The 57671-nt window shown below is 29.6% G+C and carries 60 protein-coding genes and 4 tRNA genes (1 of these 64 running past the window's edge); 26 read left to right on the top strand and 38 right to left on the bottom strand.

Translation table 11 applies throughout. The annotated features are described in order from the left end of the window. Window positions 1–283: 283 nt before the first annotated feature. A tRNA-Met gene (locus L8V79_RS05195) sits at window positions 284–359 on the bottom strand. Between the two features lie 13 nt (window positions 360–372). Further along, window positions 373–447, bottom strand: a tRNA-Gln gene (locus tag L8V79_RS05200). A 109-nt stretch (window positions 448–556) separates the two neighbouring features. On the opposite strand from L8V79_RS05200, the gene L8V79_RS05205 reads away from it, so the two are divergent. After that, on the top strand, window positions 557–1579 hold the full coding sequence (locus L8V79_RS05205; protein ID WP_263702771.1) for a bifunctional 3,4-dihydroxy-2-butanone 4-phosphate synthase/GTP cyclohydrolase II: 1023 nt from the start codon (window positions 557–559) through the stop codon (window positions 1577–1579). Here the strand turns inward: L8V79_RS05205 and L8V79_RS05210 are convergent. The 5 genes from L8V79_RS05210 to L8V79_RS05230 are packed head-to-tail and all read right to left on the bottom strand — an operon-like array spanning window position 1569 to window position 6935. Further along, window positions 1569–2519 (bottom strand): SAM-dependent methyltransferase, encoded by a 951-nt coding sequence (locus L8V79_RS05210; RefSeq protein WP_318529464.1) that lies wholly within the window; start codon window positions 2517–2519, stop codon window positions 1569–1571. The two genes, L8V79_RS05205 and L8V79_RS05210, sit on opposite strands and share 11 nt — an antisense overlap. A 2-nt stretch (window positions 2520–2521) precedes the next feature. Beyond that, complete coding sequence (locus tag L8V79_RS05215; RefSeq protein ID WP_263702773.1) at window positions 2522–3328, bottom strand: M23 family metallopeptidase; 807 nt, start codon at window positions 3326–3328, stop codon at window positions 2522–2524. Beyond that, the gene (glyS, locus tag L8V79_RS05220; protein WP_263702774.1) at window positions 3325–5319 is read right to left on the bottom strand and encodes a glycine--tRNA ligase subunit beta; all 1995 of its coding nucleotides are present in this window, start codon (window positions 5317–5319) and stop codon (window positions 3325–3327) included. Before glyS ends, L8V79_RS05215 begins: the two co-directional genes overlap by 4 nt. Window positions 5320–5352: 33 nt before the next feature. Further along, window positions 5353–5493, bottom strand: a complete 141-nt coding sequence (locus tag L8V79_RS05225) for a hypothetical protein (protein ID WP_263702775.1) — start codon at window positions 5491–5493, stop codon at window positions 5353–5355. After that, window positions 5493–6935, bottom strand: coding sequence for an alanine/glycine:cation symporter family protein (locus L8V79_RS05230; protein ID WP_214100050.1), 1443 nt, complete (start codon window positions 6933–6935; stop codon window positions 5493–5495). Before L8V79_RS05230 ends, L8V79_RS05225 begins: the two co-directional genes overlap by 1 nt. A 222-nt stretch (window positions 6936–7157) precedes the next feature. On the opposite strand from L8V79_RS05230, the gene L8V79_RS05235 reads away from it, so the two are divergent. Next, window positions 7158–7910 (top strand): amino acid ABC transporter permease, encoded by a 753-nt coding sequence (locus tag L8V79_RS05235; protein ID WP_263682985.1) that lies wholly within the window; start codon window positions 7158–7160, stop codon window positions 7908–7910. Beyond that, window positions 7903–8631, top strand: a complete 729-nt coding sequence (locus tag L8V79_RS05240; protein WP_263702776.1) for an amino acid ABC transporter ATP-binding protein — start codon at window positions 7903–7905, stop codon at window positions 8629–8631. Before L8V79_RS05235 ends, L8V79_RS05240 begins: the two co-directional genes overlap by 8 nt. Here the strand turns inward: L8V79_RS05240 and L8V79_RS05245 are convergent. The 4 genes from L8V79_RS05245 to L8V79_RS05260 all read right to left on the bottom strand — a co-directional run bounded on the left by L8V79_RS05245 (window position 8628) and on the right by L8V79_RS05260 (window position 11099). Next, window positions 8628–9095 carry a tRNA (cytidine(34)-2'-O)-methyltransferase gene (locus tag L8V79_RS05245; RefSeq protein ID WP_263678963.1) on the bottom strand — a complete coding sequence of 156 codons (468 nt, stop codon included), beginning with the start codon at window positions 9093–9095 and terminating at the stop codon, window positions 8628–8630. The genes L8V79_RS05240 and L8V79_RS05245 overlap by 4 nt on opposite strands. Before the next feature lie 13 nt (window positions 9096–9108). Then, window positions 9109–9185, bottom strand: a tRNA-Arg gene (locus L8V79_RS05250). 43 nt (window positions 9186–9228) lie between these two features. Further along, window positions 9229–10245, bottom strand: a complete 1017-nt coding sequence (locus tag L8V79_RS05255) for a sensor histidine kinase (protein ID WP_263702777.1) — start codon at window positions 10243–10245, stop codon at window positions 9229–9231. 2 nt (window positions 10246–10247) lie between these two features. Then, entirely contained in the window at window positions 10248–11099 is an 852-nt protein-coding gene (locus L8V79_RS05260) for a DUF234 domain-containing protein (RefSeq protein WP_263663953.1), read from the bottom strand. Between the two features lie 57 nt (window positions 11100–11156). Between L8V79_RS05260 and L8V79_RS05265 the strand changes: the two genes are divergently transcribed. After that, complete coding sequence (locus L8V79_RS05265; RefSeq protein ID WP_263682992.1) at window positions 11157–12422, top strand: aminotransferase class V-fold PLP-dependent enzyme; 1266 nt, start codon at window positions 11157–11159, stop codon at window positions 12420–12422. Here L8V79_RS05265 and L8V79_RS05270 read toward each other — a convergent pair whose 3' ends face one another. The 8 genes from L8V79_RS05270 to L8V79_RS05305 all read right to left on the bottom strand — a co-directional run bounded on the left by L8V79_RS05270 (window position 12423) and on the right by L8V79_RS05305 (window position 19602). Then, window positions 12423–13181: a basic amino acid ABC transporter substrate-binding protein gene (locus tag L8V79_RS05270; RefSeq protein WP_263663955.1), complete on the bottom strand. Its 759-nt coding sequence runs from the start codon at window positions 13179–13181 to the stop codon at window positions 12423–12425. Window positions 13182–13183: 2 nt separating this feature from the next. Beyond that, window positions 13184–13930 (bottom strand): transporter substrate-binding domain-containing protein, encoded by a 747-nt coding sequence (locus L8V79_RS05275; RefSeq protein WP_263663956.1) that lies wholly within the window; start codon window positions 13928–13930, stop codon window positions 13184–13186. A gap of 170 nt (window positions 13931–14100) precedes the next feature. Continuing rightward, window positions 14101–15012, bottom strand: coding sequence for an ornithine carbamoyltransferase (argF, locus tag L8V79_RS05280; protein WP_263663957.1), 912 nt, complete (start codon window positions 15010–15012; stop codon window positions 14101–14103). Window positions 15013–15124: 112 nt separating this feature from the next. Then, the gene (gene ftsW / locus L8V79_RS05285; RefSeq protein ID WP_257397039.1) at window positions 15125–16288 is read right to left on the bottom strand and encodes a putative lipid II flippase FtsW; all 1164 of its coding nucleotides are present in this window, start codon (window positions 16286–16288) and stop codon (window positions 15125–15127) included. 70 nt (window positions 16289–16358) lie between these two features. Beyond that, complete coding sequence (locus tag L8V79_RS05290) at window positions 16359–17165, bottom strand: adenylosuccinate lyase (protein WP_039617961.1); 807 nt, start codon at window positions 17163–17165, stop codon at window positions 16359–16361. Between the two features lie 18 nt (window positions 17166–17183). Continuing rightward, the gene (locus L8V79_RS05295) at window positions 17184–17903 is read right to left on the bottom strand and encodes an arginyltransferase (protein ID WP_263663958.1); all 720 of its coding nucleotides are present in this window, start codon (window positions 17901–17903) and stop codon (window positions 17184–17186) included. Continuing rightward, entirely contained in the window at window positions 17903–18163 is a 261-nt protein-coding gene (locus tag L8V79_RS05300) for a hypothetical protein (RefSeq protein ID WP_263702778.1), read from the bottom strand. The genes L8V79_RS05295 and L8V79_RS05300 overlap by 1 nt, the downstream gene beginning before the upstream one ends. Then, complete coding sequence (locus L8V79_RS05305) at window positions 18160–19602, bottom strand: acetyl-CoA carboxylase subunit A (protein ID WP_039668233.1); 1443 nt, start codon at window positions 19600–19602, stop codon at window positions 18160–18162. The genes L8V79_RS05300 and L8V79_RS05305 overlap by 4 nt, the downstream gene beginning before the upstream one ends. Before the next feature lie 120 nt (window positions 19603–19722). On the opposite strand from L8V79_RS05305, the gene L8V79_RS05310 reads away from it, so the two are divergent. Continuing rightward, a tRNA-Arg gene (locus L8V79_RS05310) sits at window positions 19723–19799 on the top strand. A gap of 6 nt (window positions 19800–19805) precedes the next feature. Here the strand turns inward: L8V79_RS05310 and tgt are convergent. The 4 genes from tgt to folD form a co-directional block, all read right to left on the bottom strand. Further along, complete coding sequence (gene tgt, locus L8V79_RS05315; protein WP_263702779.1) at window positions 19806–20924, bottom strand: tRNA guanosine(34) transglycosylase Tgt; 1119 nt, start codon at window positions 20922–20924, stop codon at window positions 19806–19808. Between the two features lie 88 nt (window positions 20925–21012). Further along, a complete protein-coding gene (locus L8V79_RS05320; RefSeq protein WP_263663964.1) occupies window positions 21013–22179 on the bottom strand; it encodes a pyridoxal phosphate-dependent aminotransferase in 1167 nt (388 codons plus the stop codon). 163 nt (window positions 22180–22342) lie between these two features. After that, window positions 22343–23191, bottom strand: a complete 849-nt coding sequence (gene lepB / locus L8V79_RS05325) for a signal peptidase I (protein ID WP_263663966.1) — start codon at window positions 23189–23191, stop codon at window positions 22343–22345. Next, on the bottom strand, window positions 23188–24036 hold the full coding sequence (gene folD / locus L8V79_RS05330; protein WP_263702780.1) for a bifunctional methylenetetrahydrofolate dehydrogenase/methenyltetrahydrofolate cyclohydrolase FolD: 849 nt from the start codon (window positions 24034–24036) through the stop codon (window positions 23188–23190). Before folD ends, lepB begins: the two co-directional genes overlap by 4 nt. 80 nt (window positions 24037–24116) lie before the next feature. Between folD and L8V79_RS05335 the strand changes: the two genes are divergently transcribed. The 7 genes from L8V79_RS05335 to L8V79_RS05365 are packed head-to-tail and all read left to right on the top strand — an operon-like array spanning window position 24117 to window position 29912. Next, window positions 24117–24467: a c-type cytochrome gene (locus L8V79_RS05335; protein ID WP_263692276.1), complete on the top strand. Its 351-nt coding sequence runs from the start codon at window positions 24117–24119 to the stop codon at window positions 24465–24467. Then, window positions 24457–25734, top strand: a complete 1278-nt coding sequence (hemL, locus tag L8V79_RS05340; RefSeq protein WP_039617944.1) for a glutamate-1-semialdehyde 2,1-aminomutase — start codon at window positions 24457–24459, stop codon at window positions 25732–25734. Before L8V79_RS05335 ends, hemL begins: the two co-directional genes overlap by 11 nt. After that, a complete protein-coding gene (locus tag L8V79_RS05345; RefSeq protein ID WP_039641170.1) occupies window positions 25731–26009 on the top strand; it encodes an AtpZ/AtpI family protein in 279 nt (92 codons plus the stop codon). The genes hemL and L8V79_RS05345 overlap by 4 nt, the downstream gene beginning before the upstream one ends. Next, entirely contained in the window at window positions 25993–26478 is a 486-nt protein-coding gene (locus L8V79_RS05350; RefSeq protein WP_263692274.1) for a hypothetical protein, read from the top strand. Before L8V79_RS05345 ends, L8V79_RS05350 begins: the two co-directional genes overlap by 17 nt. Further along, window positions 26475–27668 (top strand): MFS transporter, encoded by a 1194-nt coding sequence (locus tag L8V79_RS05355; RefSeq protein WP_263702831.1) that lies wholly within the window; start codon window positions 26475–26477, stop codon window positions 27666–27668. Before L8V79_RS05350 ends, L8V79_RS05355 begins: the two co-directional genes overlap by 4 nt. Then, entirely contained in the window at window positions 27658–29619 is a 1962-nt protein-coding gene (locus tag L8V79_RS05360; protein ID WP_263702781.1) for a flagellar hook-length control protein FliK, read from the top strand. The genes L8V79_RS05355 and L8V79_RS05360 overlap by 11 nt, the downstream gene beginning before the upstream one ends. 2 nt (window positions 29620–29621) lie before the next feature. After that, window positions 29622–29912 carry a FlhB-like flagellar biosynthesis protein gene (locus L8V79_RS05365; RefSeq protein ID WP_039617937.1) on the top strand — a complete coding sequence of 97 codons (291 nt, stop codon included), beginning with the start codon at window positions 29622–29624 and terminating at the stop codon, window positions 29910–29912. On the opposite strand, the gene L8V79_RS05370 is transcribed toward L8V79_RS05365, so the two are convergent. Further along, window positions 29887–30696: a phosphatidylserine decarboxylase gene (locus tag L8V79_RS05370; protein WP_263702782.1), complete on the bottom strand. Its 810-nt coding sequence runs from the start codon at window positions 30694–30696 to the stop codon at window positions 29887–29889. The genes L8V79_RS05365 and L8V79_RS05370 overlap by 26 nt on opposite strands. Then, window positions 30697–31827 (bottom strand): metallophosphoesterase, encoded by a 1131-nt coding sequence (locus L8V79_RS05375; protein WP_263702783.1) that lies wholly within the window; start codon window positions 31825–31827, stop codon window positions 30697–30699. Window positions 31828–31897: 70 nt separating this feature from the next. On the opposite strand from L8V79_RS05375, the gene abc-f reads away from it, so the two are divergent. From abc-f to L8V79_RS05410, 7 genes are read left to right on the top strand one after another with little or no spacing between them, the layout of a single operon-like run. After that, window positions 31898–33835: a ribosomal protection-like ABC-F family protein gene (abc-f, locus tag L8V79_RS05380; protein WP_263702784.1), complete on the top strand. Its 1938-nt coding sequence runs from the start codon at window positions 31898–31900 to the stop codon at window positions 33833–33835. A 53-nt stretch (window positions 33836–33888) separates the two neighbouring features. After that, window positions 33889–35076, top strand: coding sequence for a M48 family metallopeptidase (locus L8V79_RS05385; RefSeq protein ID WP_263702785.1), 1188 nt, complete (start codon window positions 33889–33891; stop codon window positions 35074–35076). Continuing rightward, window positions 35076–35876: a HemK/PrmC family methyltransferase gene (locus L8V79_RS05390; protein ID WP_263702832.1), complete on the top strand. Its 801-nt coding sequence runs from the start codon at window positions 35076–35078 to the stop codon at window positions 35874–35876. The genes L8V79_RS05385 and L8V79_RS05390 overlap by 1 nt, the downstream gene beginning before the upstream one ends. 30 nt (window positions 35877–35906) lie before the next feature. Then, window positions 35907–36374: a DUF4149 domain-containing protein gene (locus L8V79_RS05395; protein ID WP_263702786.1), complete on the top strand. Its 468-nt coding sequence runs from the start codon at window positions 35907–35909 to the stop codon at window positions 36372–36374. A 33-nt stretch (window positions 36375–36407) separates the two neighbouring features. Beyond that, complete coding sequence (locus L8V79_RS05400; protein WP_263702787.1) at window positions 36408–37157, top strand: flagellin; 750 nt, start codon at window positions 36408–36410, stop codon at window positions 37155–37157. A gap of 37 nt (window positions 37158–37194) precedes the next feature. Continuing rightward, window positions 37195–38070, top strand: a complete 876-nt coding sequence (gene cmoB / locus L8V79_RS05405; protein WP_263702788.1) for a tRNA 5-methoxyuridine(34)/uridine 5-oxyacetic acid(34) synthase CmoB — start codon at window positions 37195–37197, stop codon at window positions 38068–38070. Window positions 38071–38072: 2 nt separating this feature from the next. Next, on the top strand, window positions 38073–38636 hold the full coding sequence (locus L8V79_RS05410) for a hypothetical protein (RefSeq protein ID WP_263683024.1): 564 nt from the start codon (window positions 38073–38075) through the stop codon (window positions 38634–38636). On the opposite strand, the gene L8V79_RS05415 is transcribed toward L8V79_RS05410, so the two are convergent. Together L8V79_RS05415 and L8V79_RS05420 are read right to left on the bottom strand one after the other, a co-directional pair. After that, window positions 38616–38801, bottom strand: coding sequence for a hypothetical protein (locus L8V79_RS05415; RefSeq protein ID WP_263702789.1), 186 nt, complete (start codon window positions 38799–38801; stop codon window positions 38616–38618). The genes L8V79_RS05410 and L8V79_RS05415 overlap by 21 nt on opposite strands. Before the next feature lie 8 nt (window positions 38802–38809). Next, complete coding sequence (locus tag L8V79_RS05420) at window positions 38810–39334, bottom strand: thermonuclease family protein (protein WP_263702790.1); 525 nt, start codon at window positions 39332–39334, stop codon at window positions 38810–38812. A 53-nt stretch (window positions 39335–39387) separates the two neighbouring features. On the opposite strand from L8V79_RS05420, the gene L8V79_RS05425 reads away from it, so the two are divergent. Both L8V79_RS05425 and L8V79_RS05430 read left to right on the top strand, forming a co-directional pair. After that, complete coding sequence (locus L8V79_RS05425; protein ID WP_263702791.1) at window positions 39388–40656, top strand: M20/M25/M40 family metallo-hydrolase; 1269 nt, start codon at window positions 39388–39390, stop codon at window positions 40654–40656. Window positions 40657–40786: 130 nt separating this feature from the next. Then, window positions 40787–42181: an anaerobic C4-dicarboxylate transporter gene (locus L8V79_RS05430; protein WP_263663985.1), complete on the top strand. Its 1395-nt coding sequence runs from the start codon at window positions 40787–40789 to the stop codon at window positions 42179–42181. Window positions 42182–42210: 29 nt separating this feature from the next. Here L8V79_RS05430 and L8V79_RS05435 read toward each other — a convergent pair whose 3' ends face one another. The 8 genes from L8V79_RS05435 to L8V79_RS05470 all read right to left on the bottom strand — a co-directional run bounded on the left by L8V79_RS05435 (window position 42211) and on the right by L8V79_RS05470 (window position 52483). Beyond that, window positions 42211–44061 (bottom strand): aryl-sulfate sulfotransferase, encoded by a 1851-nt coding sequence (locus L8V79_RS05435; RefSeq protein WP_263702792.1) that lies wholly within the window; start codon window positions 44059–44061, stop codon window positions 42211–42213. Window positions 44062–44104: 43 nt separating this feature from the next. Then, window positions 44105–44749, bottom strand: a complete 645-nt coding sequence (locus L8V79_RS05440) for a thiol:disulfide interchange protein DsbA/DsbL (RefSeq protein WP_263702793.1) — start codon at window positions 44747–44749, stop codon at window positions 44105–44107. Between the two features lie 55 nt (window positions 44750–44804). Then, window positions 44805–47204 carry a DUF3726 domain-containing protein gene (locus tag L8V79_RS05445; RefSeq protein ID WP_263702794.1) on the bottom strand — a complete coding sequence of 800 codons (2400 nt, stop codon included), beginning with the start codon at window positions 47202–47204 and terminating at the stop codon, window positions 44805–44807. An 18-nt stretch (window positions 47205–47222) separates the two neighbouring features. Beyond that, a complete protein-coding gene (locus L8V79_RS05450; RefSeq protein WP_214126123.1) occupies window positions 47223–48749 on the bottom strand; it encodes a BCCT family transporter in 1527 nt (508 codons plus the stop codon). A 9-nt stretch (window positions 48750–48758) separates the two neighbouring features. Continuing rightward, the gene (locus L8V79_RS05455; protein ID WP_263702795.1) at window positions 48759–49751 is read right to left on the bottom strand and encodes a dipeptidase; all 993 of its coding nucleotides are present in this window, start codon (window positions 49749–49751) and stop codon (window positions 48759–48761) included. Window positions 49752–49777: 26 nt separating this feature from the next. Beyond that, window positions 49778–51223 (bottom strand): aldehyde dehydrogenase family protein, encoded by a 1446-nt coding sequence (locus L8V79_RS05460; protein ID WP_263702796.1) that lies wholly within the window; start codon window positions 51221–51223, stop codon window positions 49778–49780. An 18-nt stretch (window positions 51224–51241) separates the two neighbouring features. Beyond that, window positions 51242–51625: a RidA family protein gene (locus L8V79_RS05465; protein WP_263702797.1), complete on the bottom strand. Its 384-nt coding sequence runs from the start codon at window positions 51623–51625 to the stop codon at window positions 51242–51244. Between the two features lie 228 nt (window positions 51626–51853). Beyond that, the gene (locus tag L8V79_RS05470; RefSeq protein WP_263663994.1) at window positions 51854–52483 is read right to left on the bottom strand and encodes a GntR family transcriptional regulator; all 630 of its coding nucleotides are present in this window, start codon (window positions 52481–52483) and stop codon (window positions 51854–51856) included. A gap of 146 nt (window positions 52484–52629) precedes the next feature. Between L8V79_RS05470 and L8V79_RS05475 the strand changes: the two genes are divergently transcribed. Next, the gene (locus tag L8V79_RS05475; protein WP_263678870.1) at window positions 52630–53010 is read left to right on the top strand and encodes a YbgC/FadM family acyl-CoA thioesterase; all 381 of its coding nucleotides are present in this window, start codon (window positions 52630–52632) and stop codon (window positions 53008–53010) included. Here the strand turns inward: L8V79_RS05475 and L8V79_RS05480 are convergent. Genes L8V79_RS05480 through L8V79_RS05490 form a run of 3 tightly spaced genes read right to left on the bottom strand, consistent with a single transcriptional unit; the run spans window position 52988 to window position 55286 of the window. Continuing rightward, window positions 52988–54205 carry a hypothetical protein gene (locus L8V79_RS05480; RefSeq protein ID WP_263702798.1) on the bottom strand — a complete coding sequence of 406 codons (1218 nt, stop codon included), beginning with the start codon at window positions 54203–54205 and terminating at the stop codon, window positions 52988–52990. The genes L8V79_RS05475 and L8V79_RS05480 overlap by 23 nt on opposite strands. After that, the gene (locus L8V79_RS05485) at window positions 54202–54813 is read right to left on the bottom strand and encodes a uracil-DNA glycosylase family protein (RefSeq protein ID WP_263702799.1); all 612 of its coding nucleotides are present in this window, start codon (window positions 54811–54813) and stop codon (window positions 54202–54204) included. Before L8V79_RS05485 ends, L8V79_RS05480 begins: the two co-directional genes overlap by 4 nt. Continuing rightward, window positions 54813–55286 (bottom strand): GNAT family N-acetyltransferase, encoded by a 474-nt coding sequence (locus L8V79_RS05490; protein WP_263702833.1) that lies wholly within the window; start codon window positions 55284–55286, stop codon window positions 54813–54815. The genes L8V79_RS05485 and L8V79_RS05490 overlap by 1 nt, the downstream gene beginning before the upstream one ends. Window positions 55287–55424: 138 nt before the next feature. Here L8V79_RS05490 and rpmH point away from each other — a divergent pair, with 138 nt between their 5' ends. The 4 genes in view from rpmH to yidC are tightly spaced (each overlapping or abutting the next) and all read left to right on the top strand, a layout consistent with a single transcriptional unit that may run on beyond the window. Further along, the gene (gene rpmH, locus L8V79_RS05495) at window positions 55425–55559 is read left to right on the top strand and encodes a 50S ribosomal protein L34 (protein ID WP_012661270.1); all 135 of its coding nucleotides are present in this window, start codon (window positions 55425–55427) and stop codon (window positions 55557–55559) included. Further along, window positions 55556–55882 carry a ribonuclease P protein component gene (gene rnpA, locus L8V79_RS05500; protein WP_263664026.1) on the top strand — a complete coding sequence of 109 codons (327 nt, stop codon included), beginning with the start codon at window positions 55556–55558 and terminating at the stop codon, window positions 55880–55882. Before rpmH ends, rnpA begins: the two co-directional genes overlap by 4 nt. Next, window positions 55870–56253, top strand: a complete 384-nt coding sequence (yidD, locus tag L8V79_RS05505) for a membrane protein insertion efficiency factor YidD (RefSeq protein WP_039668200.1) — start codon at window positions 55870–55872, stop codon at window positions 56251–56253. Before rnpA ends, yidD begins: the two co-directional genes overlap by 13 nt. Beyond that, window positions 56217–57671, top strand: partial view of a membrane protein insertase YidC gene (gene yidC / locus L8V79_RS05510; RefSeq protein WP_263702800.1) — the 5' portion only. It continues 126 nt past the right edge of the window; only the first 1455 of its 1581 coding nucleotides appear in the window; the start codon lies at window positions 56217–56219; its stop codon lies beyond the right edge, outside the window. Before yidD ends, yidC begins: the two co-directional genes overlap by 37 nt.

Here is a 57671-nt window from a genome sequence, read left to right on the forward strand (position 1 = left end):
TGGTGTTTGATTAACAAATCACATACCTGCTAAATCCACCATTTTATTTAATCTCATATTTTTATTTTGGTTAAAACTCTTTTTAAATTACATTCTTATTTTGATTATTTTTTATGTGTTTTGCGTTAAAACCAAAAAGCACATAATTTCAAATTTCTTATATGTTTAATTAAAGTATTAAAAATACCCAAGAGACTAATGAAAATCATTAAAAGCAAGATTAACAAGTTTTTATTTAACTCTATAATTAATTTAAATTCTTTGAAAAATTTTATTAGGAAATTGGTTGCGAAGGGGAGATTTGAACTCCCGACCTTCGGGTTATGAGCCCGACGAGCTAACCACTGCTCTACTTCGCGGCATCATATAAAGTGGATGGGGTAAAGGGATTCGAACCCCTGAATGACAGGACCAAAACCTGTTGCCTTACCGCTTGGCGATACCCCAATAAATGAAGTAATTTTTAAATTAAAAGTGGTATTATATATTATTTTTTACATAATGTCAAGAAAAATATTATATAATTTCTTAAAAAATAGAAAAAAGGAGATTGATAGTGGGATATGTTAGTGTAGAACAAGCTATAAAAGAACTTCAATATGGCAAAATGCTAGTTATGGTAGATGCAGAAGATAGAGAAAATGAGGGAGATTTGATTTTCCCTGCACAATTTAGCTCACAAGAAAAAGTAAATTTTGCCATTACTCATGCAAGAGGTGTGGTGTGTGTAGCATTGAGTGAGAATTTGGCTAAAAAATTTGAACTACCTTTAATGGTGCCTAAAAATACATCAAATCACGAAACAGCTTTTACCATCACTGTCGATGCAAAAAATGCAACAACAGGAGTAAGTGCTTGTGAAAGGGATATGACTATACAAATTTTTGCTGATGATAATGCAAAGGCAAGTGATTTTGTGCGTCCTGGCCATATTAATCCTTTGATAGCAAAAAAAGGTGGGGTTTTAGAAAGAACAGGTCACACAGAAGGCACGGTGGATTTATGTCGCTTGGCAGGATTAAAAGAAGCATGTGTGATATGTGAGATTGTTAAAGATAATGGAGATATGGCCAGAAGAAGTGATTTGCTTGAGTTTTGCAAAAAACACGATATTAATATGATTACTATTTCAGATTTAATCGAGTATCGTTTAAAAAATGAAAGTTTGATTTCTTTAATCAAAGAAGAAGACAGTATTTTAGCGGGTTTTAAAGCTAAAAAAATGACTTTTAAAGATCATAATAAAAACGAACATATAGCTTTTAGTTTTGGTGCTTTAAAAGAATGTGAGAATGTTAAATTTTATCTTAGTGGAAGCGACTTTGAACTTCTAACTTCTAATAAATTCAATGAATTATTAAAGCAAGTTGAGTTTTTAAGCCAAAAAGGTGGTGTAATCATTTTCATGAAAAATGAAAAACAAGAAAACACACAATATAAAAATTACGGCATAGGAGCGCAAATTTTAAGGTATTTAAAAATTTCAAAAATCAAACTTCTAAGTCAAAATACCGATAAAGAATTTATAGGTTTAAAAGGTTTTGGGCTTGATATTACAAGCAGTGATTTTAAATCTTAAATTCTAAAAACTTAAACTTATCGCCAAAGTTAAACATCAAATTTTTACTTTGATTGATAAAGTTTTTATAAATTTGAGGGTTAGTATTTTTAGCGTGTTCGATAATTTCTTCCAAACCAAAGTCAATTAAGGCTTGATTTTGATTTTTATATTCTAACACCTCAAAGCCCTCTTCTTTTAAAACTTGTAAAAAATGATCAAAATTTACATTATATGTAATATCACTTTTAGCAAAAAAATCTTTTAAATTCTCTTCAAAAAGATTATACACTTGGTGATTTTTATACATTCTAATACTAATTTTTTCTTCTTTTTTTGCATAATCAAAACATGCAAAAGTTAGTTTTTCACAAGTTTGTTTTAATTTGGATAAAAAAGGTTTATAAGAGATACAAAGCTCACTATTAGTGATAGCATATTTTTCACATTCTTTTAAAAGATCTTCACTCATAGGCTTAAAAACAATGTTTAAATCATCACCAACATATGCCATTGTTTTGTCTTTTATAAGTTCACATGTAAAACAATCAAATAATTCATTAGCATAAAAAAAGGCATTTTTAAAATGATATTCTTCTAAAGAATTATAAATTTTCACGTCTAAATCATACTCATCAAAAAGTTTTTTTTGAACACATCTTAACTTTTCATGCGGCTCTATAATAAAACATTCAATCTGCTCTAAAACATCAGCTCTAAGAGTGTATAAAGCTTGTATGAAATCAAGCATTAAATGCCCTTCATTTGCTCCTATTTCTACAACTTCAACCGGTAAAGTTAATTTTTTATCATCTATAAGTTTTAAAAAATGCTTAGCTAAGAGCACACCAAAAAGATTTCCCACACTAACTGCGGTATAAAAATCTCCGTTTTTGCCAACACTCACAGCTTGGGAGTAATATTTATCAATCCAATTTTGAAAAAACTCACTAAAAACTATCATTATAAAGCATTAAATTTAGCTATAAAATCAAGTGGGTCAACTTGCACACCATTAACTAAAATTCCAAAATGCAAATGTGGCCCTGTAACCCTACCGCTAGCTCCACTCAAACCTATAAGCTCGCCTTTTTTTACCTTTTGTCCTACTTTTACATTTAGTTTTGATAGATGATAATACTGAGAATAAATCCCATATCCATGGTCAATCACCACTGAATTTCCCGCATAGTAACGATTTGAAGCAATCCTTACAATACCATCATTACTTGCATAAATTTTTGTCCCACTTGCTGCTCTAAAATCAGTTCCGCTATGATAACTTTTAAGAGTATCATTAAACAATCTTGCTTTTCCAAAAGCACTTGTAATTTTACTTTCTAAAGGGTATGTAAAATTGCCTTCAAATAAAGCCATATTAGTATAAGTATTATAAACCTTAATAGCTTCTTGATATTCTTTGCTAATGCGATCAAGTGTTTCTTTAGGTGGATTGACCTTAGAAGCACTAACTTTTAAAAATTCTTTTTTATAATTTCCTTCGCTCAATTTTATATTAATTTCCTCTTTGGAATTATCTTTAAAATCAGCTATTAATTTTCTATCTTTGGGGTTTTTATAAGGCATAGCTACACTAACAATAACTTTATTTTTATACTCAAAAAAAGGAAGTTTTTTAGAATTTGAGCTAATTTGTAAAAAATTACTTTTATCAAATTCTAAAAAAACTACTTGACCTTTTACAAGCTCAATCTCTCTAGCTTCTAAAGTAAAAATCAAAAAACATAGAAAAGAAAGAATTCTTCTCATACACTAAGCTCTTTAATATCAGCTATTTTTAAAAACTCACGATAGATTGCACACACCAAAGCTTGACGATTATTTTTGATATTTTCATCTTTGTCATTAATCATTACTTTATCAAAAAAAGCATCAATTTGCGGTTTGAGTGCAAAAAGGCTTTCTAGAAGCTCTTGGGTGTTGTTTTCTTTTATTTTGCACTGCATAAAAACTTGGTATAAATCTTTTTCCTCTTGAGTGTTAAACAAATTTTCATTAACTTGAGCTTCACTCAATATTGCAATATTTGCTAAACGCTTAAAAGTAGCAAAATTTTGACTAAAATCTGCCTTATTTGCGCTTTGAATCAAAGCTTTCATACAAGAATCAATATAAATAACATCATAAGTTTTAGAGCTAAGCACAGCTTTAACAAAAGAAGCATTTACTTCATAAAAAGTATATAAACGCTCTAAGATAAAATCTAATAAAATTTTCAAATCAAAACTTTTATACTCACCAGCTATTGCTTCTAAAAACATCTTAAGATCAAAATTTTTATTTAAAGCTAGGATAATTTTTAAAACACCATTTGCTGCTCTTCTTAAAGCATAAGGATCTTTTGCGCCACTTGGGATTTTCCCCATTGAAAAAAGCCCCATAAGTGTATCAAACTTATAAGCTAAAGCTACAATAGAGCTAAATTCATTACTTGGCATAGCTGAATTATCGCCATTTGGAAAGTATTGCTCTTTAATCGCCAAAGCAAGCTCATCGCTCATACCCATAGCCTTAGCATAATAAGATCCCATAATACCTTGAAGATCAGTAAATTCATACACCATTTGAGTACTTAGATCAGCTTTTGAGTATTCTATAGCTTTTAAAATTTCATCTTTTTGGGTATTAGCAAAAATCTCACAAAGCTTAACAGCGATTTTTTGTTCTCTAATGATTTTATCTTTTAAGGTTCCAAGTCCTTCAAGATAGACCATTTGGCTTATTTTATCATTATTTAAGCCCTGTGCTAAGTCATTTTTCCAAAAAAACATCGCATCACTTAATCTTGCCCTTAAAACCCTTTCATTTCCATTAATGATTTTAGAATAATCTTTACAAACTGCATTAGAAACTACAATAAAATGATTGCTTAAAGTATTATTTTTAAATACTGCAAAATAGCGTTGGTTTTCTCTCATAGAAGTGATGATTACCTCACTTGGGATTTCTAAATACTCTTTTTCAAAATGCCCTAATAATGCTTTTGGATACTCTGTGATAGCTACAACTTCAGCTAAAAGCTCATCATCTTCTGCAATCGTAATATCATTTTCTTTTTCAAGTGTCTTTAACTGTTCGATAATAAGCTTTTTTCTTTGTTCTTGATCTAAAATAATATAATTTTGCTCTAAAGTTTTAAAATACTCATCAATATTCGCAAAAGCTATCAAATCATAACTAACACTTCTATGTACAAAAGTACTTTTTGCACTTTTAACACCATAGCTTTCAAACTCAATCAACTCATCATTTAAAATACAACAAAGCGAGCGAATAGCTCTAATAAATTCAAAACTACCATCGCCCCATCTCATAGTTTTACCAAAGCTCAAGCTTTTTAAGAAAGCTTCAATCATTTGAGCTAAAACTGCTTTACTTTGTAAGCCTTGCACTTGTTTTTGACAATACAAGACTTCTTTGCCTTTAATTTCTTTAAATTCAAGCTCTTCTTCTTTTAAACCACTTTTTTCTAAAAAACTAAGCCCTGCTTGAGTAAGCTTTCCATCTTTATAAGCTATCGCCCTAGGTGCACCTATAAATTCCACAAAAGAATCATCTTGTTTTTCTTTAAAATTTTCATGAATAAAAACTAATCTTCTAGGAGTATAGAAAAATTTAAATTCAGATTCTAAATGATACTCTTGTAAAATCTTTTCCCATTTTTTAGTAATATTTGGAAGCTCTTTTAATAAAGGAATAGCAGGAAGTTCTTCTGTGCCTATTTCTATTAACAATTTCATTTTACACTCTTTTTTAAAAATTTTTAGTGTATTTTACCTATTTTTTTTAAAATCTTTCTTTGTTTTTAGTTTTTCTTCTCTTTCTTTAGCTTTTTCTTGCATTTGGCGGTTAAAGCCAAACACAAGAAAAACCATAAAAGCTACAAACAAAGCAATAATAATATAATCTATCATTAGTCCCAACACTCTGCGTTTTTAATACCAAGTTTTGAAGCACTAAATACCGGATCTCTGCCTTGTCTTTTTTGCTCGCTAAAGTCTTTTAATACCTTTTTCACTATACCACCAAGTAATAAAATAGAAATGATATTAATCGTAGCCATAAACGCCATGGTAGTATCAGCTAAATCCCACGCAAATTTTAAATCCATATTTGCACCAATAAAAATCATAAGCACAGCGCTTGCTTTAAAAAGATTGATAATAATAGGATTTTGAGTGAGGTATTTAATATTTGCTTGAGCATAATAATAATTTCCTATCAAAGAAGTAATAGCAAATAAAACTATACTAACAGTAGTAAAATGCACACCTAAATTTCCATAATATTCTTTCATGGATTCTTGCACCAAAGGCAGTGCTGTTAAAATAGGCTTACCATCTACGCCGATATTATTTGCATAAGCAAGTGAAAACAACACTAAAAATCCTGAACTTGTACAAATAATCACATCAATTAATACAGAAAATGCCTGAATAACCCCTTGTTTTGCAGGATGAGTTGTAAGAGCTGAAGCTGCTGCATTTGGCGCTGAACCCATACCCGCTTCATTAGAAAACAATCCTCTTTTTATGCCTATAACCAAAGCAGAACCTGCAAATCCACCAAAAATAGCTTCAAAATCAAAAGCACTTTTAAAAATCATAGAAAACACTTCAGGAATTTTATCAAAATTCATAAACATTGCTATGATAGATAAACCCACATAAATCATCGCCATAATAGGAACGATAACCGAACTTACTTTACCTATTTTAGTATGATCACCAAAAAACATATAAGCAGCAAAAACAGCTAAAATTGCTCCTATTACAATAGGCCACCAACTTTGAGCAAAACTCACTTCGCTAGCATCAACCATACCTTTATAGTAAAACTCAAATGCTGAAGTCATAGTTTGGCTTTGAAGACCATTAAATCCATAAGCATAAGTGATGATCAAAATCACCGCAAAAACAGCTCCAAGCCATTTTAAATTTAAGGCTTTGCTAATATAATAAGCAGGACCACCTTTAAAACTTTTACCATCACGGCTTTTGTAAACTTGTGCTAAAGTACTTTCTGCAAAAGCTGAGGCACCACCAAAAAACGCCATAGCCCACATCCAAAATAAAGCACCTGGTCCACCCAAAACAACCGCTACTGCGATACCTGCGATATTTCCTATACCAACTCTTGAAGCTGTTGAAATCATCAAAGCTTGAAAAGGAGTAATATGGTGTTTTTCATGCTTTTCTTGCTTTTCTGTTAAGATATCAAACACATAAGGAAGCATTCGAAATTGCACAAAACCAGTCAAATAACTATAATAAAACCCCGTGACAATAAGTAAAATTACTAAAATAGAATAATACTGATTATTCACAAAGGCAACAAATTGGGATATTAAATCCATATTTATCTCCTTTTTTATAAATTTTCAAATACAAATTTATCATAAAAAAATGAATTTGTTATAAAAAAATATAATTTTAGGTTAATTTTATTTTATTTTTTATAGCTATGTGAAATTTTAACTCAAAATATTAACAACAACATCACATAAAACACCTTTAAGTAAAAAGAAAACTTAATTTTTATACACTTAGATTTTTAAAAATTTATCAAGGTGTGCAAGTTGAAACAAAATACGATGAAACTTTTTGTATTTTTTGCCATTATTATTTTTTGGGCTTATTTCTCATTTCCTATTGAAATTTTACAAGTCAAAGATCAAAATGGTTTAGCCACAGGTGAATATGCTTATACCATAGAAGCTAAAGCTTATGTTCATAGTTATTTCACAACACTTGGTTTAACAGTGGGTGGGATTTTAATAGGAATAGTGTTTGGTTTTTTTCTAGCATTTTTAAGATTTTTAGAAATCCAAAGTTTAAATTTTATTATAGATGAATACATAGACATCATACGCGGAACCCCACTGCTTTTACAACTTTTGATTTTTTCTGTAGTGATTTTTGCTACTTGGAGTGATAATTTTTATGTAGCTATTATCGCACTTGGACTTAATAGCTCTGCTTATGTAGCTGAAATCGTAAGAAGTGGAATTCAAAGCGTAGACAAAGGACAAATGGAAGCAGCAAGAGCAATGGGACTTAATTATTCTGCTTCTATGAGACTAATCATCTTCCCACAGGCAATTAAAAACATTTTACCTTCTTTAATGAATGAATTTATTTCTTTATTTAAAGAAACTTCAATAGTAGGTTATATTAGTGTTATGGATATTACCATGCAAAGTAAAAGCTTACAAGCAATCTATTACAACCCCAAACCTATTATTTTTACAGGACTTGTATATTATATAAGTGTTAAAATTTTAACACTTATCGCAAGAATTATAGAAGTGAGATTAAATAAACATGATTAAAATAGAAAATTTAATTAAAAAATACGGAGATTTAGAAGTCTTAAAAGATATTAGTGTTGAAGTACATAAAGGTGATATTATTGCTATTATAGGGCCTAGTGGAGGTGGAAAAAGTACTTTTTTACGCTGTTTAAATAAACTTGAAACACCAGATAGTGGTAATATTTATATCAATGATGTGAATATACTTGATAAAAAAGCAGATATCAATAAAATTCGTCAAAAAGTAAGCATGGTATTTCAACATTTTAATCTTTTTAACAATAAAAATGTTTTAGAAAATTTATGTCTAGCGCCAGTACAAACAAAAATCATGAGTAAAGACGAAGCAGTAAAAAAAGCACGAGAACTACTCAAAAAAGTTGGCTTAAGTGATAAAGAAAGCTATTTTCCTCACAAGCTCTCAGGCGGACAAAAACAGCGTATTGCCATAGCAAGGTCATTGATGATGAATCCTGATGTGATTTTATTTGATGAACCAACTTCAGCTTTAGATCCTGAAATGATAGGTGAAGTTTTAAACATCATGAAAGAAGTAGCTAAAGAAGGTTTAACCATGCTTGTAGTTACGCATGAAATGGGATTTGCAAGAAATGTAGCTAATCGAATTTTCTTTATGGATAAAGGCATTATAGCAGTAGATGAATATCCTAAAATAGCATTTGAAAACCCAAAAAATGAAAGATTGAAAGAATTTTTAAATCAAGTTTTAAATCATTAAAATTTTTCAAAAGAGGCAAAATTTTGCCTCAAAGCCTCATAACTCACTATACCTACACTTGTAGCTAAATTTAAACTTCTACCACAATCTTTCATCGGTATAGTAATGGCATTTTCCCATTTTTTTTGCATTAAATCCATAGGCAAGCCAAAACTTTCACTTCCAAAAAACAAAAAATCGCCTTTTTGATAATTTACGTCAAAATAAGCTTGAGTAGTTTTAGTTGTCGCAAAGAAAAATCTATCTTGAAATTTTTCATATTCTTTTAAAAAATCTTCTAAATTATTCCATAATAAAGGATTTAATTTTTTCCAATAATCAAGCCCCGCTCTTTTAACTGCCTTTTCATCGATACTAAAAAGTGGATTGATAATATGTAAAGTAAATCCCGCATTAAAACACATTCTGCCTATACTTCCTGTATTTTGTGGTATACGAGGCTCAACCAAGACTATATGAAACATCTTTTTCCTTAAATGGTGTCCCCAGCAAGGTTTGAACTTGCGGCCTCAGAATTAGGAATTCTGCGCTCTATCCAGCTGAGCTATGAGGACAAATATTTTTTATTATTTTAAGAAAAAATTTATTTTATAGAGCTTAAATTTTAAGCTCTATAAAAAAACATTTTGGATTTTCATCAAAACCTAAAATTCCATTATGTGCATCAATAATTTGTTTTGACAAAGAAAGTCCTAGACCATTACCTTTTAACTTAGTTGTTTTAAAAGCTTCAAAAACCATTTTTTTATCTTTGATACTTACCCCGTTATCATAAACTTTGATAAAGATTTTATCTTCTTTTTGCTCACATTTAACTTTTATACAACCATCATCATTTTCACTTTCTTCAATAGCATCTATGGCATTATAAAGCAAATTTTGCAAAACCAAAGCAAGCAAAGATTTATCTGCGTTGATTTTTAAATCTAAAAATTCAAATGTAAAATCAATATTAGCTAGATAATTATAAGCTCCAATAGCTTGTTCGCATTCATCTTGCAATTCTTTTAAATTAAATTCATTTAAATTAACATGCACTCCTTTTGTAAAAAGCAAAGTAGAATTTACAATACGCTCCACCCTAGAAATAGCTTTTTGAATTTCTAATACTATATGCTTATTTTTTAACTCACTTCTTTCAAACAAAGTAGAACTTAACAAAGAAATAGAACCGATAGGATTGCGTATTTCATGTGCTAGGTGTGCTGCTACTGTACCCATACTGGCTAATCTTTCATTCCTTTTTTCATCGCTAATATCAGTGGCGCTAACTATAAGTTTATCCGCATGAGAGGTGACTTTTATTAAATAAAATTTATGATCAAACTCAAGCTCATAATGAGTTTTTTCAAGATCAATTTTTTCTAAAAGTTTTGGTTGTTGATTAGCTAAGTTATTTTGAAGTGTTATCTTTTTATTAGTATCTAAAACCCACAAAGCCATTGGTAAAACTTCTATAATATCACTTACCATTTGTCTTAACGCAGTGTAGTTTTCATTAAGTTGCTTATATTCATTTTCTATAACATAGGTTTGCTCTATTAAGGCTTTTAGCCCTTGTTGTAAATTTTCTTTTTCACTAGAATCTAAACTTTTTAAAATATTCTCATCCACACTTAATCCTTAATTAAAAATTGAAAATCTTCTAAAGTATATAAAAGCAAATTACGCTCCTTATTTAGAATAAGCTCTTTACTAAAGCCACTCTTTGAAAAAAGCACATATAAATTAGGTTGAATTTGCAACTGTTTTGCTTTGTTTTTTAAGGTATTTAAAATATTTTTACATATTTTTCTTTCTTTAAATTTAACCTCACCTAAAACACAAAAATTTTCTTTTTTATAATAAAGATCTATCTCGCAATAATAATTCCAAAAACTATACACCTGCTCTACCTTAAGCTTTTTAGCTAAAAATTCTTTACACAAAAGCTCAAAAGTAAAGCTTTGATATTTTTCTAAATTTTCTTGGATTACCTCCATTAGCTCGTTGTATCTTTTCATCGTAATTAAGTTTAAATTAGGATATATAAAATAAAAGAAAAATCTCAATCCTTGATTTTTAAAAACAACCTTATCTTGAATGCTATATGAGCGTAATTCTTTTTTAATCTTTTGTCTTTTATTTTTCACAATAGGCTTTTCTTGACTTTTTTCCAAAGTCAAAATATTTTTTTCTAAAAGTTTATTAACAAGTCCTAGAGCTTGAAAATGCGGAATAGATTTATTGATAGAATAGCGTTTTCTATCATTTTTACTTAAAACGCTCAAAGCCTTCAAAGCATTATCATCTAAATTTAAATAAGATAAAATATCAAAAGCTTTTAAAATAAAAACATTTAAAATATTATCATATAAACTTAATTTCAAATCAAATTCAAACTCATCAAAAATACTATAAAAATCAAAAATATTTTTAAGCTCCAAAGTTTCACAGCGTTTTGAAAAATCACTAAAATTTATAACCACATCCTTATTTTAAATATTTTGTATGATATAATTTTAACAAATTTTTGGGGGATTTTTTTGAATATTGAAACATTAAAACAAGATATTATTTTAAAAAAAGGCATATATTATTTTGATTTTACAGCTAGCGCTTTAGCATTAAAAAGTATAGAAAAAGAAATAAAAAAAATTCTTACAACTTATGCAAATACACATTCAGATAGCTCTTTAAATTCTTTCATCACACAGCAACATTATGAAAATGCAAGAACAAATTTAAAAAAATACCTTGAATTAGATAATAGCTTTGCTCTTATAGCTTGCGGGAGTGGATCTTCAGCTGCTATTAAAAAATTTCAAGAACTTTTAGGTCTATATATACCCCCGCTTATTAAAGAAAAATACTTTAAAAATACAGATAAAAGCACCTTACCTTTAGTTATAGTAGGACCTTATGAACATCACTCTAACGAACTTTCATTCAGAGAAGCTTTGTGTGAATGCGTTCGCATACCCTTAGATAAAAATGGTGAGCTAGATTATGCTTTTTTGGAAAAATTGTTAAAAAAATCCAAAAACAGACAAATCATAGCAAGCTTTAACGCTGCTTCAAATGTCACAGGAATTTTAAGTGATTATAAAAAAATCTACACTCTAATCAAACAATATGATGGCGTAGTCGCCTTTGATATTTCCACCTTAGCTCCTTATGCTAACTTAAATCCTAAATTTTACGATGCAGTGTTTATCAGTTCTCATAAATTACTTGGTGGTGTAGGATCTTGTGGCTTACTTGCTATTAAAAAAAATCTATGTGGTAATACTCCTAGCTTTGCTGCAGGTGGAACCGTAGGCTATGTTTCAAGAACTTCTCAGCAATACTTATGCGAGGTTGAAAATTTAGAAGAAGGTGGCACACCTGGAATTATTCAACTTATTAGAGCAAGTTTAGCTTTTAAAGTACGCAATGAAATAGGTTTAAAAAATATAGAAAAAAAAGAAAAAGAGCTTTGTGGGTATTTTTTAAAACAATGTACAAATTTTCCAAAAATGATCTTATATGCAAAAAATATCACTCATAGATTGCCTATTTTTGCTTTTAACATAGAAGGAATTTCTCCTTTTGATTTAGCTTACAAACTAAGCAAAACTTATAAGATAGAAACAAGAGCAGGCTGTGCTTGCGCAGGACCTTATGGGCATGATTTACTAAAATTAAAAGATAATCAAGAGCTAAAATTTAAACCAGGTTGGCTAAGAGTGGGTTTTCATTATACACACACAAAAGAAGATATAGAGTATTTTTTTAAAGCCTTGAAAGCAAGTATCAAGGCTTTAAGTTGATTATTGTAAATCGTATTTTTCTACGATTTTTTGGTAAGTACCATCAGCTTTAACTTTTTCTAAACCTGCATTAATTTTTTGAACAAGCTCAGTTTGTTTTCCTTTATCAAAAGCTATACAAAACCCTGAACTTCCATCATTTTCTTCTAAAAATGCTTCTAACTCTTCATTAGTTTTTAAATAACCTTTACCGATATCTTTATCTGTTAAAACTGCATCAACTTTACCAGCTTTTAAAGCCAAAATTGCAGCTAACATTTCTTCGCTAGCCACCACTTGAGCATTTGGAATAGCCTTAGCAGCGCTTTCTTGGATGGTTCCAAGTTGAACACCTATTTTTTTACCTTCCAAACTTTGTTTATCACTAATACTAGAATCTGTTTTTAGTTTTAAATATAAATTTTTAGTATTAAAATAAGTATCACTAAAATCCATACTAGTAAGTCTTTGCGGTGTTGAACTCATAGCAGAAGCTATCATATCAATCTTTCCAGCTTTTAAAGCAGGGATCAAACCATCAAAACTCATGTTTACCCACTCAAGTTTTAAATTTTCTCTTTTTGCAATCTCTTCTAGTAAATCAACATCAAATCCGGTAATTTTTGCATCTTTAACAAAATCAAAAGGAGGATAATTTGCAGCTATACCTACTTTATAAACTTTTTCACTAGAAGCACTAGCTTGATTTTTATCGCTTGAGCAAGCACCTAAAGCCAATATACCAAATAACGCCAAAACAACATATAATATTTTTTTCATTTTTAATCCTTTAAATTATATTTAACTAAAAATTTTTCTAAAGTGCCATCTTTTTTCATTTCTTCTAAGTGTTGATTAACTTTAGAAATTAAATCCTTAAATTCATTTTTTCTAAATGCTATACCAAAACCTTCACTTCCATCATCTTCTTCATAAAAAGCAGTTACGTTAGAATACTGTTTTAAAAAATTCATAGCACTTGCTTTATCAGTTACCACAGCATCAATTTTTTGAGCATCTAAGTTTAAAAAACAATTTAGCATACTTTCATTAGCTACTACAACTGCATTTGAGATTTGCTTTGCAGCATTTTCTTGGATAGAACCGAGTAAAACACAAATATTTTTTGATTTTAAATCCTCTTTTTTTGAAAAATTGCTAATTTTATGTTTTAAATATACATTTTTATCTTTAAAATAAGAAATACTAAAATCAACATTTTGTGCTCTTTGAGGAGTAATTCCCATAGAAGAAATAATAAGATCGATTTTCTTACCCATTAAGGCTGGAATAAGAGCATCATAACTCATATTAATAAATTCTATTTTAAAATTAGCTCTTTTTGCTAATTCCTGGATAATATCTACATCAAAACCACTGAGTTTTCCATCTTGCATAAATTCATACGGTGGATAACTTGCTTCTATGCCTACCTTTAAAATCTTATCTTGATTTTCGACTTGTTTTGAACAAGCACTTAAAATCAAAACACCAAATAATATTAAAACAACACATAATATTTTTTTCATTTTATCTCCTAAAGATTAAATTAATAAAAGTTACAATGTGTTTAAACGCCTGTATTTTTTCATTAGCACTCCTTTGTTTTAGTAAATTGTCTAAAATTATAGCAAAAAAATATTTTTTTAATATTTTAATTTCCATAGTTTAATTTTTATTTCACTTCTTTAAAAATAAATTATAATTGTTTTTTTAAAAAACAAAGGAGTGCTTTAACCACATAAAGACGATTTACAGCTTCTTCAAAAATAACTTTAGAATGCTTCTCAAAAATTTCTTCACTAACTTCAAAACCTTTGTATGCAGGTAAACAATGAAGCAAAATAGCGTCTTTATTTGCATATTTCATCGCTTTATTATCAATCATAAAACCATCAAAGTCTTTTATTTTATTTTCTTTTTCAACTTCTTCGCCCATTGAAACCCATGTATCAGTCACAACAACATCTTTGTCTTTCAAAGCTTCAAATTTATTATGAAATAATGAAATTTTTGCACCTGAAATTTCTGATTTTTTTGTAACAAAATTCCAAACTTGTGTGTTTATACTATAATTTTTTGGTATGGCTATACTAATTTCATAACCTAAAATCGCAGAAGCTATCAACCAAGAATTACATACATTATTACTATCTCCTATAAAAGCAATTTTTAAATTGTTATCTTTTTCCTTACCTTGTTCTTTAATAGTTAATAAATCTCCTAAAATCTGCGTTGGATGATAAAGGTCACTTAAACCATTAATAACATGAGCTTTAGAATATCTTGCAAATTCTACTAAACTATCATGATTTTTTACTCTCATCATTATAAAATCCACCATAGAACCAATAACCCTAGCTGTATCTTTAATAGATTCACCTCTACCAAGTTGCAAATCATTACTATTTAAACATATGGCTTTCCCACCAAGTTCTGTAATTGCAAGTTCAAAAGCCATTCTTGTACGCGTAGAATTTTTTTCAAAAATCATTGCCAAGGTTTTGTCTTGCAATAATTTTTTTGGATTTTTTTTCAAATCAGCAGCATGATTAATAATATTTAAAATATTTTCTTTAGTAAAATCCATCAATGTTAAAAAGTGTTTCATTTACATATCCTTATTTTTAATATATCGACAAAAAATAATATAATATAGTTTTATTTATAAAATATTAATAATATTGTATATTATATAAAAACTTTAACAAATAAATACAAATTTATATTTTTACCTTTTTACTAATCATTAAAACATAGCCTATTCCAAGACAAATAGACCACATTGAACTACCTCCATAGCTTAAAAGCGGCACAGCAACACCTTTTAATGGAGTCAAGGAAATAATTCCAAAAGCATTCATAAAAAATGAAAATAATAAAAGCAAAGCTACACCCGAACAAAACAAAAAATGAACTTTATTTTCACAACGCCCTGCTATTCTAAAAATTCGAAGTATTACCATCAAATATATAAAACAAATAATACTTAATCCCAATAGTCCTATCTCTTCAGTAATCCCTGATAAGACAAAGTCCGTATGGACCTCACTTAAAAATCCTAGTTTAAAAGTTCCAAGCCCTAAACCCTCTCCAAAAAATCCACCATGAGCTATAGCATTTAAACTATGTGAAATTTGATAAGGCTCTGAGTTGTGACTTACTCTTAAAACACTTGCTAACCAATCAGGAAAGAAAGGTAAAAACGCATCTTGGATATTTCCCCACCAAGCAGAAATACGCTGAATTCTTCTTTGATTACTTAAGATTACCAAAACTCCAATCATTCCAACAATAACCACACCAAAAGCAAAAAGTCTTTTACTAGCTCCTGCAAAAAAAGCTAAAGCAAAAACCAAGAAAAAAGAAATAACGCTTTGCCCTAAATCATTTTGTGTCATATAAATATAACCAATAACAAAAGCAGCTAAAATAAAATAAGGAATTAAAATTAAAACTTCATGTTTGATTGCTTTTTTGCTATCATCAATCCTTCTTGTATAAGACCAAGCAAGGAAATAAATCAAACCTATTTTAAAAAATTCAACTGGAGAGATAGATAAAGGACCAAGCCTAATCCACCTTTTAGCACCACCTGCTGCAGTAGCAAGAAAGGTAGGCAGAAAAGGTAAAATAAGTATAAATAAAAAAGAGATGAGTAAAACGCTTATCATCAAATAATGCGCCATTTTACTATCAGGATTTAATCTTGAAACAAAATAAATAATAGCTATACCACTAAGCCCAAAAAAAAGCTGTCTGATAAAAAAGTGAAATTCATTATATTCTAAATAAAGAACAGTAAAAGCACTTAAAGAATATGAAAAAAGTATTCCTATAGTTATAAGAATGCAACTTAAAAAAAATAACTTTCTATCAGCAACCAATGTTATTCCCTAAATTTTTATAAAAAATTAATTTTAATAAATTGCAACTTAAAATGATGTTATTTTAGCATCAAGTATTATTTTTATATAAAGATTTTAAGCTCTCATAAGCAAGCTGAATTTTCTCAAATTCTTCACGGCAATAAGCTTGTTCGATCTTACTTTTACCTTGATGGCGATCAGGATGATAAATTTTAACCAAATTAAGATAATTTTGTCTAATAGTAGCAAAATCATCACTAGAATTACATCCTAGTGTTTGAAAATAATTTTCAAAAAGCTTTGCCAGAGCATTAAATTTCCAATTAGTACTAGCTTTGTTTTTCATTTTATTTCTAAATTCTAAAAGCTGAGTTTCATTAATCGTAAAATCAACACAATATTTCAAATGCTCATTTACACTAGCTAAAATTTCTAAAAGATTTAAAGTATTATCATCTTTGTATTCTACTGAAAAAATACAATTTTTTTCATCATACACGCTTTTATGGTCTTTAAAATACTGCTCTAAATACACAGCAAATAATTTTTCATTCGAACTTAGTGTGATTAAAATATTCTTTTGTGCAAAACCTATTTTAGCAAAGATTACAGGTTTTAAAGTATTTGCTTGAGCAAGATTTAATTTAAAGGTTTTATAATGTGCAAAAGCAAGATTATCAATTTGATTTCCAGTATTTTTTTTATATTTGTGGTTAACAAGTTTTAAAAAATATCTTCTTTGAGGAATTTCATTTTCTACAAAAAAAGACAAGGTTTTATTTTTATTACCTATAACTTTGGAAAAATTTTTACGGATAAGATCTTGAAAATATTTAAACATTAAAAAATCATCAGTATTAACACTAACTGATTCTAAAGTTTGCACTACTTGCATAAAATCCTCTCTATAAACCTAACTCCACAAAAATGCTTGCTCATTTAAAGCACTAGTGTGTTTTAAAATTTCATTTGGACTATAATCGGCTTTATATGCTAAAGATTGACACCCTTTTACAAAATATCCCAAATAAATATATTTTAATTTTTTTAATTGTGCAAGTTTAATTTCTGTTAAAAGTGAGTATTTACCAAGACTTAGATGGGAAAAATCTGGATCATAAAAACAATAAATGCTAGAAATTCCATCTTCTAAAATATCAATCAAATCAACACAAACTAACTTATTGTCTATATAAAAATCAAGCTCATATCCAAAAGTACCAGCATTATCTACATAAAGATTGTAATATTTTCTAAAATTTAAATCATAAATTTTCCAATTTCTTTTATCTTTTTGGTAATGGTGATATTTTTCATAAAGCAATAAATGCTCATCACTTAAAGAAGGTTTTTGTAAGATTATTTTAGTGGCTGTATTTTTTTTCAAAACCCTGCGATAACTTTTGCTAAAATGAAAATTTTCTACTAAAATACGTAAATTTTGACACTCATTGCAATCATTACATATTGGTCTTGAAAAATACGAACCAAAGCGACGCCAACCTCTTGAAACTAGTTCTTGATTTTGTGTTTTTGTGATAAAAGATATATAATTATACTCATTTCTACAGTATCTATTTTCAAGATAAGGACATTCTTCTTCTAAAGTACAAAAACCAATAATATTATTCATTAGATCTTTTTAATATCACTATTTTTTACAAATTCCATAAATTCATTAGCCAAACGCTCTTCTTTTAAAAACATATCTTCAAATTCTTGCTCTTGTTTTTTATCTTCATTCTGTTTAGCTAAATCTTTTTGTATAGCATCTAAGTCAGTATTTTTCATACTAACTACACTTTTACTCGCTTTAATCTTTTCTTTTTTTACTTGACCTTGTTCTTTTTGGAGTGCTTTTTTTATATCTTTTAATTCATCTAAAAAACTCATGATTGTCTACTTTCTTTTATCTTTTGTAAAGTCGCAGCTATAGCAGCAATTACTTCTTCTTTGTTTTCTTGGTGTCTATCTTCTGTTTTTTCTAAAAGCTCTTCCATATGTGTTTCTATAAAAGAAGTATCAAAATACCCTCTTCTAAATTCTCTTATTTTGGTAATTGCAATCAAAAATGGCACAGTTGTTCTAATATCATCAATCACAAATTCTTTCAAAGCTCTCTCAAGTCTATTAACCGCACTATCATAACTTGAGCCTTTAACAATTAATTTTGCAAGCAAAGAATCATAATAAGGTGGCACAGTATAGTCTTTATATAAATGACTATCCACTCTTACAGACGGTCCTAAAGCTGGAAAATATTCTGTGATTTTACCCGGACTTGGAATGAAATTTTTCCATACATTTTCTGCTGTAATCCTAGCTTCTATCGCAAAGCCTCTTGGTTTTATATCGCTTTGCTCAAGATCTAAAATTTCCCCATTTGCTATACGAATTTGTCTTGTGATAAGATCAATTCCTGTGATTTCTTCTGTGATTGGGTGTTCTACTTGAATTCTTGTATTCATTTCCATAAAATAAAATCTATTATAATCATCAAGTAAAAACTCAACCGTCCCAACATTGGTATAACCCACAGCTTTTGCAGCAGCTACTGCGGTAACTCCTATGGTTTTTCTTAGTTTTTCTGAGATACTTGGACAAGGTGCAATTTCAATAATTTTTTGATGTCTTCTTTGTATTGAACAATCCCTTTCACAAAGATGGATGATATTACCATAATTATCTGCTAAAATTTGAAACTCAATATGCCTTGGATTAATAACATATTTTTCCATAAAAACTTCATCATTTTTAAAAAAGCTTAATGCCTCTCTTTTGCACGCTTCAAAAGATTTTTCTAAATCTTCTTCTTTATGTACTACGCGTATACCTCTACCACCACCGCCACCACTGGCTTTTAAAATCACCGGATAACCTATTTTTAAAGCTTGAAGTTTTATCTCTTCTAATGTACAATGATTTAATTTTTCAGTACCTGGAACCACAGGAATTCCATTTTTTTTCATTAAATATCTTGCTATATTTTTATTTCCCATTTTACGGATAACATCTGATTTTGGCCCTATAAAGATAATCCCTGCTTCTTCACATTCTTTAGCAAACTCATAATTTTCACTTAAAAAGCCATATCCAGGATGTATAGCATCAGCCCCGCAAGCTTTAGCAATTTCAACTATTCTTTTGCCATCTAAATACCCTCTTATAGCATCAGTTCCTATTCTATACGCTTCATCAGCAACTTTTACATGCAAACACTCATGATCAGGTTCAGTATAAACAGCAACACTTTTTATATGTAAATCTCTACAAGCACGGATTACCCTTACTGCAATCTCACCTCTATTAGCTATTAAAATCTTATGTATCATTACTTTGCCTTAAGCTAAAATATTATTCAAAGAAGATTAGCATAAAAATATAAAAATTCTATAAAATTACTTATTTTTGCTAATTTTAAGAATTTTTTGATAAAATTACTCTTTTATTTTGCGCCCATAGCTCAGCTGGATAGAGCATTTGATTGCGGTTCAAAAGGTCAGAGGTTCGAATCCTCTTGGGCGTACCACTTTACTTACATTCTTTGTCTATAAAATTCCTTTCTAAAATTTTCAAATTCATCTTTGATAATAGCTTCACGCATTTGCTTTACCAAATTTAGATAATAATGCAAATTGTGAATACTTGCAAGTCTAAAAAAGGTTAATTCTTTAGCTTTAAATAAATGATTTAAATAAGCTCTTGAAAAATTCTTACATGTATAGCAAGAACATTTACTGTCTATAGGAGCATGATCAGTGATAAATTCTGCTTTTTTGATATTAAATTTTCCAAAGCTAGTAAATAAAGTTCCATTTCTTGCATTTCTTGTTGGCATCACACAATCAAACATATCAACACCTCTTGCTACATTTTCTACTAAATCTTCAGGTGTGCCAACTCCCATTAAATATCTAGGACGATTGTTATCCACATAAGGCATCATAGCTTCAACCGTATCGTACATAGCCTCATTTTCTTCTCCTACGCTCAATCCACCTATAGCAAGTCCATCAAAATCCATCTCACAAAGTGCTTGAGAACAAATTTTTCTAGCTTCAAAATCCGTTCCACCTTGGATAATACCAAAGATATTTTGCCCTATTCCTACACCTTGGTTTTGCTTTAATTTATGATAATCAATAGCTTCTTTTGCCCATTTTATAGTACGTTTTAAAGAAAGCTCTATCCTTTCTTTACTTGCAGGCAAAGCCACTAAATCATCTAAAATCATCATAATGTCTGAGTTAAAATCATACTGAGCATCTAAAACGCTTTGCGGGGTAAAATAATGCAAACTTCCATCAATATGACTTTTAAATTCAATTCCTTTTTCATCGGGTTTTGAATTTTTACTTAAAGAAAAAGCTTGAAAGCCTCCACTATCTGTTAAAAAAGATCCATTAAATTTACTAAAACCATGCAAGCCACCCATTTGTTTAATCACCTTAGAACCTGGTCTTAAATACAAATGATAAGTATTTGCTAAAATGATTTTTGCATTTAAAATTTCACTCATATCGACAGCATCTAAACTTTTAATCGCAGCCAAAGTTCCAACTGGCATAAAGATGGGAGTTAAAATTTCACTATGTGTAGTTTTTATACGACAAGCTCTAGCATTTGCACTTTTATATTGAACTTCAAATTCCATTGATTTTCCTATATTTTTTGCATAATCATACCAAAGACTTGCTTATAAGTTTTTTGAAAGAAAGCCTGTTTTTAACAGGCTTAAGATTTTAGTAGTTTTTTACAAATTCAACGATTTTTTCACAACCTTCAATGATATCTTTTTCATTAGTTGCATAAGAAAGTCTAAAATACCCTTCCATACCAAAACCTATGCCTGGTACTAAAGCTACTTTTTGCTCTTCTAATAATCTTTTACAAAATCTCATAGAATCACTATCAACTTCCTTACAAGAGATAAATAAATAAAAAGCTCCTTGTGGAATTTGTTCTAATTTTAACTTATCGCTTTTAGCTAAAATTTCACACGCTAATTCTCTACGCTTTAAAAAGGCTTGTCTCATCATTTCAATATCACGATCTGCTTTTCCAAGCAAGGCTGGTAAAGCTGCATGCTGAATGATTGAGCAGATATTTGAAGTGCTTTGTCCTTGTAATTTTTTAACAGCATTATTAAACTCACTCATTTTGCTTGCCATGTATCCAAAACGCCATCCTGGCATAGCACCACATTTACTAAGACCGTTAATACTTACAGTTCTATTTAAAGCATCTTCACTAACTTGCGCAAAAGCACAAAATTCTCCATCATAAACTAATTTTTCATAAATCTCATCACTCAAAACTACGATTTTAGTTCCCTCTAAAACCTTAGCTAAAGCAGTAATTTCTTCTTTAGAATATATAGCACCCGTAGGATTTGATGGGGAATTAAACATCAAAACCTTTGTTTTTGGAGTAATAGCTTGTTTTAATTGCTCAGGAGTAATTTTAAAGCCATTTTTTGCTTCACCTTCTATAAATACAGGAGTTGCGCCTGCAAATTTCACCATTTCAGGATAACTTACCCAATAAGGACTTGGTATGATAACCTCATCACCTTCTTCAACCAAACACTCAATCGCCATAAACAAAGAATGTTTAGCACCAACATTGGTAATGATTTCGCTTGCTTTATATTCTAAATTATTATCATTTTTAAATTTATATTGTATAGCCTCTATAACTTCTTTTATACCCACAACTGGCGTATAAGCTCCACAACCTTTTTCGATAGCTTCAATTGCTGCTTTTTTAATGATTTCTGGAGTATCAAAATCAGGTTCACCTGCTGAAAAACTAATAACTTTTTCACCATTTGCTTTTAAAGTTTTGGCTATATCAGTCATTACTAAAGTTAAGGATTCTCCTAAATTTTGAGATCTTTGACTTAGCATTTTTTATCCTTTATTTTTTGCTTTGATTTTTATTTGTGTTAATTGTTACAACTTGGAGCTTAAAAAAATCTACGAATAAAATTAAGAGTGTATATTTTTATAAATTTGTGTAGAAACTATACATTTTCTACACATAAAAATTTTATATTGTTTCTTTGAGTAATTATTCTAAAGCTTCTATATCGCTTTCATTATGATGGATAAAACGCTCATCTTTTTCTATAGTTTCAACCAAACGCCCTACTCTTTCCCATCTAACTTTTTTATTTTCATCCCATGAAAAATAAATAAACCAAGGTTGACCAACTATGTATTTATAATCTACACTCCCCCAAAATCTACTATCACTAGAGTGATCACGATTATCACCCATCATAAAATACTCATTTTCAGGTACTTTATAATAATAAGCATTAAAACCATAAATATTATTAGCACCTAATTCATCAAAAGAAACGGGCTTCATAGCAAATTGACCTAAATTTAAATAGCGAAAAAACACACTTTCTATATCCACTCTAGAATCATAATGTATTCCTTTTTCTACAAAAGGTTCTTTTACAAAAAGTCTTCCGCCTATGATTTTTGTTTTATTAGGATAATAATCTTTCATATACTCATCACCCTCAACCATACGCACATATAAGGTTTTATTTGCAAAAACAACCTCATCTCCGCCCTTAGCCACACATCTTTTTACATAATGAATTTTTGGCTCATGTGGATATCTAAATACTACAATATCTCCTCTTTTAGGACCCTCAGCACTTACTAAATGCCCATTTTTATTAAAATCAGGTAAAACAGGTACTTCTATCCAAGGAATATGCGGAGTTGGAATACCATAGGAGAATTTTTTTACAAATAAAAAATCCCCCACTAATAAAGTATTTTTCATAGAACCACTTGGTATGGTAAAAGCTTGTATAAAGAAAAATATAATCAATAAAACAACTATTAAAGTTCCTGTCCAAGATTGTGTGAATTTATAGATTTTTTTGAAAAAATTCATTTTTTAATCCTATTTTTAGCTGATTTTATAGTATTTTCTAAAAGCATTGCTATAGTCATAGGCCCTACCCCGCCTGGTACAGGAGTAATATAACTAGCTTTTTTACTTACATTTTCAAAATCAACATCACCTACTATTTTTCCATCAACCCTATTAATCCCTACATCAACTACTATCACATCCTCTTTAACCATATCTTCTTTTAAAAGATTTGGACAACCTGCCGCTACAATGATAATATCAGCATTTTTTGTATAAGCTTTTAAATCTTTTGTATAAATATGACAAATACTCACACTAGCATTAGCATTTAATAAAAGCGTAGCCATAGGACGACCTACTATATTAGAAGCTCCTATTACAACCACATCAGCACCTTGTAATTTTATATCATAATGCTCTAAAATTTTCATAACACCCAAAGGCGTACATGGCAAAAAACCACCTTTTAAATTTAAATTTAAATTCCCGACATTAAAAGGATGAAAACCATCTACATCTTTATTAAAATTAATACTTTCTAGGATGATATCTTTATTAATATGTGCTGGTAATGGAAGCTGAACCAAAATCCCATCAACACTATCATCATGATTTAAGGTATTAATCAAAGCCAAAAGCTCATTTTGAGTTGTGTTTACATCAAGTTTATAAACCAAAGACTTAATCCCACATTGCTCACAAGCCTTTGCTTTAGAACCCACATAAGTAGCACTAGCAGGATCTTCTCCTACTAAAATCACAGCCAAGCAAGGCTCTATACTTTGATCTTTAAGCTTTACTACTTCTTGTTTAAGATTTTCTTTAATCTCATCACTCAGTCTTTTGCCATCTAAAAGTGTCATTTCTTTCCTTAAATTTATAGCTTTCTTTAACTTAAAAAATTGTATCATAACAAAACTTCTTTTTTTGTTAAAGGTGATAAATGAAAATTATTTTATTTTTATTTTTTATAGTTTATAGTGCTTGGGCTGAAGATTTTATTTCACCTAAAGAGTACCAAGAATCCCTTTACAAAAATCCAAGAGGCATAAGTTGCGCTAAATGTCATGGTGATGGAGGACAACAAATACTAGGGTATTACACTAAAAATGGAGAAAAAACTCCTTTTATAGTGCCAAGTATTAAAAATACACTCTATAAGCGTTTTAGAGAAATTCTAAGCCAACCTCAGGAGGCAAAAAGCATTATGCCAACTTACTCATTAACAGAAGATGAGATCAAATCGCTTTATGATTACATTACTAACAATAAAAGGAGTAAAAATGAAAAATAACAAAAAAGCCTTTGAAGAAGCTTGTGAATATATAGCAGGTGGAGTTGATTCTCCTGTGCGTGCCTTTGCTAGCGTAGGTAGCAATCCTTTATTTATCAAACAAGGAAAAGGTGCTTATATTAGTGATATAGAAGATAATACTTATATAGATTATGTACAAAGTTGGGGACCTTTGCTTTTTGGGCATTGTGATGAAGATATTGAAAAAGCTTGTAAAAAAGCTTTAGAACATGGTTCAAGCTTTGGTGCACCAACCCTAGCTGAAACTAAATTGGCCAAATTTATCTTAAAAGATTGGCCGCATTTAGACAAAATACGCTTTGTAAGTAGTGGCACAGAAGCTACTATGAGTGCTATTCGTCTTGCAAGAGGATTTAGCAAAAAAGATAAAATCATCAAATTTGAAGGATGTTATCATGGACATTCTGATTCTTTATTAGTAAGCGCTGGAAGTGGTGCAGCTACTTTTAACACTCCAAGCTCACTAGGAGTATTAACCGATGTAGCTAAAAATACTCTAGTAGCTATTTATAATGACATTGATAGTGTTAAAAACTTAATCAATAATGATGATAATATAGCTTGTATCATTATAGAGCCAATTGCAGGAAACATGGGTTTAGTGCCTGCTAAAATAGAATTTTTACAAGAGCTAAGAAAACTATGTGATGAGCATCAAATTCTTTTGATTTTTGATGAAGTTATGAGTGGCTTTAGAGCTTCATACCTAGGCTCTTTTGGAATTAATAATATAAAAGCTGATATAGTAACTTTTGGTAAGGTTATAGGCGGAGGTATGCCTGCGGCTGCTTTTGCTGCAAGGGCTGAGATTATGGATTTATTAAGTCCTTTAGGCGGGGTATATCAAGCAGGAACACTAAGTGGCAATCCTCTTGCTATGGCTGCAGGTTATGCAAGCTTAAAAAAAGCAAGAAATTATGAAGGTTTATATGAAAAATTAGAAAAACTAGGCAAAAGACTTACCCAAGGCTTTAAAGAGGCTGCAAATGATTGTAAAATTCCTTTGCAAGTTAATTGCGTTGGTTCTATGTTTGGATTTTTCTTTTGTGAAAACCCTGTTAATAATTATCAAGATGCTTTAAAATCAGATACTAAATTATTTGCTAAATTTCATGCACAAATGCTAAGCAAAGGCGTGTATTTAGCACCATCTCAATTTGAAACAGGTTTTATATGTGAATGTATGGATAAAAAAATCATTGATAAAACCATACAAGCAGCACAAGAAAGTTTTAAAGCCCTATGAATAAAAGACAAAAAATCATTCGTAAAGGTATAGAAGCTGCAGATGGATTAAGCCTTGGCATATCCATGGTTGTGGCTGTTTTAATCGGGGTTGGCATAGGCTATTTTTTAAAAAATTTAACTGGTATAGTTTGGCTTTTTTGGGTAGGAGTTTTTATAGGAGTAGCTGCGGCGATTTTAAATGTTTATAAAGCTTACAAGGCACAAGTAAAAAGCTACGAGGAATTTAAAGAAGAAAATCGCTATAAAGATTTAAAAAATGATCCTAAAGCCTAAAATTTTACTAAAACTCTTACTAGGATTAAATTTACTTTTCTTAGCAGGAGTTTTTTTCTATAAAGAATTAAGCTTTAAAACCTTTATAAGCTTTGAATTTGGCTTTTTGGCACAAAATTTAATCATTCTGGTATCTTTTTTAAATTATAAAAATTTTATTTTTAAAGCAGCTAAAAATTATGATTTTACACAAAGACCTTTGCAAATTTTTGCTAAAAAACAATATTCTTTGCCAAAAATTATAAAATTTATCCATATAGATGACGATTTAAAACCAAAATTTAAAAGTATTTTTAAAAACGCATTAGCTTTTTTTTCTTTGTTTAAAATTTTTGCTTATGTGTTTTTAATAGTAGGATTTTTATTTTTAGAGTTTCAAGGCTTAATGAGTATTTTTGCCTTGTTTTGTGCAATGTTTGTCACACCCATAGCGGTATTAATATATAATTTTTTAATAAGAAAATGTTGAGCTCAAAGAGAACGATTAGATCATTAACTGCATTGTTTTTTGGTATGATTTTTGTTTTTATAGGAAGTGCTTTAACGGTAAATTCTATAGCAATTATTTTAAAACATAACGATGTTAGTAATTTTTATATAGGGATAATAGGAAGTTGTTATTTTCTTGGTGCTATGGTAAGCACTATTAGTGCTCATAGGATAGTCTCTAAAGTAGGACATATAAGATCTTTTGGAATTTTTGCCATCATTTTTGGTATAGCTACTATGCTTCATAGTTTAAACTCTAATCTTTATTTTTGGATGGTTTTGAGATTTTTGCTTGGTTTTTGTTACTATGCACTTTTAATGGTCATAGAATCATGGCTTAATGAAAAAGCAAAAAATGCTATTCGCTCAAGAGTAATAGCCTTTTATGAAGTAGTATTTTACTCATCATCAGGCTTTGGAATTTTACTTATGTCATTTGATTTCCCAAGTAATACAGTATTTATTTTAAGCGCTAGTTTTATTATGTTTGCTTCTATTCCTTTGTTTTTAATCCGTATTAAAGAGCCGGTTTTACCACAAAAAACCAAAATTTCCATCCCTAAAGTTTTTGACATAGTGCCTTTAGCTTTAGTGACAAGCTTTATAGCAGGTATGCTTTTGAATGGATTTTTCTCCATGGCTTCTTTATTTATACTCATACAAGGATTTGGCGCAAAAGAAGCTTCGATTTTTATATTTTGCACCATGTTAGGAGGATTTATATCTCAACTTTTCATCGGAACCCTTTCTGATAAAATTAGTCGTAAATTTGCTATTATTTTATGTGCTTTTACAGCTTTAAGTGCTATGCTTTGTATTTTATTATTAAGCTTTAATATTTATTTAAAATACTTTTTTGGCTTTTTACTGGGTATGGGAATGTGTTGTTTATATGCTCTTTCTTTAGCTAGGGCAAATGACATGCTTGAAGATTCTAGCAAAAGAGTTGAACTTGGCAGAGCCGTTCTTTTTACTTATTCTTTTGGTGCTTTATTTGCGCCTGCTGTACTTGGAACTTTAATGTATTATTTTGAAGGCAATGGTTTTATGTATTTTTACATCGTTTTATTAACTGTTTTAATTGCCTTTGCTATAGATAAACCAAAATTTAAAAATCTAACCAAATTTAAAAGAAAACCAGGTAATATGGTAATGCTAGATGATAACTAATATTTCTAACAATCAAAATCAATTTGCAAAAAATGAAACAAGCAAAGACAACAAAAGCGAGAAATCAGACAAAAAAACCTCACTTAACGATGCTTTAAAAAATCCTTTATTTTCTAAAAATGATCCTGAAGTCAAATTGCCTAAAGACTATGTAAGCAAAATCGATCAAAAATTACAAGAATTATTAAATAAACTCTTAGATCAAATCAAAACCAACAAAGATCCTGATTTAGCAGTATTAAAAAATCACAAAGATTTAAATTTTGCACCTAATTTTGCTAATGAAGTTAAAAAACTTCAAGCAGAGCTTTCTAAAAATCCTGAATTTGAAAAACTACTTAAAGTTTTAGAAGATCTAGTTAAACCCGCTAAAGATATCAACAATAAAAATCTTTCATCTTTGGTAAAAAATTCAGGTGTTTTTTTAGAAGCAAAACTCAATCATTCTTTAAAAGAGCAAAATTTACCACAAAGTTTTTTTAATCTTTTAAATACCATAAAAGGAGCTACTAGTGAAAATCTAAAACGCGATATAAGTAATTTAGATCTTAAAAATCTTGACACCACAAGTACACTAAAAGAACTTATTCACATCTTACAAAATCATAAAAAAGATAATAAAATTTCTTTAGAAAATACAAACTACAAGACACTTTTTAAACTATTTGATAAAATAGAAAATTTTAAAAATTATATCAATAAAAATCCAAATTCCATTAGCCAAGAAAAGCTACAAAATATTGCTAATAATTTCATTAAAAATCTTAATAAAAATTTAGCACTTATCAATAAAGAACTAGCCAAACCTGAAAATATAAAAATTCAAAATACGCATATACTAAAAGAACTTAGTCAAAGCATTAAAGATCTTATAACACTTTTAAAAGACATAAAAAATCACAAAAACAAAACTGAAATAACACAAGAAAATTTAAATAAAACTCCACATACTAAAGACATCAAAGAAGAGTTAAAAGAGGAAATAAAAACTCCGCAAAAAAACACAGAGGATAAAAAAGAAGTTCAACAAAAACAAGAAAGCATGACAAAAGATAAAGAAATTCAAAACACAAAAGAAGAAAAAACACCACAAAAAAATACTGAAGATTTAAACAAAAATGATAATAAAAGTCAAAATTTACAAACAAATAACACTAAATTAGAAGATATATTTAAAAGTACTTCAGGTAAAATTTTACTAGAAGATATTTTCAAACAAAATGTAAGTAAAAATCTTAATTTTAGTCAAAATTTACAAGAAGAGCTTTTAAATAATCTAAACAAAGAACTAGGTTTAATAGGAAGAAAACTCAATGAGGTTTTAAAGGCTTTAGATCCTAAAAATTATGAAGCAAAAAATTCTTTAGATGATATAAAAAACATAGAAAAAAAATTAGAACTTTCTATAAAAGATCTTGGAAAAATTACTCCAAAAGATAGCACAGAAATTTCTTCAGAATTACAAAAAGATATCAAATCCACTCTTTTGCAAGTTTCTAATCTGGCTAAAAATTTAGACAATGAAAGCATACTAAATCAAGCAAATCGTCTTATAGCTCAACTTGAGTTTAATCAGCTTTTATCTTTAGCTAATAATAGCATTCATACTTTTTTACCTTTCTTTTGGGATGATTTAGAAAAATCTAATGTAGTTTTCAAACGCGGTAAAAAAGATAAATTTTATGCACAAATTAATCTTGAATTTGAAAAATTAGGAAAAATCAATGTATTTCTATCTCTAAGCAATGATAAATACATCGATATAAATATGATGATAGAAAATGCTAATTTTAGAAAAAAACTTTACGAAAGAGCACATGAGCTAAAAAAAGCCTTAGTTAAAGTAGGACTTCTAAGCTCTAATTTTTTCATCAGTGATATAGTTAAAAGCAAATTTCACAATCAAGAAGAATACAATGACTTTAATATGGGTTTTGATACAAGGGCTTAAAAATGGCTAAAAAAACAAAAAAAGCCGTTGCGCTAGGCTATAACAAAGAAGATCAAAATGCACCAAAAATTCTAGCTAATGCTAAGGGTGAAAACGCCGCTAAAATCATCTCTTTAGCTAAAGAAAATGGCATACCCATAAAAGAAGACAAAGACTTAGTAGAAGTTCTTAGTAAGCTTGATCTAGGCGATGAAATCCCACCTAATATGTATAAAGCAGTGGCTGAAATTTTTGCCTTTTTATATAAAGTTGCCAATGAAGATGAGACTAAGCAAAATCCGCAATCTTCTTAGAAAATTCAACTTGCTCATAAGCGTTTTTACTAAATTTTAAAAACCCTTTTTGGGCAATTAAAACTATAGTTGAACCTAGCTCAAAATTTCCAAGCCTTTGACCTTTTTTTGCAAAAAGCCCATCATAAGTATGAGTAAAATCAAAATTTGCGGCATTAGTTTGTATGCTAGCATCAAAGCTAAAATGCATTTTACCAACATTTAGCGCACCCACAAATACCATCCAAAGTATAAATTTTCCCTCCACTAAGCACTTTAAAACTACTCTTTCATTTTTAGTATAAAGGTTTATAATCTTAGCTAACTTTGCCTCACTCACACTAAATAAAGCTCCACTCATATAAGTAGCACTTAAAATTTGCATATTACAAGGTGCATGATAATGATGATAATCTTTTGGAGATAGATAAATATTTGCATAATCTATGCCATTTTCTAATTCTTCTTTGCTAGCTGAGTTTTTTAAAAGCTCTTCTATACTATAACTTGAACCTTTAATGCTAAAGGCTAAATTTTCTTTTAAGTCATTTTGAAAACTACTTCCAAGTTCTAAAATTTTACCATCACTTGGACTTACAAAGCCATCTTCTAATTCTCGCTCATTTAATAAAGTTCTTGTAAATAAAGCATTTAAACTCTCGTATTCTTCTAAAGGTTTAAATTCGCTCATATTGATATTAAAAGCATTTACATAAGCTTTATTAATGTTTTTTTGTATGATTTTTGGAAATTTATATTTTGCTATGATTCCAAACATTTTTGAAGTACTATTACTAAATCCCACTCATTCTCCTTTTAATCTAATCAAAGCTATCTCACTAGGAGCTAAAAATCTCACAGCAGGTCCCCAAAAACCAGCTCCACTGCTTACATAAAGCAAACAATCCTTGCTTAATTTATAAAGCCCATACACAAAGCCTTGTTCTAGATATACTAGTAAAGAAAAAGGGAAGATTTGTCCTGCGTGTGTATGTCCTGATAAAATCAAATCAAACCCACTCACATCATAAGTTTTTACATATTTTGGTTGATGCGTGATTAAAATATTAACTTTTTCTTGATTGATTTGAGTTTTGATTTTTTCTATATTACTTTCTTTAAAACCCAAACGTTTAGCAGCCAAATCCAAAGTCCCACTTAAAGTAAAATCCCCAAAATCAATACTTTCATCTTCTAAAACTTTGAAATTTTTAAGCGTTTTAAGCTTTTTGCTTATTGCATTTATATCATTATAATACTCATGATTTCCATAAACAAAATAAGTACCATATTTTGATTTAAAATTTTCTAATAAATTAATATAAGACATACTAGCTATATCTGCATCGATTAAATCCCCAGCTATAATGACTATATCAGCATTTAAAGCATTAACCTCATCAATCAAGGTTTTTAAAAAATCTTCACCTAAATTTTTTCCCAAATGCACATCAGAAAGCAAAGCTATGTTTAAATCTTCTTTTAAATTTTTAATTTTAATATCCACTTCATTAACCTTAGGTGTACTAATAGCATTTACAAAGCCTTTAAACACCATACTAACGCTAAGTATAATAAGCCAAGAATCAAAAATTAATTTTAAAAACTTTCTTCTTTGAAGGCTAAAAATTTGCTCTTTTTTATTTTCGTTAAAGAAAATCCAAGAACCAATTTCAAAAACCACTCCAAAAAGCAAGAAAAAGCAAGTAATAGTAGGAAAAATAGCTAAAATATAATAAAGCTTTTCATGCAAAAAATCCCCACGCATATTTACAAAAAAGATTAATTCGCATGCAAAAACTATTAAAACAAAAGCTAATACAAACTTCTTATAAGGTTTTAAAAATTCAACCCTACTTAAAAATCTTTTATAAATATACCAATTTGCCAAAGCAAAAAATAAAACTAATAAAGTAAAAAAAACAAACACTCTCATAGTGTAATTTTATTTAAGCAAAATTAATACTTTTTAAAGTAAAATCGCAAAAAACATTTGGGAAAGAAATTTGGCTTTAATAGATTTAATCGATGCAAATAAGAAATTTAATACAAAAATAGTTTTAGAAAATGCAAATTTTAGCGCAAATTTAGGAGAAAAAATCGCCATTATAGGCAAAAATGGCGAAGGAAAATCAAGCTTTTTAAAAGCCCTTATGGGAACTTTAAAACTAGATAGCGGTAGAGTGATTAAACAAAATAACACTAGCATAGGTATGCTAAGCCAACAAGTAAGCTTTGAAAGCACCTTAAGCGTGAGCGAAGCCATCAAAAAAGAACTTGAAGAAATTTACCAAGCCTTAAAAGAATTTGAAAACTACAACGAAAAACTAGCTCTTGATCCTGAAAATAAAGAATATTTAAAAAAAATAGATGAATTAAGTTTATTTATAGATTCAAAAGATGCATGGAATTTAGACCAAAAAATACAAAGAATACTAGAAGAGTTTAAACTATTAGAATATAAAGACAGAACACTTTGCTCTTTAAGCGGAGGAGAGATAAGACGTGTAGGGCTTTGCACGCTTTTGCTGAAAAATCCTGATATATTATTGCTTGATGAGCCAACCAACCATCTAGATGTATATATGAGTAGCTTTTTAGAAGAAAGATTGAAAGCTTCTAAAATGTGTGTTATTTTCATCTCCCATGATAGATATTTTATCGATGCAATAGCTCAAAAATGCGTAGAAATAGAAGCAGGAAAACTAAGCATTTTTGAGGGTGGATATACGCAATATCTAGAAAAAAAAGCAGCTATTTTAGCCTCCTTAGCTAAAAGTCATGAAACCTTACTTAAGCAACTAAAAAGCGAGGAAGAATGGCTAAGAAGAGGAGTCAAAGCTAGGCTTAAACGCAACGAAGGACGCAAAGAACGCATTTTTAAAATGCGTGAAGAAGCTAAGAAAAACCCAGGAGCTATCAAACGCTTACAACTTGAAATCAAAAGAGCAAGTAAAAATTTTAACCAAACTCAAAGCCAAAACCGCAAAAAAATGCTTTTTGAACTTAAAAATATCTCAAAATCCATAGCAGGCAAGACACTTTTTAAAGACTTTAGTGCACGAATTTTACAAGGTGAACGCATAGCCATAGTAGGTAAAAATGGCTGTGGGAAATCTACTTTTTTAAAGATTTTACTTGATCAAATTCCACTTGATAGCGGGGAAATTAAAAGAGGTGAAGTTAAGATAGGATATTTTGATCAAAGCAGAAGCTTACTCAATACCGATAAAAAACTTTTAGAAATTTTTTGCCCAAATGGTGGTGATCATATTCAAGTGCGTGGTAAAAATATGCATGTTTATGGGTATTTAAAACAATTTTTATTTCCAAAAGAATTTTTAGAGCAAAGTGTGAGTGTGTTAAGTGGGGGCGAGAAAAACAGAGTTGCCCTAGCCTTGCTTTTTACTAAAGAATATGATGTATTAATCTTAGATGAACCAACAAATGATTTAGACATAGCTACGATTAATATTTTAGAAGAATATTTACTTTCTTTTGAAGGTGCGATTTTGCTTGTATCACATGATAGATACTTTGTTGATAAAATAGCAACTAAACTTTATGCTTTTGAAGATAATGCAAATATTAATATAGAAGTTCTTTCTTACAGCGAATATTTAGAAAATGAAAAAGAATATAAAGACTTTGAAGAATTTTCTAAAAGCTTAGAAATAAATACCACAACAAGTGTAAAAACAAAAGAAAAATCAAGTAAAAAACTAAGCTATAAAGAAAATGAAATTTTAAACTCATATCCTGATAAAATTCATAAATTAGAAGAAGAAATCAAAGAAATCAAAAATGCCCTAAGCAATCCTGCAATCTATCAAGAACTAGGTATAAATACCCTTTATGAAAAGCTAAACTCTTTAGAAAATGAACTTAGTATTTTAGAAGAAGCTTATTTTGAGGTTTTGGAAAAAAGTGAAAGCACTGATTAACTTTATATATTTTAAATAAGATAAAATTACTCAAATTTATTTAAGGAAAAACTATGACTTTAATATCTATTTTATGTATTTACACGGCCTTTTTGGTTTTTATATCTTATATGCAAATTGCATTTTTAAAAAAAGAAAGAGAAAAGCAAGCAATTATTTTAAATGAGCATGATTATAAAAATGCTGCAAATATCGCTATAGAAAATGAAAAATACAAAATCTTTTCTAATCTTTATAATCTGATAATTAATATTTCTTGGATTGGCTTTGGTTTTTTGTATTTAAAAGAAATTTTTATAAAAGAAAATTCTACTTTAGAAAATACTTTATTTTTACTTGCATTTTCATTGATTATTAGTATTTTAAATTTACCACTTAGTTATTACGAAAGCTTTATAAAAGATAAAAAACACGGATTTTCAAATATGACTTTAGTACTTTTTATTAAAGACAACATTAAATCTTTAGCCCTAATGCTTATTTTTGGCTTTTTAATCATCTATGCTTTAGTATTTTGCTTTGAATTTTTTAGCACATACTGGTGGATCGTTGCTTTTGCTTTAAGCTTTATAATCATACTTATTATAAATCTCATCTACCCTACACTTATTGCACCTATGTTTAATAAAATGAAAAAACTCGAAGATGAAAATTTATTAGAAAAAATCACCAATTTAATGCAAAAATGTGGCTTTAGTGCAAATGGTGTTTATGTTATTGATGCAAGTAAAAGGGATAAAAGATTAAATGCTTATTTTGGCGGTTTATTTAAAAGCAAAAGAGTGGTGCTTTTTGATACACTTTTAAATGCTTTAAAAGAAAAAGAACTCATTGCTGTTTTAGGTCATGAGCTAGGACATTTTGTGCATAAAGATTTACTAAAAATGTTATTTTCTAGTGCTTTGATGCTTTTTGCTTTATTTTTTATCTTTGCACATTTACCAAGCTTTTTTTATATTGAAAGTCATTTAGATGGAGTAAATGCTGGAGTTTTTGCGCTTTTATTGATTTTTGGAAATATTTTTACTTTTATTATCTCCCCGCTACTTAATAAAATGAGTCAAAAAAATGAATTTAATGCTGACTTACATGGAGCAAAACTAAGCTCTAAAGAAGATATGAAAAATGCCCTCATAGCCTTAGCAAAAGAAAATAAAGCCTTTGTTAAAACAAGTAAAATTTATACTTTCTTTCATCTAAGTCATCCTTGTATTTACGATAGAATCAAAGCTTTGCAATGATTTCAATCAAACAGGCCTTAAAGCAAGCTTACGCAAAAGATTCTACTCACAAAGAATATATACTTTTTATTCTTTGTGAGCTTTTACAAAAAGATAAGGCTTGGATTTTTTTAAATCCTGAATTTCAAATCAATGAAAAAGTTTTTTTAGAATACGTAGATAAATTTTTAAATGGCGAGCCTTTTGAGTATTTATTTCAAAAAACACAGTTTTATGGTTTAGATTTTTTTATTGAAAAAGGGGTTTTAATACCGCGTTTTGATAGTGAAATATTACTTGAAAGATGCTTAGAAATTTTAGATCATAACTCTTTTAAAAATATACTTGAAATTGGCTTTGGGAGTGGAATTTTAAGCATCTCTCTAGCAAAGTTAAAGCAAATTTTTATACAAGCTTGCGATATCAATCCAAAAGCATTGGAACTTGCTAAAAAAAATGCAGATTTTCATAATGTTTCAAATTTAATTGATTTTCAACTTTGTGATTTTAAAAATATGCAAGGAAATTTTGACTTTATTTTTTCCAATCCACCTTATATTAAAAATGACTATCCTTTAGATAAATGGGTGCAAAATGAACCGCATAATGCTTTATTTGGCGGGGATAAAGGTTGGGAAATTTTACATAAAATTATCCTTTTTGCCAAAAATCATAACACAAAAGTCTTAGCATGTGAATTTGGTTATGATCAAAAAGCAATTTTAAATAAAATTTTAGAAGAAAATGATTTTAAAGCTACTTTTTATCAAGATTATAATGGATTTGATAGAGCCTTTGTTGCGTGGAATTTAAAAAATTAGACTATAATTATCTTTTTATAGGAGAAAATAATGAAATCAATATATTTATTTTTACTAGCAAGTTTAATTGGGATTGAAATTAGCATAGGCGTACTTTTAGCTCCGACTATATTTTATCCTGCTAAATTCATAGGCGAAGGAGTTTTAACTCATTTTCAAAGTGGACTTTTAATGACACACATTTTTGTGCAATTTGGTTATGTTTTACTAGGTGTGAGTGTTTTATCTGTTTTAATGGAAATTTTCTCATTTAAGGATAAAAATTTAACTTTTAAAATAAATTTTTCAAAATTCATGCTTTCTTTAATCATTTTGGCACTAAGTTTGCTTTTTGTATTTTACTTCACTGCTTATGTTTTAGAAGCACAAAACTTAGGAGAAGAAGCAACTAAGACTCAAGAATTTATAAAAATTCATGGTGCAAGTGAAGTTGTGATGAAAATTATCATGTTATCACAAGTAATTTTATTTTTTTTAAATTTTAAAACAAAAAAATGATATAATAAAATAAGTCTTTAAAAGGAGTCAAAGATGAAAATAGGCGACATAGGAACAACTCAACAAAACCATTACTTAAATCAAGCTCAAAAAAGCCAAGAAAAAGCTTTAGAAAATATAGCCACAATGCGTGCTATAGACGGGAGTGATGGGGCAAATTTAGCCATAGCTGATTCTTTAAGAAGTCAGTATAGCACTATAGATCAAGGTATTTTAAACGCTTATGACTCAGTGGGTGTTTTGCAAATTGCAGACTCAGCGCTAAATAATATCTCAGCTACTGCAGATAGACTTAATGAACTTTCAGTACGCTCAAATAGTGCTGCATTAAATGATAGACAAAAAAGTATGCTAAATACCGAAGCAAATAAACTCATCAGCTCAATCAATGATGCATTTTCAAATGCAACTTTTAATGGAAAAAATGTTTTCCAAAGTATGGATTTTGTTGTTGGATCTGGGGTTGAAAGTATCAATTTAAATCAACCAAGCACGGCAAACTTAAGCCTTGAAAACCAAGATGGAATTCGCGATTTTCAAGATCAAGTAGGTTCTTTACGCGCAGATATTGGTGCTGGGATTAATGCTATCCATTCTAATATCAACTCATCTTTGCAAACTAGCATTAACACTAAAGAAGCTGAAAGTAAATTGCAAAATAATGACTTAGCGCAAAATATTAATGATTTTAATGCAAATTACCTAAAAGAAAATGCATTTTTATTTGCAAATGCTCACTCAAATGTAATGCTACAAACTAAACTAGCAAGCCTACTTCAATAATAAAACTCCCAAATAAGGGAGTTTTTTAAGGAAAAATATGCAAGATAATGCTTTATTAAAGCAAGTTTTAAAACATCCTTTATATGAAAAAATTCAAAAACTTGGCACAAAAGTTCAAAACTCAAATTATCTTATAAACGAAAGTTTTGATATTTTTTGCGATAAAAGTTTAGATAATGAGATTAAGGACATTGCCTTAGAATTAAAACCTTGGCGCAAAGGACCTTTTAAAATCAATGATTTGTTCATAGATACAGAGTGGCAAAGTTTTATTAAATTTAACATATTAAAGCCTTATATGCAAGAAATCAAAGGCAAAGTGGTTGCGGATATTGGTTGTAATAATGGTTATTATATGTTTAAAATGCTTGAATTTAATCCTTCAAAACTCATAGGTTTTGATCCTTCTATTAAGTATTATTTGCAATTTTTACTTTTAAACTCTATTGCAAAAACTCCTATACAATATGAGCTTTTAGGCGTGGCTGATGTACCAAATTATGGCATAAAATTTGATGTGATTTTTTGTCTTGGCGTAATTTATCATCGCAGTGATCCTATAGCCATGCTAAAACAACTCAAGCAATCTTTAAATAAAGATGGTATAGTCTTTTTAGATACTATGTATATAGAAGATGAAAGAGAAATTGCACTTATCCCTCAAAAAACTTATTCAAAAATACCAAATATTTTTTTCATTCCGTCGATATTGGGTTTAAGAAATTGGTGTTATAGAGCTGGATTTAGTGAATTTGAAGTTATAGCAACTAAACAAACTGATTTTGAAGAACAAAGAAAAACGCAATGGATTGATTCTTATTCTTTAGATCAATTTTTAGACGAAAATGACTCAAATTTAACTTGTGAAGGCTATGAAGCACCAAAAAGAGTTTATGTTAAATTAAAGGTGTAAAAATGGCAAGAACAGTAAGTGCTGTTACTATAGAAGAGCTAATAGACCCTGAAGAATTAAATCGCATTAAATCAGAACTTATCACTTGTCCAGGGATAAATAATGCTTTAGCAGGAAGCATTTCTCATATAGAAAAAAACTTTGCTAAAGGTATCTTAATCACAACCCATGATATGGCAGTAGATGAGCTAGGATTAGTGCATAGTGGTTTTGTATTTAACGCGGCAAATTATATAGCTCAAGCTGCAATCAATAAAGAATTTAGCGTCTTAATAGGCTCAAGAAGCTTTTTTTATGCGCCTTTAAAAGTTGGAGATGTTTTAAATCTTGAAGCAAGCGCTCTATTTAGCGATGATTCAAGAAAAAGAGAGGTTAAAGTAGTTGGCTTTGTAAATGATATTAAAATTTTCGATGCATCTTTTCAAGTAATCACCACAGATGATCATATATTTAAATTAAAACAAAGTCAAAGCACAAGCTCTAGCAGTCAAAACCAACAAGAAACCTCCAAGCAAGATGCTACTCCAGAGGAATTAAATGCTGTTTTAAAAGGAATCGGGAGTTAAAGGTAAATCCACCCAATTCTTTGAGCATTCTTTATGGTAAGTCCCGCTTGCATCATAATATTCTTTACAATCATCATAAAAGCGGTTTGAAATTCCTCTTTCATTTGCAAAACAACCACCAAAAAATAATGCTAAAAATCCAATGAAAAATATTTTTTTAAACATCTCTTTTCCTATTTTAATCTTATTTGTTTACGCCATTTGTAAGGCTCTATAGGATTTTCATCTACCCATAAGCCTTTTTTATTTTCTTTGGCATAATTTTGCTCATTTACATATAAATCACTATAATGTTCATAAGCCCAAGCAAAACCATTTTTAACCATAACTTGATTGATATCTTTATCATTTAAATACACAATGGCTAAAATTCTACCATATTTATCCTCATCTTTTACATTCAAAACCACTTCTTTATTCAAGACAATTGCATTTAAAAATTGCGCAGCCATCTTTCCATAAGCTTGATCACTTTCAGGTGCATCTATACCAAAAAGTCTAATTTTAAGTTTTTCATCTTCAAATTTAGCCTCAATAGTATCCCCATCTACTACACGACTTACTTTAGCATTAATGTATGAGCCACTATCATAATTTAAAATATAAGCAAAAGCAAATAAAAAAAGTGCAATTAAAAATTTCTTTGGATCTTTTAGTAAAGTTATTAGTAATTTAATTTGCTTTTTAGAAATTTTCATTTAAACCTCATCTATATAAAAATATGCCATAATTACAACAAAAAGGAGATTTTATGCAAGAAATTATACAAAATTTTAAACAAATTACTCAAATACCTCATTGTAGTTTCCATACTGAAGAATTAAAAAATTTTCTTATTGATTTTGCCAAAAGTCAAAATTGCCGAGTAAACGTTGATAAAGCGGGTAATATCCATGCATATAAAGGAAAACCTAAAATTTGTTTACAAAGTCATTATGATATGGTTTGCATGGGAGAGGCTCCTAATATACAAATGTATGAAGAAAATGGATATTTAAAGGCCAAAAACTCGAGCTTGGGTGCAGATAATGGCATAGGAGTATCATTAATGATGCAAGCTTTAAAAGACTTTGAAAATATCGAATGTCTTTTTACTAATGATGAGGAAGTTGGCCTTTGTGGAGCAAATAATCTTACACATGCTTTGATTTCAAACAAACTATTAAATTTAGATCATGAGAGTGATGATGAAGTTGTTATAGGTTGTGCTGGCGGTGTGGATATTTTTGCTAGTTTAAACTTAGAAATAGACGAAAAAGAAGGTGAATGCTATGAAATAGAAGCAATTGATTTTAAAGGCGGGCATTCAGGGATTGATATTGTTAAAAATATTAAATCTTCTATTAAAGAAGCAAGTTATTTTATCACTCAAAACCAAGGTGAGCTTTGCGAATTTAACGCAGGTGAGAGAATCAACTCTATACCAAAACATGCTAAAATCATAGCATTTTTTAAAAATCCCCCAAAAGAAAATAATCATTTTAAAGTGAATTATATAGGTAAAATCAAAAGGACATATTATAAAAATTCTCAAATCATTTTAAATCTTATCAATGCTTTTGCACAAGGTGTTAGAACTTTTAATCATCAATTAAATTTAGTCCAAACAAGTATCAATCTTTCATTAGCTTATGAAAAAGAAGGTAAATTTCATTTTGAACTTTTTGCAAGGTCGAATGATTTACAAGAGCTTAAAAATATAGAATTTGAAACCTTAACTTATTTTAAAATGCAAAATTGTGAAGTTTCAAGTGCAAATTTTTATCCGCCTTGGGTCAACAAAGATACTAATTTCGGAGAAGAAATTCTAAGTTATTTCAAAAAAGAAAATCCAAACGCCAAGCTTTATACTATACATGCTGGTTTAGAATGTGGTATTATAAGTGAAAAACAACCACTAGAATGTTGCTCCATAGGCCCAAATATCCATAGCCCCCACTCAACAGATGAAAAATGTGAAATAGCTTCTATTGAAAAAATCAGCAAAATTCTTTTTACTATCTTAAAAAATTACCAATAAGCAAAAAACCAATATTTTGACAAACAAATTCAAAATATTGGTAAATATTTATTTAAATAAGAAAAAATTTTATTTACTATTAATAAAACTTACACTATACTCTCGCATATTTTAAAAACAAGGAGAGAGTATGGAAATGCTAACTAGCCTTAGCGAAGGCACTCAATTTAGTATCCAACTAGCCGTAGTTCTCATTTGTCTTTTTTATGGGGCAAAAAAAGGTGGTATCGCTCTAGGTTTGTTAGGCGGTATAGGTTTATTAGTTTTAAGTTTTGGTTTTGCTGTAGCACCTGGAAAACCTTCTATTGATGTTATGCTTACCATCTTAGCTGTTGTTGTTGCTAGCGCAACTTTACAAGCTAGTGGTGGTTTAGATGTAATGTTGCAAATTGCAGAAAGAGTTTTAAGAAAAAATCCTAAATTTTTAACCATCTTAGCTCCTTTTGTAACTTGCTTTCTGACCATGCTTTGTGGAACCGGACATGTTGTTTATACTATGATGCCTATTATTTATGACATTGCTATTAAAAATGGCATACGCCCAGAAAGACCAATGGCTGCTTCTAGCATTTCTTCTCAACTTGGAGTTATAGCAAGTCCTGTTTCAGTTGCTGTTGTAAGTTTAACCGCATTACTTTTAAATCCAGAAATCAACAAACATCCTTTAGCAGGATTTGATGGCTATGTAGATTTACTTGCTATTACTATACCTTCTACTTTAGTGGGCGTTTTAGCTATAGGAATTTTTTCTTGGTTTAGAGGAAAAGATCTTGATAAAGATGAAGAATTTCAAGCTAGAATTAAAGATCCAGAACAAAGAGAATACATCTATGGTGATAGCAAAACTCTTCTTGGACAAAAACTTCCAACTATTCAATGGGTAGCTATGTGGATTTTCTTAGGTGCTATTGCAATAGTGGCTATACTTGGAGCCTTCCCAGAACTTAGACCACAATTTACCTCAAAAGGCGTTACTAAACCTATGAATATGGTTGCAGTAATTCAAATGTTTATGCTTTTAGCAGGTGCAGCACTTATCATCTTTACTAAGCTTGATGCAAGCAAAATTGCAAAAAATGAAATTTTTAAATCAGGTATGATAGCTTTAGTAGCTGTTTTTGGAATTTCTTGGATGGCAGATACTATGTTTGCAGTACACACTCCTATGATGAAAGAATCTTTAGGAAATATTGTTATAGAACACCCTTGGACTTATGCAGTTATGCTTTTATTAATTTCTAAATTTGTTAATTCTCAAGCAGCAGCAATTGCAGCTTTTGTGCCACTTGCATTAGGAATTGGTGTTGAACCAGGTATTATCATTGCTTTTGCAGCAGCTTGCTATGGATATTATATTTTACCAACCTATCCAAGCGATCTTGCAACTATACAATTTGATAGATCAGGTACTACAAAAATAGGTAAATTCGTCATCAATCACAGCTTTATCTTACCAGGTTTAATTGGTGTAATTGTTTCTTGTATAGTGGGTTATTTCTTAGCTTTAGGTGCAGGATATTTATAAAATCAAAGGGCTTGTTTTAAAGCCCTTTTTTATTTAAATGCTTTTTCTAAATCAATAGGCATAGCCTGATAACCAGTACTTGCTCCACTAAAGCGAATTTGTACTGAAGGTTCTTTAGCTCCCCATTTAAACTCATCTATTTCAGGTTTTGGTTCTCCTATAGCAACACCCTTGCTTAAATCAAAAGCCATACCAGCACTAGCACTATAAACCATAATAGAATTTTTATCTTTATAATACTCAACTAAAGAAGTAATAGGCGAAAACCATTTATTACCTCTTTGTTTGCCATATTCCCAAATTTGCTCTACGGTTTTATTTTTTTGATCTATTTTATATACAACCGCTCTTGAATATTTCATCGAAGCAAAAGCAGGTTGTGTTATAGCTCTTGCATCGCCATTATCAAAAGCTGTAATGTAAATATATCTTTTATTAGATTTTTCATCTATTCTAAAAGCAGTGTGTTGTGTCCATATAAAATCAAAGCCACCTTCCATATTTTTATAACCAGGACATTTACTATAATCATCTTCACAAATTATATTTTTGCCATTTTTATCAATAGGTTGTAAAAGTGCTTTTTTATACTTTTCTCCCCAGCCCTTATGCGCTCCTAATATCCATTTTACTTTTTTATCACGGCCGATTTTTATAATAGCGCTTTGATGACGACTTGAAATGATAATGCTATCATCACTTGGATCATAATCTACACTATTTACATGAGCCCAGTTACGCCCTACTCCAGTGCCTGCTATATCCCCAAAAATTTCACTTGTATCCATTTTAGCTAATTCTTCATTGCTTAGAGTTTTACCCGCTTTTGAAACATCTACATTTAAACAAACCGCACCTTGATCTAAAACTTTGATAATATTAGCTCTATATGGATCTAAAATTTCAAAAAGCCTCCACTCATCTACCACATTGCCATTTTTATCAACTTCTACTATCACATCACGCACTGAGCGCACATTTTTACCATCAGGACGCTTAACATTAGCCAAAGCTACTCTTAAAAGATAATTACCATTTGGCATTTGACTCATAGAGTGAGAAAAATCTATATAAGAAGAAGGTAAAATGCGGTTAAAAATTTCTCTACCCATTAAATCATATTTTACATATCTTTGACCAAACCCAAAGCTTAATGCCCCATCTGAGTTTTGCCTAAAGCCCATCATAATACCACGATTATAAATATTATTTTTATCCATTAGCTTATCATTATCTAAATACCAACGAATTTCACCCTTTGTATCGACAATGAAGGCATTAGAAGCCTCATCCCATTCTAAAGCACCACCACTTGGATTATTCCATATAGCTTGAGAGCTTTTTGCGCTGTATTTTCCTGGAGTATTATTTACTAGATATAATCTATCTTCAAATTCTTTATCTACTTTAAGTACTTCCACTTTTTCAAAAGGCACACCTCTTTGCATAAGACTTCCACTTGGCTCTATATTTACCCCACCTGTTGCTATTTTATATACCTCATCTATTACTTTTTCACTTTTTCCAAAAGCACTTTTAGTATAGCTTACTTTTACTGTGTTTAAATACGATGGATAAAGTCCAAAAATAGGAATTCCTCCATAAGTTTTAATTTTATTAGAACTTACCTTATAAGATATAGTTTGTCCATTTGGCTTTGGAACTATAGTCACACTCACATCACTTAACTCATATCCTCCATCTACAATCACAGCACTAAGCGGGGATAAACCATAAGGATTGAGCTTTATAGCTCCAATTTTTCCTTGCACTTGATAGTCTATCTTAGCTCCGCTTACTCCACCTACAGCTAAAGCTAAATTTGGCGCTAAAACCATGCTAGCTAGCAAGCTTAAGCTGATGATTTTTTTAATTTTCATGCTTATCCTTTATAAGATCAATAACACCTTTAAAATAAAGGCATTATTTAACTGAAAGTTCTTTAACTATACGGATTAGTTCTTCTAAAGAAGTAATGTATTCAGGATTGATTTGATATTTACCATTTACTACAAAAGCAGGTGTGCCATAATTTCTTGAAATTTCATTAGCCACATCATAAGCAGCTAAAAGCTCTTTGGCTTCTTTGGTTTGTAAAAATTTTTGCAATTCTTCTTTGCTAGAACCGATAGCATTTAAACCTATTTTATAAAACAAATCAAGATTATTTAAATTTAACTTTTGCTCAAAATGACTTATAAAATACACATCAGCAAGCTTATAGGTAAGACTTTTTTCGCTAGCAACATCCAAACCTAAGGATTTTTCTTTAAAAGAAGCTAAAGCAAACATCTCATTTAAAGCCCCACCATACTCACTCATAGAACTTACCGAAAAAAGATCATATTTTAAATTTGGCAAAACCTCTTTAACCTTTGCTAAAGTGTGAAATTGATGATGAGTGTAACAATGAATACAACGATAAGAAAATACCTCTATTAGAGAATTTTGTGCATTTGGGATAGGTGTTTTTAAAGTAATATACTCTTTACCCTCACTTAACGCATTTGCATTTATAGCAAAACTGAGCGTACAACAAACAATCAAAAAAATATTTTTTAAATTCAATTTTAACTCCTATATCATGATATTGCAATATAATTATATTGCAATATCATAAACATCAGGATTCAACCACACCTCCAGCATCTTTTCTTGATTGCTCACTAGATTGAACCATAATTCCTTTTGTATATTTCAACAGTTCCTCCCATTCTTTCTTTTGTAACAAGATGCCTTTTTGAACACTCTCTTCGTAATTTTTTTCAATAATATCATGAGAAATACTTACGTTCTCATCATTTCTGATTAAAGGATTTTTAGAAATTTCAATATAAAGCGCTCTTTCATCTAAATCACAAGGTATATTTTTCATTAAAATATCTGGAAAATCTTCATTATTTTTTATAAAGTATTCCACATACTGAGATTGCTTTATGTCATACCAATAAGCTTTAACATATAAATTTTTATTTGATAATCTTTTTAACTGAGAATACACAAAACACCTATTATAACATTTTGAAATTTTTATATTTAAAGAATTATATTGATTTAAAAAATCAAGCGCATACGCAATAATAATTTGAATATGACATAATATGCTATGATGATTAAGATCAACACTTAAATACTCATTTGTAATATTTAATGTTATATCTAAATTGTCGCTTTTTAAATAAGGCGCAGCTTTAAGAAAATTTGACAATCCATTTAATCCAGCCATTTGCATGTCAATAACCATAGATGCAATTAAATCAGCTTCTCCAAGATTTAATTTTAATCCATTATAAGCTTTAATACAAGCAGCTTTAAGTTCGTTTTTGGAAACATAAACATTATTATTAGATAAATCACAAACACTATGCTTATTTTTTGGCAATAATGGAAACATCCACTCATTAGCATGAATTTCATCCATTAAAGGTGCATTCTGAAACAATGTCACTTGAACCCATCTATCTGATCTTGGATCATACTTTGTTGCACCAAACATAGACAATTTAGCTCTTAAAAGATGCATAGGCAAAAAGTCTTTTGCTAAAACATTAGCCCTTATATCACCCATTACACAATTTCCCATAGTCCAAACTCTTCTAGCTATAGATGTAAAACAAGGGTTTTCTAATAAAAATTTACTTATATGTAAATAATCATCCTGATTTTTTAAAACATTGTAAAATTTAACCACTTGCCTAGCAATATCTAAAGGTTGTTCTAGTTCATCCCCATTATCAATACCTCTTACTCCAAGCCTAGGCTCTTCTTTTTCTTCAGATATATACCAAAACCAATAATTATTTTCAGGATTTTCAAAATTAATACCTAAAGCCCAATCATATTTTTTCTCTATTACATTTTTAATTTCAGAAATTTTAACACCAGTAAGTTCTAATGGAGTTTCATCGATTGTCATCATTTTATCGTGTATATCAACTAATTCAGGATACAGTTCTAATAAACACGAAAGTACGATTTCTTGTGCTTCCAAAGAATATTTTTTTGTATATTCTACAAATTCCTCAATAACCATAGAAGCATTTATTTTTGTTTTTATTTCTTTTACTATATAAGAAAGCTCACTTGAAGCTATTTTGTTTAAATTATCTTGCCTTGAATCTATTGTTGTTATTTCTTTAAGATGTAAACTTGCTCTTTTTAAATAATCAATCAATTCTTTAGCCTTACTCATATCAAGCTTTTGTTGCATAACTTTTGACAAAGCTAATTCTCTTTGATAAAGCCAATTATCAACAACTTTTGGGTGTTTAATCAAATAAGGAGCCATACCAAGTCCAGTAGCATTTCCCACACCTAAATATCTTTGAATATCTCTATCAAGTTCTACAGCTTTATCTCCACCACGCTGTTTGGCTATATAATTTACCCAATCTAAACTAAATTGCCTTACAATATAAACAGCGCACATTTCAGCAGAAAATGACTGAGAAAAATCTCCATTTTTTTGCAGATTATCAAAATCAGAAATTCCAAATTTTCCACTTCCATATACAGCTGTGGTTCTTAATATATAACCAACTTTAGCTAGTTCATCTAAATCAGGTTGTTTTCCATTAGCTAAAGAATTAACAATATATTCAAAAATTCTTACACTTTTATTAGCCCTTGCTAAAACAAAAGCATTGTTAAAATTTCTACCAGCTTCTTGCAGTGGAACATTTTCTTTTAAAACAGTCAATAACCCACTATCAATCTCTCCATTTACAAAAGTAAAAGTAACATCCCACTTATTTGCTATAACCCTATCATTTCTTTCTTCATCTTTTATATAATTAGCAAATATAACAAGATGATATATTCCATGAGGTGTTCTAACTTGATATATTACATCACCAAATCCTTTATCATCTAAATCCCATAAAATATTTTTTAATACCCATTTTTCTTGAGCAATTTTCCTCATCAAAGTTCTAGTAAAACTAAGTCTAGATGAGTGCATAGAGCCTAGTCTTTCTAAAGACATGACTTCTTGTGGACTTCTTAATTTCATATCATTTTTCATTTTGTCTCCTTTTTTGTATTAACGTAAATTTTGCTCATCTGCCATTTTAATTGCAATCTGTATAGAGTTCCATAAGGTTGGTAATAATATAAATGAAACAGGCACAGCAGTAATTACTATAAATGATTGTAAAGCCGAAATTCCTCCCTGTCCGATAGATATTAAAATAATTGCCAATACCCCCATTAAAATTCCCCAAAAAGCTCTAAGAAGTTTACTAGGTTCAGTGTTCCCACTAACAATAACACTCATAGTATAAGTCATAGAATCACCAGTTGTAATAATAAAAATAGCTGCCAATATCAAAAATAATGCTGAAATAAATGTTGACAATGGCAATGACTGTGTTATTGCTATTAACGCAGCAGGTATATTAAAACCTTTAAAAGCAGAGCTTATGCTGCCTGGATTTTCAATCTCAAAATATAATCCTGTTCCACCAACAATAGTAAACCAAAACATTGTAATAATTGGTGCGCAAATACTTACAGCTATAATAAGCTCTCTTAAAGTCCTACCTCTTGAAATTCTAGCAATAAAGATAGCCAATACTGGACCATATCCTAAAAACCACCCCCAAAAAAACAAAGTCCAAGATGCAAGCCAAACAGTATCTTCTCTATAAGTAGCCATAGGTATAAAATTTTGTATCAAAGTTCCAACACCTTGAACATAAACATCCAAAATAAATTTTGTAGGACCAAAAATAAAAATAAAAAACATCAAACCTACAGCTAAAATAACATTCCATTTACTAAGAATTTGAATGCCTTTTGCTAAACCCCTAAGCGAAGATATAGTATAAACTAAAATAGCCAAAATAATAATACTCATTTGAGTGATTATATTATCTGGTATTTGAAAAATCATATTTAGTGCATAAGAAATTTGTAAACCTAAAAATCCTATAGGTCCTATAGTACCAGCAGCAACAGCCACAATACAAAAAGCATCTATTAAAGAACCAATCCATCCGTGTATAACTTTATCACCAAAAATAGGATAAAGAATAGTTCTAGGTCTTAAAGGAAGGCCTTTTTCATAGTGTAAATACATTAGCACTATTGTGGTAATAGTTCCAGAAACAGCCCAAGATAAAAAACTCCAATGCATGTAAGATTGCGCTAGAGCTTCTGTGATTTTTTGAAAAATATTACTAGTATTTCCAAATACAGGAGATGGAGAAACAAAATGAGCTATAGGCTCTCCAGCAGCCCAAAAAACACCTCCGCCTGCAAGTAAAGTACACATAATAATAGATATCCATTGAAATGTACTCATTTCAGGATTTTTAATATTACCCAAAACTACGCCGCCTGTTCTTCCCCAACTAAGCCCGATCCCAATAATAAAAGTCAAAAGTAGTAAAATTTGCCAATAAGCACCAAAGTATTTTGCTGAGACATTAAAACCAAACTCAACGATCGCACTAAGTAACTTTGAATCAATTAAAGCTATTACAACAAATATCATCAAAAATCCACTACTACAAATTAAAGTCAACTTATCAATACGAGTATTGTTTTTAGGAGCACTGTTTAACATTTTAACTCCTTAGCAAGCTTGAGCTTTTAAGCCATCTTGTAAAAAATAAAGCCAATTAAGACCCATGATTTTTTTTACATCATTCTCAGAAAACCCATAATTAATCAATCCTTTATAGATATTATATAAGCCACTAGAATCATTAAACCAAGACACATTTTTAGGCCATGTGGAATTAGTAGCACTACCTTCGCCATAATCTTTTATCTTAGACCATCTACCATTGCGCATCCATTCTAATACATCTAATGGTTGATTTAAACATAAATCACTTCCTATACCTATATGATCAACCCCTATCATATCTGCCAAATCAGCACTCATTTTACAAAAATCATCCAATGTACAATCGCTTCCATTTGGCAAATGAAAAGGATATAAAGACAAACCTATCAAACCTTTTCTCTTAGCTAAAGCTTTTATCACCTCATCGCTTTTATTTCGCAATCCATTGTGCGCAAATTTAGGATTAGCATGAGATATACATATAGGGCGAGACGATATGTCAATAGCTTCCAATGTTGATTTATCACTACTATGAGACATATCAACAATCATACCAACCCTATTCATTTCTTCAATCGCTTGTTTGCCAAAGCGAGTAATACCACTGTCGTTTTTTTCATAACAACCAGTAGCCAATAAGCTTTGATTATTATAAGTTAGCTGCATAATCAACAAACCAAGCTGTCTCATAACAGATATTAACCCTATTTCATCATCAATCAAAGAGCAATTTTGCGCTCCAAAAAAAATCCCTACCTTATTTTGAGCTTTTGCTTTTAAAATATCTTCGCTTGAAAAAACAGGCAATATATATTCATTAAATTCTTCAAAAAATCTATGCCACTGGGCAAATCTAGTGAGTGTTTCTCTAGCATTTTCATGATATACTAAAGTAACATGCACAGCACTAACACCACTTGATTTTAAAAATTTAAAATATTCTTTATCCCATTTGCAATATTGCAAACCATCTATAATGATATCTTTCCCAAACATAACCACCTCCTTTTTGTAAACAACATTTAATAAGCTTTTACATAAGTTGTTTTTACAACTGTGTAAAATTCCTTCGCATAAGAACCTTGCTCTCTTGGACCAAAGCTAGATTCTTTTCTGCCTCCAAAAGGTACATGATAATCTGTTCCAGCTGTAGGAAGATTAATCATAACACAACCACTTTTTGCTTCTTTTTTAAATATGTTTGCATTTTTTAAACTTGATGTTACAATCCCTGAAGTCAATCCAAAACGAGTACCATTATTAAGCGCAACAGCTTCTTGTAAATCTTTTGCTTTAATCACACATGCTAATGGAGCAAAAATTTCTTCCTGATTAACATCCCAATCATTTTTAGTATTAATAAATAAAGTAGGAGACATATAGTAACCATTTTTATCAAGTGATAATTTTTCACCACCAAATACCAATTCCGCTCCAAGATCTTTAGCTCTTTGAACCCATTTGAAATTAGATTCAAATTGTTTATTATCGGCTACTGGTCCCATAAAAATTCCATCATCTAAGCAATGGCCAACCTTTAATGTTTTCATTCTAGAAACCATTTTCTCAACAAAAGCATCGTGAATACTTTCCATAACAATCAAACGAGAACTTGCTGTGCATTTTTGTCCAGTACCTGAAAAAGCTCCTGCAATAGCACACTCAACAGCAAGATCAAGATCTGCATCATCCATAATAACTAAGGCATTTTTACTACCCATTTCTAATTGACATTTAACAAAATTTGCAGCCGTAGCACGTGCTATTTTTCTACCAACATCAACAGATCCAGTAAAAGAAAGTGCGTTGATATTTCTAGAATTAATAATAGTCTCACCAACTTCCCCACCACTACCTAAAACTAAATTAAATACACCACTTGGCAATCCATGCTCATGAATAATCTCAGCTAAAGCTACAGCAGAAGCTGGAGTGGTATTAGCTGGTTTCCATACTATACTATTACCAAAACAAAGAGCAGGAGCTATTTTCCAAGAAGCTGTTGCGATAGGGAAATTCCAAGGAGAAATAATACCAACAACACCAACAGCCTCTCTTGTAATCTCAACATCAACACCACTTCTTACAGACGCTGCATTTTCCCCAATTTGTCTTAATACTTCAGCTGCATAATATTGAAAAAATTGACCTGATCTAAACACTTCTCCTTTTCCTTCTATTTTTGTTTTTCCTTCTTCTAAGGATATAATTTTTCCAATCTCATCGCTTCTATTCATTAAAGATTCACCGATTTTATAAAGCAAATTTGCCTTTTCTTCTAAAGGAGTTTTTTCCCAAGAAACTTGAGCCTCTTTAGCAGCATCAATAGCTAGCTCTACTTGTTTTTTATCAGCCTGTGCTACATCCCCTAGATCATTATCAATATCAGATGGATTAATATTTTTTATAGTATTAACACCCTCTACCCATTGACCATTAATATATAAACCCTTAGTACAATCTAACATTTTATCTCCTTTATAATTTTAATTATGAGTTTGCGCATAAACTACAAATTCAACCAGCATTTCTTCTCTAGCCAAACCAGAAACAATAAATGCAGCTCTATTTGGATAAACTGTATTGAAATAGGTTGAATATATCGAATTTACAAATTTTAAATCTTCTCTTTTTGTAACATAAATTAAAATCTGTAACACATCATCTAATTTAGAACCAGTACATTCTAAAGTATGAATAAGATTTGAAAAAACTTGTTTGGTTTGCGCTTCTATACCACCAGTAACAACCTCTCCATTTTTATCAATAGGAATTTGTGCTGTATATAAAATATTATTTGATACAACCGCCCATTCTAATGGAGATTTTGAGGGGAATAATTTTGTTTTAACCGCTATTTTACTTGACATACAACTCCTTTTTGTATTGTTATATTTTCAAGTCTATAGGAAAAAAACTTAATAAATACTTAATGCCGACAATAAATATATTATATATTTTCTTACCTTGAAAAAACATGTAAATATGTGAATATTGGTAAATATATTTAAAAGATATCCCTATGATTAAAACATCAAATAAGTTAGTAAGGTAGTTTTAGTTGTAAAATTGAATATATACTTATTTATATGATTATATCAAATCAAATATTGTTTAACAAAATTCTCAAAATAATCAATAATGTCATCAACATACTCCAAAGCTTTTTCTGTGTTTTTTTGATACACAGCTTTTAATATATTCTTGTGTTTTTCTTTTACAATATCATGTTGACTATTTTGAGCATAGCGATACCAAAATCTCCTTGAAATCCCTTGCACGTTTCTCAATTCTTCGTAAATAAAATAATTTTTAGAAGCTTTAGCTAATACATCTTGTCTTTTATCAAGCCATGATAAAAAATTTATTTCATCATAATTTTCAATTTCATTTAAAAGTTCATTTATAGCTTTTTTATCATCCTCAGTAAGTCTTTTTATAGCACATTCTATACAAAGTTTCAAAATAACTCTTCTTACTTCCAAAAGTTGCATTTGTAAAGAAGCATTCATTTGTGGAACCATTATTCCTGCTTTTGATATATTCACCAAATAACGTTTTGAAAGCAACAATAATGCTTCTCTTACAGGCGTACGTCCAACATCAAGCATATTTGCTATGCCCTGTTCTGTCAAAATACTACCAGGCTCTATTTCACAAAAAACTATTCTTCTTTCTAGTTCATCATATACTTGTTCGGCTAAAGTTTTATTTTTCACTTTTTTCATGTAATTTCCAAATATAAAATAAAAATTATAGAATAATATCTAATTATTAATGTATTTAAGACAGAATATTAATGATTAAAATTCATATTTGATATTCAATTTACTTTAAATATAATGTATTATAAAAAACAAAAAAGGATTTTTAAATGCAAATACGAATTTATTATGAAGATACCGATGCAGGTGGAGTGGTATATCATAGCAATTACTTAAAATTTTGCGAAAGAGCAAGAAGTGAGATATTTTTTCAAAAAAATGCAAAAATTTTTGACAAAAGCACAGGACATTTTCTACTCACAAAAGCAAATTGTAACTTTTTAAAACCCGCTAAACTTGGAGATCTTATAGAAGTAAAAACATTTATCACAAAGCTTAAAAAAGCTTCAGTTTATATAAAACAAGAGATTTACAAAGAAAACACCAAACTTTTTGAGGCTGAATTTACCCTAGCTTTTTTAAAAAATGAAAAAGTAGCCCCTATAGATGAGGCTATAGCTAGGGTTTTTACTGATTTTGCAAAGGAGTAAAACCTAAGCCTTGCGAACGAATAATCTTAACCTTATAGTCAAATTGATTATCATTTAAACTCTCATCGAAAATTCTCTGAGAGTCTTTATCTAAAAACTGCGTATAAAAATAATCAAGGCCCACGCTAGTTGCATACGCTATCCAGTTGTAATTAATATTTTGCGAAAAAAGCTCATTAAGATAGCTTAGAGTTTGATCCTCATTAGAAATGGAATTTGCTAGCAAAAGTTTTTTTCTATCATTAATTTGCGTTAAACTTAGCAAAATAGGATTATAATTAATCTGAGTTGATAATAACACAAAAGGCTCTATATCATAAGTTCTTATTTGTGAGCTTATAAGCGCTGTTTTAATCAAAGAAGTATTTAAGATAATACTAGAATCTTGAAAACTTCTATTTTGATTTAAAATACTTCTAAAATCAAATTTAGAACTATTAATAGTATAAATTTTTTCACTACCATTACCTGCGTTTAAAACATTCTCATCTAAGCGATTTGCCAAAGGTGTTCCATCTGAAAAAATAATATTTTTACCATTTGAATATTCTAAAAGTTTTTGAATTTGTTTTTGATAGTCTATACTTCCAAAATACACATTTTCATTTTGCGTATCAAAATTTCTTTTATGTGCAGTAGGAATAAAAACTTTTACATTTAAATCAAGATTTTCTTTTAATAAATTTTTCACACCTTTATCTGTAAAACCTGCGATGATATAATTAAATTTTTCTTCTTGAGCTTGCTTAAAAGCTTTAGCTATCTTACTCTCATCTTCTGTGCCTATTAAAAACACCTTTACTTTTATTTGCGCTCTTTGTCTTAATAAATACGCTATGCTTGAATTTATAATAGTATTAGAATAACTTTTAATCGTTTGCTCAGGTATAATAATAGCTAATTTTACGCTAGCATTTTTTTGAATTCTTTTTTCAAAATCTATGATGGAATTTAAAAGTTTAGTATAAATATTAACCAAAAGTTCATTTGCATTATCATTGTTAAATCTTGATAAGAAATTAAAATAAAGTCCTGTTTCTAACAAAGTAAATAAACAATCATTATCACAATTTTGAAATTCTAAATTAGGATAAAAAGACTCACTAGGTTCTATGGGCGATGGTTTTTGCTCTTTCGCAAAGACATTTAAAGTTAAAACAAAACTCATCATCAAACAAACTAAACTTTTTCTCATAAATAACCTTTTATTTTTTTAATATCTTCTATAAATTCAGCATAAAAGCTAGGATTTTTACTCAAAAAATTCAAATCATAACTTGGCAAAAGCAAAGCATTATTAAAACGCATACATTGCCCTTTGTATTTTTGAAAGTTCTCAAAACCCAAACTTGCAAAAGCTTCTTGACCAAGACATAAAATAATCTTTGCTTTTACAAAATCAAGCTCGTTATAAAAATACGGCAAGCATAATTTTAGTGCTTGATCATCTATTTTAAAATTACTAAAACATTTAAACATATAAGAAAAATATATCTCATCTTCTTTTAAATTTAAAAGCTCTTTGCATAATCTTAAAAACTCTTGTTTGTTTTTAGAAGCAAAAAACTTTCCACTTTCGTTTTCTTCTTTATCAATAAAAGCTTGATAAATCAGAATTTTAGCATTTTTGACTTCTTTTTCTATTAAACTATACTTTCTTAATTTAGAAAAATGACAAAGATTGCAAGTTTTTACTCTTTCGTTTAATTCTTTAAAACTTAAGTTAAAATGTCTAATTTGCTTTTGTTCATCAAAGTATTCATAACCAAAAGCTTTTAGATAATACAAACTGCGTTTATTCATCACATCAATGCTTCTAAATTTTCACCCTCTAAACGATAAATTCTCCACTCACTCATATGTCTTGCATTTAACTTGGTATAAAATTCAATCCCCAAATCATTATCATTTAAACAAACCCACTCTAAGCGTTTAAGATTTTTTTCTTTGCAAATTTGCGCTAGATATTTAAAAACAGCTCTAGCATAACCTTTTTTTCTATGCTTTGGTTGTATGTAAATATCTTCTAAGTACAACCCACCCAAGCCCAAAAAAGATGAAAAAGTAAAATAATACATCACATAGCCTATTATCTCACCATCAACCTTTAGGCTCAAAGCCTTAGCGTATTCATGTTTAAAGAATGATTCTTCAAGTTCTTTGCTTGTGCATTTTACATCTTCAAGCATATTTTCATGAATAGCAAGTTCTTTGAGTAATTCTAAAATTTTTTCCAAATCTTCTTTTTTACTCTCACAAATTTCAAAAGCCATTATTTTTCCTTAGTTTACAAAATAAAATCAAAATTTAGCAAAAAGTTTTAAAATAACTCTTAATTAAAAGCAGATTTAAGTAAGATTTTGCTAACATACTCGCTTATTATTTTGTTTTTTATTTTAAGTTAAGGAAAAAATATGAAAAGAACATATCAACCACATAAAACTCCTAAAAAAAGAACTCACGGCTTTCGTGTACGCATGAAGAGCAAAAATGGTCGCAAAGTGATCAATGCTAGACGTGCTAAAGGTAGAAAAAGATTAGCGGTATAAAAGATTTTCTAAGTATTAACGACTTAGGAGAGTTTGCAGCAATTTATAAAGAAGGTAAAAAATGGCATTGCGAAGGCATGATCATCTTTTACTCTTTAAGCGAAGAAAAAAAATTCGCCGTTGTTGCTAGTAAAAAAGTTGGAAAAGCTGTTATAAGAAATAGAGCCAAAAGGCTCTTAAGATCAGCTTTTTTTCAGGTTAAAAATCAAGTTGAAAACGGAAAATACATACTTGTAGCTAAAACGAGTATCACTGAAATTCCTTTTTTAAAATTAGAAAAAAACTTGAAATGGGGTTTGAAAAAAATAGGATGCATAAAATAGTTTGTCTAAAACTTATCAGATTTTATCAACTCTTTATCAGTCCTTTTAAACCACAATGCTGTAGGTATTACCCAAGTTGCTCTGAATATGCCTTATGGCAATTTAAAAAAAATAATATTTTTAAAGCATTTGGTGCAGTTTTTTTAAGAATTTTAAAATGCAATCCGTTTTTTAAAGGTGGTATTGATTATCCTAAAATACGCAAGAATAATCTAAACTCAGGTATATGTTTTAAACCTAGTTTTAATGCTTTAAAACAACTCAATTATCTTTATATCCCTTGCAACGATAATCAATTTTTTTTAATTAAGATTATATTTCCAAAGGACAATCCGTGTCAGAAAATTTATCTCAACAAAAACGCATATTAATTGCTGTTGTATTATCATTTTTATTTTTTGTAGTTTATGATTATTTTTTTATCCCTAAAGCTCCACAAACTGAGCAAAATATCACTCAAATAGAACAAAACAACTCAGCTCCACAAAGCACTACAAGTACTAACTCTCAAGCTCCAAAAACAGAACTTAGTGTTAATCAAAAAGAAGAAATAGCAGTTGTTAAAAGTGAACATTTTGAAGCACATATTGACTCTTTAGGTAGGATAGCTAAATTTTATCTAAGTGATGAAAAATACAAAGATGAAAATGGCAAAAGTATTAATCTAGTAGATACTTCTTTATCACCTTTACCATTAGAAATAAGATTTAGTGATGCAAAAATCAATCAAGAGGCATTTAATACACCATATACCACAAGTCAAAAAACTATCAATGTCAGCGATGAAAACACAACCTTGATCCTTACTCAAAATTTAGATGATTTAGTAGTAACTAAAAAAATCACTTTCCATAAATATGGAAACTATGATTTAGAGGTCAATCTAAGCAAAGACGCAGCTTATTTTATCACACCAGGTTATCGTCCAAATATAGCAGTTGATAGCTATACAGTACATGGGGTTTTAATCTTAGACAAAGATGATAAAATCACAATGTTAGAAGATGGCGATGTAGAAAATGATGAAAGTTTTTCTAATGTAACCCTTATGGCGGCTTCAGATCGCTATTATAGTGCTTTTTTTTATAATTTTGAAAAACCACTCAATGCTATAGTTACTAAAGATAATCACGAAAATTCTATCGTTTTTGCAAGTGCGACAAATACTTTTAAGGCAAGCGGTTATGTTGGCTCAAAAGAGCATGAAATTTTAAGAAGCATTCATGCGGATTTAGATGATGTTGTGGAATATGGTTGGTTTACTTTTATAGCCAAGCCTATGTTTGAATTTTTAAATTTTTTACATGGCTACATGGGTAACTGGGGTTGGGCCATTGTAGTAATGACTTTAATCGTGCGTATTATTCTTTTCCCACTTACTTATAAATCAATGATTTCTATGAATAAACTCAAAGATTTGGCACCTAAAATGAAAGAAATCAGAGAGCGTTATAAAGGCGATCCGCAAAAAATGAATTTGCACATGATGGAACTTTATAAAAAACATGGTGCAAATCCTATGAGTGGATGTTTGCCTATACTTATTCAAATTCCAATTTTCTTTGCAATTTATAGAGTTTTACTAAATGCTATAGAGCTAAAAGCTGCACCTTGGGCTTTTTGGATTACAGATTTATCTGTGATGGATCCATGGTTTATCTTACCTATATTTATGGGTCTAACTATGTTTATCCAACAACTTATCACACCAATGGCTATACAAGATCCTATGCAAGAAAAGATTATGAAATTTTTACCATTAATTTTCACTTTCTTCTTCTTAACCTTC

Source organism: Campylobacter sp. IFREMER_LSEM_CL2194, from assembly GCF_025771685.1.
Taxonomy (GTDB): Bacteria; Campylobacterota; Campylobacteria; order Campylobacterales; family Campylobacteraceae; genus Campylobacter_D.

Coding starts and splice junctions, on each gene's coding strand:
- L8V79_RS05215 (WP_263702773.1), bottom strand. CDS start 3,328: ATGAGAAGAATTCTTTCTTTTCTATGTTTTTTGATTTTTACTTTAGAA.
- glyS (WP_263702774.1), bottom strand. CDS start 5,319: ATGAAATTGTTAATAGAAATAGGCACAGAAGAACTTCCTGCTATTCCT.
- L8V79_RS05225 (WP_263702775.1), bottom strand. CDS start 5,493: ATGATAGATTATATTATTATTGCTTTGTTTGTAGCTTTTATGGTTTTT.
- L8V79_RS05230 (WP_214100050.1), bottom strand. CDS start 6,935: ATGGATTTAATATCCCAATTTGTTGCCTTTGTGAATAATCAGTATTAT.
- L8V79_RS05240 (WP_263702776.1), top strand. CDS start 7,903: ATGATTAAAATAGAAAATTTAATTAAAAAATACGGAGATTTAGAAGTC.
- L8V79_RS05245 (WP_263678963.1), bottom strand. CDS start 9,095: ATGTTTCATATAGTCTTGGTTGAGCCTCGTATACCACAAAATACAGGA.
- L8V79_RS05270 (WP_263663955.1), bottom strand. CDS start 13,181: ATGAAAAAAATATTATATGTTGTTTTGGCGTTATTTGGTATATTGGCT.
- L8V79_RS05275 (WP_263663956.1), bottom strand. CDS start 13,930: ATGAAAAAAATATTATGTGTTGTTTTAATATTATTTGGTGTTTTGATT.
- argF (WP_263663957.1), bottom strand. CDS start 15,012: ATGAAACACTTTTTAACATTGATGGATTTTACTAAAGAAAATATTTTA.
- L8V79_RS05290 (WP_039617961.1), bottom strand. CDS start 17,165: ATGCAAGTAGTGCAAACTTTAGAATCAGTTAGTGTTAATACTGATGAT.
- L8V79_RS05295 (WP_263663958.1), bottom strand. CDS start 17,903: ATGAATAATATTATTGGTTTTTGTACTTTAGAAGAAGAATGTCCTTAT.
- L8V79_RS05300 (WP_263702778.1), bottom strand. CDS start 18,163: ATGAGTTTTTTAGATGAATTAAAAGATATAAAAAAAGCACTCCAAAAA.
- L8V79_RS05305 (WP_039668233.1), bottom strand. CDS start 19,602: ATGATACATAAGATTTTAATAGCTAATAGAGGTGAGATTGCAGTAAGG.
- tgt (WP_263702779.1), bottom strand. CDS start 20,924: ATGGAATTTGAAGTTCAATATAAAAGTGCAAATGCTAGAGCTTGTCGT.
- L8V79_RS05320 (WP_263663964.1), bottom strand. CDS start 22,179: ATGCTAAGTCAAAGATCTCAAAATTTAGGAGAATCCTTAACTTTAGTA.
- lepB (WP_263663966.1), bottom strand. CDS start 23,191: ATGAATTTTTTCAAAAAAATCTATAAATTCACACAATCTTGGACAGGA.
- folD (WP_263702780.1), bottom strand. CDS start 24,036: ATGACACTTTTAGATGGCAAAAGACTGAGTGATGAGATTAAAGAAAAT.
- L8V79_RS05335 (WP_263692276.1), top strand. CDS start 24,117: ATGAAAATTATTTTATTTTTATTTTTTATAGTTTATAGTGCTTGGGCT.
- hemL (WP_039617944.1), top strand. CDS start 24,457: ATGAAAAATAACAAAAAAGCCTTTGAAGAAGCTTGTGAATATATAGCA.
- L8V79_RS05345 (WP_039641170.1), top strand. CDS start 25,731: ATGAATAAAAGACAAAAAATCATTCGTAAAGGTATAGAAGCTGCAGAT.
- L8V79_RS05350 (WP_263692274.1), top strand. CDS start 25,993: ATGATCCTAAAGCCTAAAATTTTACTAAAACTCTTACTAGGATTAAAT.
- L8V79_RS05360 (WP_263702781.1), top strand. CDS start 27,658: ATGATAACTAATATTTCTAACAATCAAAATCAATTTGCAAAAAATGAA.
- L8V79_RS05365 (WP_039617937.1), top strand. CDS start 29,622: ATGGCTAAAAAAACAAAAAAAGCCGTTGCGCTAGGCTATAACAAAGAA.
- L8V79_RS05375 (WP_263702783.1), bottom strand. CDS start 31,827: ATGAGAGTGTTTGTTTTTTTTACTTTATTAGTTTTATTTTTTGCTTTG.
- L8V79_RS05385 (WP_263702785.1), top strand. CDS start 33,889: ATGACTTTAATATCTATTTTATGTATTTACACGGCCTTTTTGGTTTTT.
- L8V79_RS05395 (WP_263702786.1), top strand. CDS start 35,907: ATGAAATCAATATATTTATTTTTACTAGCAAGTTTAATTGGGATTGAA.
- L8V79_RS05400 (WP_263702787.1), top strand. CDS start 36,408: ATGAAAATAGGCGACATAGGAACAACTCAACAAAACCATTACTTAAAT.
- cmoB (WP_263702788.1), top strand. CDS start 37,195: ATGCAAGATAATGCTTTATTAAAGCAAGTTTTAAAACATCCTTTATAT.
- L8V79_RS05410 (WP_263683024.1), top strand. CDS start 38,073: ATGGCAAGAACAGTAAGTGCTGTTACTATAGAAGAGCTAATAGACCCT.
- L8V79_RS05415 (WP_263702789.1), bottom strand. CDS start 38,801: ATGTTTAAAAAAATATTTTTCATTGGATTTTTAGCATTATTTTTTGGT.
- L8V79_RS05420 (WP_263702790.1), bottom strand. CDS start 39,334: ATGAAAATTTCTAAAAAGCAAATTAAATTACTAATAACTTTACTAAAA.
- L8V79_RS05425 (WP_263702791.1), top strand. CDS start 39,388: ATGCAAGAAATTATACAAAATTTTAAACAAATTACTCAAATACCTCAT.
- L8V79_RS05430 (WP_263663985.1), top strand. CDS start 40,787: ATGGAAATGCTAACTAGCCTTAGCGAAGGCACTCAATTTAGTATCCAA.
- L8V79_RS05435 (WP_263702792.1), bottom strand. CDS start 44,061: ATGAAAATTAAAAAAATCATCAGCTTAAGCTTGCTAGCTAGCATGGTT.
- L8V79_RS05445 (WP_263702794.1), bottom strand. CDS start 47,204: ATGAAAAATGATATGAAATTAAGAAGTCCACAAGAAGTCATGTCTTTA.
- L8V79_RS05450 (WP_214126123.1), bottom strand. CDS start 48,749: ATGTTAAACAGTGCTCCTAAAAACAATACTCGTATTGATAAGTTGACT.
- L8V79_RS05455 (WP_263702795.1), bottom strand. CDS start 49,751: ATGTTTGGGAAAGATATCATTATAGATGGTTTGCAATATTGCAAATGG.
- L8V79_RS05460 (WP_263702796.1), bottom strand. CDS start 51,223: ATGTTAGATTGTACTAAGGGTTTATATATTAATGGTCAATGGGTAGAG.
- L8V79_RS05465 (WP_263702797.1), bottom strand. CDS start 51,625: ATGTCAAGTAAAATAGCGGTTAAAACAAAATTATTCCCCTCAAAATCT.
- L8V79_RS05470 (WP_263663994.1), bottom strand. CDS start 52,483: ATGAAAAAAGTGAAAAATAAAACTTTAGCCGAACAAGTATATGATGAA.
- L8V79_RS05475 (WP_263678870.1), top strand. CDS start 52,630: ATGCAAATACGAATTTATTATGAAGATACCGATGCAGGTGGAGTGGTA.
- L8V79_RS05480 (WP_263702798.1), bottom strand. CDS start 54,205: ATGAGAAAAAGTTTAGTTTGTTTGATGATGAGTTTTGTTTTAACTTTA.
- L8V79_RS05485 (WP_263702799.1), bottom strand. CDS start 54,813: ATGAATAAACGCAGTTTGTATTATCTAAAAGCTTTTGGTTATGAATAC.
- rpmH (WP_012661270.1), top strand. CDS start 55,425: ATGAAAAGAACATATCAACCACATAAAACTCCTAAAAAAAGAACTCAC.
- yidD (WP_039668200.1), top strand. CDS start 55,870: ATGCATAAAATAGTTTGTCTAAAACTTATCAGATTTTATCAACTCTTT.